The sequence below is a fragment of the Paenibacillus sp. FSL H7-0442 genome (assembly GCF_038593105.1).
GTDB lineage: Bacteria > Bacillota > Bacilli > Paenibacillales > Paenibacillaceae > Paenibacillus > Paenibacillus polymyxa_D.
Map to the genome: position 1 here is coordinate 3,510,069 of NZ_CP151963.1, position 57,671 is coordinate 3,567,739.

The 57,671-nt window shown below is 46.3% G+C and carries 50 protein-coding genes, 1 tRNA gene and 1 other annotated feature (2 of these 52 cut by a window edge); of the genes, 14 read left to right on the forward strand and 37 right to left on the reverse strand.

All coding sequences use genetic code 11. The annotated features are described in order from the left end of the window. From MHH57_RS15425 to MHH57_RS15465, 9 genes are all read right to left on the reverse strand, one after another. Positions 1–471 carry the 5' portion of a PHP domain-containing protein gene (locus tag MHH57_RS15425; protein WP_342434280.1) on the reverse strand. It extends 399 nt beyond the left edge of the window, so the window shows 471 of its 870 coding nt (coding positions 1–471); its start codon is at positions 469–471; the stop codon falls past the left edge of the window. Beyond that, positions 471–1,427, reverse strand: a complete 957-nt coding sequence (locus MHH57_RS15430) for a selenium metabolism-associated LysR family transcriptional regulator (RefSeq protein ID WP_029517636.1) — start codon at positions 1,425–1,427, stop codon at positions 471–473. Before MHH57_RS15430 ends, MHH57_RS15425 begins: the two co-directional genes overlap by 1 nt. Positions 1,428–1,639: 212 nt before the next feature. Next, positions 1,640–2,077, reverse strand: a complete 438-nt coding sequence (locus MHH57_RS15435) for a hypothetical protein (protein WP_025717787.1) — start codon at positions 2,075–2,077, stop codon at positions 1,640–1,642. A 228-nt stretch (positions 2,078–2,305) separates the two neighbouring features. Further along, positions 2,306–2,566, reverse strand: a complete 261-nt coding sequence (locus tag MHH57_RS15440; RefSeq protein ID WP_029517637.1) for a YlbG family protein — start codon at positions 2,564–2,566, stop codon at positions 2,306–2,308. A 39-nt stretch (positions 2,567–2,605) separates the two neighbouring features. Beyond that, positions 2,606–3,046: a YlbF family regulator gene (locus MHH57_RS15445; protein WP_013310906.1), complete on the reverse strand. Its 441-nt coding sequence runs from the start codon at positions 3,044–3,046 to the stop codon at positions 2,606–2,608. Positions 3,047–3,154: 108 nt separating this feature from the next. Then, complete coding sequence (locus MHH57_RS15450; RefSeq protein WP_342434281.1) at positions 3,155–5,179, reverse strand: helicase-associated domain-containing protein; 2,025 nt, start codon at positions 5,177–5,179, stop codon at positions 3,155–3,157. A gap of 6 nt (positions 5,180–5,185) precedes the next feature. After that, positions 5,186–6,952: a DNA repair helicase XPB gene (locus MHH57_RS15455; protein WP_029517639.1), complete on the reverse strand. Its 1,767-nt coding sequence runs from the start codon at positions 6,950–6,952 to the stop codon at positions 5,186–5,188. A gap of 297 nt (positions 6,953–7,249) precedes the next feature. After that, positions 7,250–7,678 carry a CBS domain-containing protein gene (locus tag MHH57_RS15460; RefSeq protein ID WP_029517640.1) on the reverse strand — a complete coding sequence of 143 codons (429 nt, stop codon included), beginning with the start codon at positions 7,676–7,678 and terminating at the stop codon, positions 7,250–7,252. Positions 7,679–7,762: 84 nt separating this feature from the next. Beyond that, positions 7,763–8,968: a M20 family metallopeptidase gene (locus MHH57_RS15465; RefSeq protein ID WP_029517641.1), complete on the reverse strand. Its 1,206-nt coding sequence runs from the start codon at positions 8,966–8,968 to the stop codon at positions 7,763–7,765. Positions 8,969–9,216: 248 nt separating this feature from the next. On the opposite strand from MHH57_RS15465, the gene ftsW reads away from it, so the two are divergent. Next, positions 9,217–10,476 carry a putative lipid II flippase FtsW gene (gene ftsW / locus MHH57_RS15470; protein ID WP_342434282.1) on the forward strand — a complete coding sequence of 420 codons (1,260 nt, stop codon included), beginning with the start codon at positions 9,217–9,219 and terminating at the stop codon, positions 10,474–10,476. A 226-nt stretch (positions 10,477–10,702) separates the two neighbouring features. Here the strand turns inward: ftsW and MHH57_RS15475 are convergent, their stop codons facing one another. Then, positions 10,703–11,068 carry an Asp23/Gls24 family envelope stress response protein gene (locus MHH57_RS15475; RefSeq protein ID WP_013310912.1) on the reverse strand — a complete coding sequence of 122 codons (366 nt, stop codon included), beginning with the start codon at positions 11,066–11,068 and terminating at the stop codon, positions 10,703–10,705. A 192-nt stretch (positions 11,069–11,260) separates the two neighbouring features. Here MHH57_RS15475 and cax point away from each other — a divergent pair, with 192 nt between their 5' ends. Beyond that, positions 11,261–12,331, forward strand: coding sequence for a calcium/proton exchanger (cax, locus tag MHH57_RS15480; protein ID WP_029517643.1), 1,071 nt, complete (start codon positions 11,261–11,263; stop codon positions 12,329–12,331). 141 nt (positions 12,332–12,472) lie between these two features. On the opposite strand, the gene MHH57_RS15485 is transcribed toward cax, so the two are convergent. The 5 genes from MHH57_RS15485 to MHH57_RS15505 all read right to left on the reverse strand — a co-directional run bounded on the left by MHH57_RS15485 (position 12,473) and on the right by MHH57_RS15505 (position 17,460). Further along, the gene (locus MHH57_RS15485) at positions 12,473–12,763 is read right to left on the reverse strand and encodes a YlaN family protein (protein ID WP_007431028.1); all 291 of its coding nucleotides are present in this window, start codon (positions 12,761–12,763) and stop codon (positions 12,473–12,475) included. A 141-nt stretch (positions 12,764–12,904) separates the two neighbouring features. Then, entirely contained in the window at positions 12,905–13,147 is a 243-nt protein-coding gene (locus MHH57_RS15490) for an HPr family phosphocarrier protein (RefSeq protein ID WP_013310915.1), read from the reverse strand. Positions 13,148–13,236: 89 nt separating this feature from the next. Continuing rightward, complete coding sequence (locus MHH57_RS15495) at positions 13,237–14,352, reverse strand: aminopeptidase (protein WP_039270845.1); 1,116 nt, start codon at positions 14,350–14,352, stop codon at positions 13,237–13,239. A gap of 76 nt (positions 14,353–14,428) precedes the next feature. Further along, entirely contained in the window at positions 14,429–15,280 is an 852-nt protein-coding gene (locus MHH57_RS15500; protein WP_342434283.1) for a hypothetical protein, read from the reverse strand. 194 nt (positions 15,281–15,474) lie between these two features. Further along, positions 15,475–17,460, reverse strand: a complete 1,986-nt coding sequence (locus MHH57_RS15505; RefSeq protein ID WP_029517646.1) for a sensor domain-containing diguanylate cyclase — start codon at positions 17,458–17,460, stop codon at positions 15,475–15,477. Positions 17,461–17,896: 436 nt separating this feature from the next. Here MHH57_RS15505 and rpsD point away from each other — a divergent pair, with 436 nt between their 5' ends. Next, entirely contained in the window at positions 17,897–18,496 is a 600-nt protein-coding gene (gene rpsD, locus MHH57_RS15510; protein WP_013310919.1) for a 30S ribosomal protein S4, read from the forward strand. A gap of 78 nt (positions 18,497–18,574) precedes the next feature. Here the strand turns inward: rpsD and MHH57_RS15515 are convergent, their stop codons facing one another. Then, positions 18,575–19,444, reverse strand: coding sequence for an AraC family transcriptional regulator (locus MHH57_RS15515; RefSeq protein WP_029517647.1), 870 nt, complete (start codon positions 19,442–19,444; stop codon positions 18,575–18,577). A 201-nt stretch (positions 19,445–19,645) separates the two neighbouring features. Further along, a complete protein-coding gene (gene tyrS, locus MHH57_RS15520; RefSeq protein WP_165150271.1) occupies positions 19,646–20,899 on the reverse strand; it encodes a tyrosine--tRNA ligase in 1,254 nt (417 codons plus the stop codon). 66 nt (positions 20,900–20,965) lie between these two features. Then, positions 20,966–21,231 (reverse strand) — a binding site (T-box leader). A 135-nt stretch (positions 21,232–21,366) separates the two neighbouring features. Between tyrS and MHH57_RS15525 the strand changes: the two genes are divergently transcribed. Continuing rightward, positions 21,367–24,390: a penicillin-binding protein 1A gene (locus MHH57_RS15525; RefSeq protein ID WP_209949563.1), complete on the forward strand. Its 3,024-nt coding sequence runs from the start codon at positions 21,367–21,369 to the stop codon at positions 24,388–24,390. Positions 24,391–24,478: 88 nt separating this feature from the next. Here MHH57_RS15525 and acsA read toward each other — a convergent pair whose 3' ends face one another. Further along, complete coding sequence (gene acsA / locus MHH57_RS15530; RefSeq protein WP_209949561.1) at positions 24,479–26,194, reverse strand: acetate--CoA ligase; 1,716 nt, start codon at positions 26,192–26,194, stop codon at positions 24,479–24,481. A gap of 240 nt (positions 26,195–26,434) precedes the next feature. Between acsA and MHH57_RS15535 the strand changes: the two genes are divergently transcribed. After that, positions 26,435–27,067, forward strand: a complete 633-nt coding sequence (locus MHH57_RS15535) for a GNAT family N-acetyltransferase (protein ID WP_209949559.1) — start codon at positions 26,435–26,437, stop codon at positions 27,065–27,067. Between the two features lie 13 nt (positions 27,068–27,080). On the opposite strand, the gene MHH57_RS15540 is transcribed toward MHH57_RS15535, so the two are convergent. The 4 genes from MHH57_RS15540 to MHH57_RS15555 form a co-directional block, all read right to left on the reverse strand. Further along, positions 27,081–27,779, reverse strand: coding sequence for a 5'-methylthioadenosine/adenosylhomocysteine nucleosidase (locus MHH57_RS15540; protein ID WP_029517651.1), 699 nt, complete (start codon positions 27,777–27,779; stop codon positions 27,081–27,083). A 114-nt stretch (positions 27,780–27,893) separates the two neighbouring features. Continuing rightward, entirely contained in the window at positions 27,894–28,901 is a 1,008-nt protein-coding gene (gene ccpA / locus MHH57_RS15545; RefSeq protein ID WP_029517652.1) for a catabolite control protein A, read from the reverse strand. A gap of 107 nt (positions 28,902–29,008) precedes the next feature. Then, on the reverse strand, positions 29,009–29,350 hold the full coding sequence (gene ytxJ / locus MHH57_RS15550) for a bacillithiol system redox-active protein YtxJ (RefSeq protein WP_069010576.1): 342 nt from the start codon (positions 29,348–29,350) through the stop codon (positions 29,009–29,011). Between the two features lie 101 nt (positions 29,351–29,451). Then, positions 29,452–29,898, reverse strand: coding sequence for a hypothetical protein (locus MHH57_RS15555; RefSeq protein ID WP_039270826.1), 447 nt, complete (start codon positions 29,896–29,898; stop codon positions 29,452–29,454). 338 nt (positions 29,899–30,236) lie between these two features. Here MHH57_RS15555 and MHH57_RS15560 point away from each other — a divergent pair, with 338 nt between their 5' ends. Continuing rightward, positions 30,237–30,767 carry a type 1 glutamine amidotransferase domain-containing protein gene (locus MHH57_RS15560; RefSeq protein WP_029517654.1) on the forward strand — a complete coding sequence of 177 codons (531 nt, stop codon included), beginning with the start codon at positions 30,237–30,239 and terminating at the stop codon, positions 30,765–30,767. A 193-nt stretch (positions 30,768–30,960) separates the two neighbouring features. Here MHH57_RS15560 and ptsP read toward each other — a convergent pair whose 3' ends face one another. The 4 genes from ptsP to aroA form a co-directional block, all read right to left on the reverse strand. Next, positions 30,961–32,706, reverse strand: coding sequence for a phosphoenolpyruvate--protein phosphotransferase (gene ptsP, locus MHH57_RS15565; protein WP_029517655.1), 1,746 nt, complete (start codon positions 32,704–32,706; stop codon positions 30,961–30,963). After that, positions 32,703–34,586: a glucose PTS transporter subunit IIA gene (locus MHH57_RS15570; protein ID WP_023989337.1), complete on the reverse strand. Its 1,884-nt coding sequence runs from the start codon at positions 34,584–34,586 to the stop codon at positions 32,703–32,705. The genes ptsP and MHH57_RS15570 overlap by 4 nt, the downstream gene beginning before the upstream one ends. A 302-nt stretch (positions 34,587–34,888) precedes the next feature. After that, positions 34,889–35,323: a CoA-binding protein gene (locus tag MHH57_RS15575; RefSeq protein ID WP_029517656.1), complete on the reverse strand. Its 435-nt coding sequence runs from the start codon at positions 35,321–35,323 to the stop codon at positions 34,889–34,891. 33 nt (positions 35,324–35,356) lie between these two features. After that, positions 35,357–36,649 carry a 3-phosphoshikimate 1-carboxyvinyltransferase gene (gene aroA, locus MHH57_RS15580; protein ID WP_165150279.1) on the reverse strand — a complete coding sequence of 431 codons (1,293 nt, stop codon included), beginning with the start codon at positions 36,647–36,649 and terminating at the stop codon, positions 35,357–35,359. A 267-nt stretch (positions 36,650–36,916) separates the two neighbouring features. Here aroA and MHH57_RS15585 point away from each other — a divergent pair, with 267 nt between their 5' ends. After that, a complete protein-coding gene (locus tag MHH57_RS15585; protein ID WP_010345522.1) occupies positions 36,917–37,222 on the forward strand; it encodes a rhodanese-like domain-containing protein in 306 nt (101 codons plus the stop codon). Positions 37,223–37,470: 248 nt separating this feature from the next. On the opposite strand, the gene gndA is transcribed toward MHH57_RS15585, so the two are convergent. Further along, positions 37,471–38,877, reverse strand: coding sequence for an NADP-dependent phosphogluconate dehydrogenase (gene gndA, locus MHH57_RS15590; protein ID WP_013310934.1), 1,407 nt, complete (start codon positions 38,875–38,877; stop codon positions 37,471–37,473). A 173-nt stretch (positions 38,878–39,050) separates the two neighbouring features. Further along, positions 39,051–39,650, reverse strand: coding sequence for a hypothetical protein (locus MHH57_RS15595; RefSeq protein WP_039270817.1), 600 nt, complete (start codon positions 39,648–39,650; stop codon positions 39,051–39,053). Between the two features lie 279 nt (positions 39,651–39,929). Between MHH57_RS15595 and MHH57_RS15600 the strand changes: the two genes are divergently transcribed. Then, positions 39,930–40,562 carry a DUF1054 domain-containing protein gene (locus MHH57_RS15600; RefSeq protein ID WP_165150291.1) on the forward strand — a complete coding sequence of 211 codons (633 nt, stop codon included), beginning with the start codon at positions 39,930–39,932 and terminating at the stop codon, positions 40,560–40,562. A 25-nt stretch (positions 40,563–40,587) separates the two neighbouring features. On the opposite strand, the gene MHH57_RS15605 is transcribed toward MHH57_RS15600, so the two are convergent. Further along, the gene (locus MHH57_RS15605; protein WP_165150293.1) at positions 40,588–41,871 is read right to left on the reverse strand and encodes an MFS transporter; all 1,284 of its coding nucleotides are present in this window, start codon (positions 41,869–41,871) and stop codon (positions 40,588–40,590) included. Between the two features lie 187 nt (positions 41,872–42,058). Here MHH57_RS15605 and MHH57_RS15610 point away from each other — a divergent pair, with 187 nt between their 5' ends. After that, positions 42,059–43,534, forward strand: a complete 1,476-nt coding sequence (locus tag MHH57_RS15610) for an aminotransferase class I/II-fold pyridoxal phosphate-dependent enzyme (RefSeq protein ID WP_029517663.1) — start codon at positions 42,059–42,061, stop codon at positions 43,532–43,534. Positions 43,535–43,644: 110 nt separating this feature from the next. Here the strand turns inward: MHH57_RS15610 and MHH57_RS15615 are convergent, their stop codons facing one another. After that, the gene (locus tag MHH57_RS15615) at positions 43,645–43,950 is read right to left on the reverse strand and encodes a DUF1292 domain-containing protein (protein WP_007431055.1); all 306 of its coding nucleotides are present in this window, start codon (positions 43,948–43,950) and stop codon (positions 43,645–43,647) included. A 79-nt stretch (positions 43,951–44,029) separates the two neighbouring features. Further along, entirely contained in the window at positions 44,030–44,587 is a 558-nt protein-coding gene (locus tag MHH57_RS15620) for a hypothetical protein (RefSeq protein ID WP_013310940.1), read from the reverse strand. 201 nt (positions 44,588–44,788) lie between these two features. Here MHH57_RS15620 and MHH57_RS15625 point away from each other — a divergent pair, with 201 nt between their 5' ends. Beyond that, positions 44,789–45,547: an MBL fold metallo-hydrolase gene (locus tag MHH57_RS15625; RefSeq protein ID WP_069010571.1), complete on the forward strand. Its 759-nt coding sequence runs from the start codon at positions 44,789–44,791 to the stop codon at positions 45,545–45,547. Between the two features lie 108 nt (positions 45,548–45,655). Here the strand turns inward: MHH57_RS15625 and MHH57_RS15630 are convergent, their stop codons facing one another. Both MHH57_RS15630 and MHH57_RS15635 read right to left on the reverse strand, forming a co-directional pair. Continuing rightward, a complete protein-coding gene (locus tag MHH57_RS15630) occupies positions 45,656–45,892 on the reverse strand; it encodes a DUF3892 domain-containing protein (protein WP_069010570.1) in 237 nt (78 codons plus the stop codon). Between the two features lie 87 nt (positions 45,893–45,979). Further along, positions 45,980–46,423, reverse strand: coding sequence for a GNAT family N-acetyltransferase (locus MHH57_RS15635; protein ID WP_029517666.1), 444 nt, complete (start codon positions 46,421–46,423; stop codon positions 45,980–45,982). Positions 46,424–46,565: 142 nt separating this feature from the next. Between MHH57_RS15635 and MHH57_RS15640 the strand changes: the two genes are divergently transcribed. Further along, positions 46,566–46,637, forward strand: a tRNA-Val gene (locus MHH57_RS15640). Positions 46,638–46,886: 249 nt separating this feature from the next. On the opposite strand, the gene nirD is transcribed toward MHH57_RS15640, so the two are convergent. After that, entirely contained in the window at positions 46,887–47,216 is a 330-nt protein-coding gene (nirD, locus tag MHH57_RS15645; protein WP_029517667.1) for a nitrite reductase small subunit NirD, read from the reverse strand. 12 nt (positions 47,217–47,228) lie between these two features. Continuing rightward, the gene (gene nirB, locus MHH57_RS15650; protein WP_241113302.1) at positions 47,229–49,661 is read right to left on the reverse strand and encodes a nitrite reductase large subunit NirB; all 2,433 of its coding nucleotides are present in this window, start codon (positions 49,659–49,661) and stop codon (positions 47,229–47,231) included. Between the two features lie 445 nt (positions 49,662–50,106). Here nirB (MHH57_RS15650) and MHH57_RS15655 point away from each other — a divergent pair, with 445 nt between their 5' ends. Both MHH57_RS15655 and MHH57_RS15660 read left to right on the forward strand, forming a co-directional pair. Next, positions 50,107–50,709, forward strand: a complete 603-nt coding sequence (locus tag MHH57_RS15655) for an ANTAR domain-containing protein (RefSeq protein ID WP_029517669.1) — start codon at positions 50,107–50,109, stop codon at positions 50,707–50,709. A gap of 19 nt (positions 50,710–50,728) precedes the next feature. Beyond that, positions 50,729–51,802 (forward strand): anthranilate phosphoribosyltransferase, encoded by a 1,074-nt coding sequence (locus MHH57_RS15660; RefSeq protein WP_029517670.1) that lies wholly within the window; start codon positions 50,729–50,731, stop codon positions 51,800–51,802. Positions 51,803–51,927: 125 nt separating this feature from the next. On the opposite strand, the gene MHH57_RS15665 is transcribed toward MHH57_RS15660, so the two are convergent. Both MHH57_RS15665 and nirB (MHH57_RS15670) read right to left on the reverse strand, forming a co-directional pair. Beyond that, the gene (locus MHH57_RS15665; RefSeq protein WP_342435180.1) at positions 51,928–54,108 is read right to left on the reverse strand and encodes a molybdopterin oxidoreductase family protein; all 2,181 of its coding nucleotides are present in this window, start codon (positions 54,106–54,108) and stop codon (positions 51,928–51,930) included. An 81-nt stretch (positions 54,109–54,189) separates the two neighbouring features. Further along, complete coding sequence (nirB, locus tag MHH57_RS15670; RefSeq protein WP_342434284.1) at positions 54,190–56,364, reverse strand: nitrite reductase large subunit NirB; 2,175 nt, start codon at positions 56,362–56,364, stop codon at positions 54,190–54,192. Positions 56,365–56,782: 418 nt separating this feature from the next. On the opposite strand from nirB (MHH57_RS15670), the gene MHH57_RS15675 reads away from it, so the two are divergent. Next, positions 56,783–57,671 carry the 5' portion of a nitrate/nitrite transporter gene (locus tag MHH57_RS15675; protein ID WP_340887096.1) on the forward strand. The gene runs 353 nt beyond the window's last position, so 889 of the gene's 1,242 nt are visible here — the first part of the coding sequence; it begins with the start codon at positions 56,783–56,785; its stop codon lies beyond the right edge, outside the window.

Here is a 57,671-nt window from a genome sequence, read left to right on the forward strand (position 1 = left end):
CGCATATCCTTTTTGAACCAGCGTATCCGCCATATGCGGACGTCCAATGCTTTCATCTGGTGCCAGCGGTCTGCCCATCGTAGCCACCACTTCACCCAGTGTGATTTCCACACCCAGACTACGCAATTGACTCAAAATCAAATCATTACGGGTATCCCGTGCCTGGCGAAGCTTTTCCAACCGTTCCAAAAACACTTTATTGTGGTAATCCATAAAATAACCGAGTATATGAATATCCTTATCGCCAGCTCGAGTACTAATTTCCACTCCCGGCACCACAGTAATTCCTATGCGTTTTCCCTCTTCCAGAGCTTCCTCCAGGCCAGCTACCGTATCATGATCTGTAATGGCCACACCTGCCAGTCCTTTTTCCTTGGCCCAGCGCACATTATCTGCAGGTGGTTGCATTCCGTCAGATGCTTGGGTGTGTGTGTGTAAATCATATCGTTTTACGTTAATCTGCTCCTTCATTATACATCCTCCTTCTCTTTCACCTTTGCAAGCTCGTCCTGCGAGTCCCCCAGGACGTCCGTTCCCTGATCATGACGACGCAAGTAAGACAGGAAGGTTACTACCGGAATCGGCAACAACGCCGACTTCAAATGAATTGCATAAAATTCTCGTTTGAACGTGATATCTGAAATATTTACAATTTTCAATAATCCGAGCGCAACTTCATGCTTCACCGAAGAAGGTGATAGCATGGTAATACCCAGTCCAGCCTCCACCGCCGATTTAACCGCTCCAGTGCTCCCCATCTCCATTACAATCCCAAGTCGGGAGGCATCCATACCACGATTTTTCAGCTCATCTTCTATTACTTGACGTGTACCAGATCCCTTTTCTCTGGCTACAAAAGGATGCTTGAACACATCTTCCAGAACCACTTTTTTAGCCTTGGCCAGCGCATGTCCTGAAGGCACAATCAGTTTCAGTTCGTCCTGCATCACAGGTTCCACCACGATATCCGGATGCTGGACTGGGGCCTCAATCAGTCCTAAATTCAGCTGATGTTTTAGTATATCATCCATAATCTGAGTTGTATTCATCACATTCATCGCCATGCGTATATGAGGGTATTCCTGACCAAACGGTCCCAACATTCTGGGTACAATATACTCACCAATCGTTAGGCTGGCGCCAATATGCAATCTTCCCTCCAACATGTGAGTAAAAGCAGACATCGCCTCGTCAGCTTCCCTGATCAGTTGCATGCTTTTTTTCGCAAAAGGCAGGAGTGTCGCTCCCGCCTCTGAAAGTTCGATTTTTTTAGTCGAACGTTGCAGCAGTTTCGTGCCAAAATAATCTTCCAAAGACTGAATTTGCATCGTCACCGCAGGTTGTGTCATATGCAGCGCTTGTGCCGCCGCCGAGAAGCTCCCGCGTTCCGCTACGGTATAAAAAATGTGCAACTGATGAAAGTTCATACTGACAGCCCTCTCCCCTCTGTTCTCCCTATTTTAACATAAGAAAAACGTCTGTCGAAAGCATTTCCAAGTAAACTTACTGAATTGGGTAGTTTTATTATTGGAAAATAAAAAAAGCATGCAGCTAATAACTGCATACTTTCTACTTAAACTTAACGGTATTCAAGAAGTTTGGAGATTTTTTCATCTGAAGCCGTTCTCCAAATGACCGTCTATTTTTGCTTACGAGTGCTTTTCATCAGTGTCATGCGCCGCGAATGGCGTAACCATGAATAGTATGACTTCAAATCCCTTAATTCAATGGTCTCCGACATCCGGCCCAAAAAGGTAATGACAATCATTTTGTGAAGCGGATTCCCCGCAATATCCATCTCGCCGGGCAACTCTCCAAATTCGGCCACGACGACCAGATCACCATCAATTAAATATACATCCTCTTCGTTATGATAATAGGACTCCATCCTGTTTTGCTTCAGGCATTCCCAAAGCCAGGCGGCGATATGATTCGTCTCGGACTGTTTCTGCTCTACCCGATCTAAGTAACGTGTTTTCGCATGATTTGTTATCACGATATCGGCGACTTTTTTATCGCCCATCTCCACGTAGAACGGTTCGTATGTACTCCATCGCTGCATTGCTTTGTCACGCACGGGATCACTCTCCCCACCAGATAGGTCTTTATATCTACCAATATATTCATATGTTACCTCAACAGACCCGGGACTACAAGTTACAAAATTGAAGTTTATGGGTGATATTTAAGATTTTTTAGGTCTAACAGCATCAAGACCATTATGCAAAAGTCCTGACTTCACAAAAAAAAGCCAGCCTGTAGGCTGACCTTTCAAGAAAAGTTTACAATTTATAGACATTTGAGATTATATTTCATATTCTTTCATCTTTTCCTTATCGTCGTTGTAATCCGTCCTAATCTCATTTCGAAAAGAGCGCTCGACCTTACGCACATAGGAAAGTCTGCGAATATTTTTAACGGTGTCTTCTGCCCGATCCGCATTCATATATATCACTACATAATGCATACGCTTTGAAATAAAGTGGACATTTCCGTATTTCTCCAGATTGCGGGCAGCCTTGATATCGCTTACCCAAATGATGTACCCTGTCCGCTCGGCAAACATTCGCTTCATCTCCCCTCCATTCGGTATCATTCCTATGACCTATCCACAGGAGCATTTCCCTCCGCTGCCACATCCGCCTTTTTTCACATTCGGATCGTTGCTCGGCACCTTAATAGTCTCGGACACGGAATATGCAATCGTTTCAGACATGGCATGAAGCATATCATCCAGCGCCTTTTCGGCTCGTTTGAACTCCTTAACATCCACGAATTGTTCCAGTTCCAGCTCAACGACCTGCACTGCATCCTTCGCTTCATGATAGTTCGGATGAAAATGCCCAAAACGCTCCGTTTCCGCGAATAGCTCCTTTTTGGCATCCAGCTTGCGTACACACGCCTGAATAGACGGATTCAATTCCACACGCTGTTTCCAATATAAATAATCCGATACCTCAAAGGATCGGTTGACCATATCGCCCAATTCATAGGCGTTAATAAGCACTTCTGCCATATTGACCGTGTTCAATTCGGCTACGCTCATGAATGTTCATCTCACTTTATATAAAGTTCTACCCTGTAAAAGTAGACTCATTTATCATACCACATCCTTCTTTTGAGAAGAAGGAGTTTCATGCACTTCCTGGCCCTACTATGTAAAAGGAACCAGCAAGCGCATGTCTGACCATTCACTTGGCTGTAAGGTCGCAGGAGAAAGTGTTTCGTCATCCCTTCCTGAGGCATACCAGCCTGTGACACTCCATGGTGCACCGGAAACCACCGCCTCCGGTATCCATTTAACCTCTTTCCCACCGATTCGCAGCCCCACAGCAGCCTGCCAACGAATCGCTTGCTCGATCAACTGCCGGGCAGTGGAAGTATGGTAACTCCTCCATTCTTTTGTCCATGAGGAGGGGACTGTAGATCTTTCTGGAAAATAGTCAGACGGATCAGGCAGTGTATGCTCTTGTTCGTAAAAGTGCAGCGTTCGCCCTGTATAAACCAAACCTGCTCTCCCCTCTTGGGAAAATATAGAACGGGCTTGAATAGGTTCGGACTCCATTTCACTGTTGAGGCTGCCTGAATTTATGTTCTCTGTTTCCGAAATCAGTGGATAATGATGAGCTGGCTCGTCCACACCTTCGGGTTCACGACGTGGACCTAATCCTATTGCAGCAAGCGTTTTTCGTATTTTGACAACAGAGCTCGCCGGAATAATAAAGTCCTTGTCGCCAAGCCGTTCCAGCAATCCTTCCAGCGCGGGATGGCGTGCAACCATGTCTGCATCCTCCTGTGTGCTACATCGCAAAAGTGTTACCGTTGCAAATGCCGTCCGTCCGACATCGCCTGCCCACTGTTCTACCGCCATACGTACATGATCAGGCACGCCTGTCCGGCTGAACTTGTCCAGTAGAGCAGGAATTGCTTTAGCTTCCATCCCTAACTCGATTGCCTCTGTAACACTTTCTCTGGTGATCCGGTATATTGCCATCCGATCTCCTGTCACACGTTCACAGCAGCATTCCAGTCGCCAGCGCACATCATATGCCACATCTGGCGGAACCAATATTTCAAAATCAGGTTGTACATAAAAAGTACCTTGTTCTTGATTTGTATCCTCGTAATTATTGGGACGAAGCATGTCTAACACAGATACATTCCAGCGAAAACACAGTTTACCCGATGCAGTCTGGCCCCAATCACCCATTCCAAACGCAGTCAGGGCCTTCAGCCAACCCTCCAATCCCTCCATGAAAGATCCATTAAAATTAAAATCAGAACCCGTTTCTCCCGCAAACCCTTCCGGATTTGAGGTTGTAGGAATAAGGTCTAAAAGGGCGCCGTTCTTGGAATCAGCTCCGCTCGTACTCTCCTGCTGGATTAGGCCTACTTGAAGCATCCATTGCAGCAGACACTTGATAGATATCCACCCTTCTATTCCCATATACTGGGAGACGGCACACAGCATATAGCGAAAATGCTGCATGGATGCTTCGGCCTTGCCGTATCTTTCCATGAGTGTAGCAAAAATATGCTTGCGCATTTGCCAAGCAGACAAACGAATCCAAGTCGCCAGTTCCGTTTCCTGAATGCGAAAAGACACCGTTTCTTTCACTAACAGCCCCAAACTGAGTAGCAAATCCATCATGACCACCGTTTGCACAGGATACAGCTCTGCATGCGCATAATGCAACCCAAGACCCATCAGGTCCTCCGGGCGAAAGGGGGTCAGTTCATTCAATTTTTGCAATGATCGCTTATGTATGGTTCCTTTGGCCGTCAAAGGGACGCCCTGTACTGCAATACGTGACAACGCATGCAGCAATTCCGACTCCAGGCCTGTCATTGATTCATGTACCGTTATCGGATGATCCGAATGCATCATGTTCATTGGATTTTCCTCTAACAACATATCGTACAGATCCGGTAGTCGATAAACCGGGATATATAAAATTCGTTCGCCCCACGATTTGGTAACAGCCTCCAGCCAGCCCCGGGCACGTAATCCACGCAGTGCCAGTTTCGTTTCGACTCCGCTTAACGATCCCCGGGTAAGCTGTATAGGTTCTTCTTCCTTCATGGGCTGTCCCGCGTGCCGAATAAAGCATCGTCTAAGTACCAGCAGCTCATCCGATGAAAGCTCATTCCAGCTGTCTTGCGTGTTCGTTACGCCCATTCTTGATTAGGCCTCCTTTTTCTTTCCACGATCTCCAGACTTAGCATCCCTGCTTCCAATAGCCTCTGTCACACTAAATCTGCGAACCGCATATTCATAGCCTTGCTCAATCAGGAACAGCTGACGACGAGCTGCAAAATCCATCTCCTTGCTATTCTCCGTCACTAGAGCATAAAAATAAGCTTTATTCTCGCCTGACTTTGGTCGCAAAATGCGTCCCAGTCGCTGCGCTTCTTCCTGGCGAGAGCCAAAGCTGCCCGATACCTCTATGGCTACTGCTGCATCCGGCAGATCCACCGCAAAGTTTGCAACCTTGGACACCAATAGGGTCCGAATTGCACCCTTGCGGAATGCATCAAACCAACGCACCCGCTCCGTCTGGCTCATTGAACCCGTAATCAGTGGGACACCGAGCTCCTGAGCCAATGTACGCAACTGGTCCAAATATTGACCAATAATGAGCGTGGGCAAACCACTGTGCTGCTGCATCAGGCTACGCACCGCCTCCAGTTTGATCGGATTTTCGGCTGCAATTCGGTACTGCTGTCTGCCCTCAGCACGCATACTGCGCTCCAAAAGTTCAGCTGTCATTGGAAGCCGCAACTCCACACAATCGACCTGAGCGATCCAGCCCTGTCGCTCCAGCTCCTTCCATGGCATATCATACCGTTTGGGCCCAATTAAAGAGAACACATCCCGTTCACAACCATCCTCTCGAACCAGCGTGGCCGTTAACCCCAAACGACGGGTAGCCTGAATGTCAGCCGTCGCCCGGAATACTGGCGCGGGCAGCAAATGAACCTCATCATATATAATGAGTCCCCACTTCCGCTCACTCAGCAGTTTCATATGCTCAAAATCCCCATCCTTGGTGCGACGGTGTGTCAAAATTTGGTATGTTGCCACCGTAATCGGGCGCACTTCTTTTTTCTGACCACTATATTCCCCGATGGAATCGGCAGAAATATCCGTCTTTTGCTTTAATTCTTCTACCCATTGCCGTACAGAAGTAGTATTAGATGTTAGAATAAGCACTTCACACTGAAGCCGATTCATCACCGCCATGCCTATCACTGTTTTTCCAGCTCCGCATGGAAGCACCAGTACACCACTACCCCCTAAGCCGTCCGCTCCTTCAAACGCATCAGCGGCCTTTACTTGATAATCACGAAGCTGCAACTTCGTTTGTCCCTTTCCCAAGGTAAAACTAAGCTGATTCCCTTCAAGATAGCCTGCCGTATCCACAACGGGATATCCCAAGCGAGTTAATTCCTGCTTGAGCAAGCCCCGATTTTCGGGCGGGACCGATGCGCTTTCCTCATCAACGCGAAGTAAACCAAGCTGTTTTAGCTCTTGCTTGGTCAGTAGCTCATCCAGTAAAGCGGGGGTCTCTGCTGCCAAGATCAAGTGATCACCTATTGTATAGCTGTTGGCTTTCCCTGTCTTTATACCTCCGTCTTCTTTCGTACCTCGTGAAAGCGTCAACGTCCCATAACGAGAAACGAGCTGTTCAATATCATTCAACAAATCACGTGGAATATCCCAACGGGACATGGAATACAAACTATTTTGAATGTCCTCAGCACTCCATCCGAGGGCAGCTGCATTCCACAAAGACAGTGGAGTGATGTGGTATGTATGAAAAGCGGACGGACTTTTAACCAGCTCCGCATAAATCTGCAACTGTGAACGAGCCCATTCCGAACCGGGCAAGCCCATTTCCAGCAGAACGGTAAAATCACGTTGTACAATACAAGGATGATCTGGATTCATGACTACCTCCTGATAATCTAACAATACATCATTTTAAAGTTGAATCAATTTCATAACTCATTAAAGTTTGGTGGTTGTAATTAGATACAGACAAATCGAATCATTTTGATCTATATCTAGTTTTGATTGAAGCAGCTAAAGGTATTATGAAATTGATTCAGTTATATAATAAATAGCTTATCCGTTTATTCGAATATCAACCAGAATAGCAAGGAGTCCAACCCATATTCGGGTTGAACTCCTGATTTAACGCCCGGGGTTAAGACCCCCCAACAAATGCCTACCTTAATTATTCTTCTAGTGGACCTGCTCGGAAATATGACTAAGCGCCTCTCCAGCGTTGTCTGCAAAAATATTACGAACAGCCAAATCCCCGATTGAGACAATCCCGATCAGACGGTCTCCTTCCGTCACAGGCAACCGACGGATTTGCTGCTCCGCCATCAGTTCAGCTGCTTGGTCCACCGACATGTCCGCACTGGCTGTACGAATACCTGTCGTCATAACCGTATCGACTGAACCCGAACCCGAATTTTTAGCCGCATAACCGCGAACGACAAGATCACGGTCCGTTACTACGCCGATCAACTTATCACTGCCTTCGCTTTCCACAACCGGAATAAAACCAGTATCATTGTCCTTCATTTTGACCGCAATTTCATAAATATTGTCCTGCGGGGTAACCGTTACGCATTCTTTAGTCATAACTTCCTGAACCTTTTTCATGGGTACTCCCTCCTTTTCAAGAGTAGGGTACCCCATTTCATTCAGCTCATACTCCAGATTGAACCGTTCCCAATTCAACTCATTTTAGCCCTTAATTGCCCCTGCTTTTCGTTCCGCAGCGTATCCCGTAGACATCGCAATAAACAACCGAACCGCGTTAATCATAGCATCCTCATCAAAGTCAAATTTAGGATGATGGTGTGGATAAACCGCTCCTTTAGCTGGGTTACCCGCTCCTACGAACATGAAGCAACCTGGCACACGTTCCAAATAATACGCAAAATCTTCAGCAGGCATCAGCTTCGACGCTTCCTGTACATTCTCCTTGCCGAAAACAGATTTTGCTTCATTAAAGAAACGAGATGCTTCATGTGCGTCATTGACAACTGGTGGGTATCCCATAATATAGCGAACCTGTGCTGTTGTACCGTATGTTGCGGCTGTGAGCTCTGTTACCTCATGCAGTCGCTCCTTCATCACCGTTCGTGTCTCCTCATCAAACGTACGAATCGTTCCACTCAAGCGACACGTTTCTGCGATCACATTTTGCGCAGAGCCCCCTTGGATGGTTCCCACCGTCAGCACGGCAGGTCGTAATGGGTCGACTGAACGACTTACGACACTTTGCAATTGCATGACAAGAGCTGAGCCCGCCACGACACTATCATTAGTGGACTGAGGCATCCCACCATGCCCACCCTTACCTGTGATTTCAATATAAAAATCATCTGCCGCCGCCATCAGCGGCCCTGCACAACTCCCAGCCGTTCCGACAGGAAAAGGTGTCCATAAATGGATACCATAAATGACGTCCACACCTTCCAATATACCATCCTTTATTACACTGACCGCTCCGCCAGGCAGCAATTCCTCCGCAGGTTGGAACAACAACCGAATTTCTCCTTGCAGCTCGTCCCGATTCAGACTGAAATAGTAAGCCGTTCCAAGTAGCGCGGATGTATGTCCATCATGGCCGCAAGCATGCATGGCTCCGTCTACGTTGGAGCGATATTCACATTCCTTTTCATCCTGAATAGGAAGAGCATCCATATCGGCACGCAGCAGGACGACAGGCCCGGGTTTAGCACCACGAATGGTGCCTACAACACCGTGTCCCCCTACCTGACGGCGAATCTCGATTCCCCAACTCTCCAACTTATCCGCTACAAAAGCTGCGGTTTTGCTTTCCTGAAAGGAAATTTCGGGATTCTTATGTAAATGTCTACGCCACTCCACCATATTTTCTTGCAACTGGTCAAACCAGGTCTTGTCTATCGCATGTTGTGTCATAATGCTCCACCTCTCCTTTTAAAGCACCGGGCAAGTTCCCGATTCATCATGCAGCGTCACCACGTATGCACCGCTGCTTTCAAGTCTTCATTTTTATCCTATTGTAGCAGATATGGAATTGTTGTGATATCTGTTGCTCCAGGGAGGTTGCAGAAGCCCATCAAACATAATATGATAAAATGGGTAAACGATAAAATGATAACGTCTGCGAGGAATATACCTTGTGGCGAATACCGGGGGAAGCTGATATGAGAAATACGAAGCCGGAGACTCGAAGAAGAGGCACACCGGATTTCCAATTGCTGATCCTCACTTTGTTACTGGTTGGATTCGGTGTAATTATGGTATTTAGCTCCAGCTCCAGCGTAGCTTTGCTGAATAAAGAATACAATTTTGACTCTTTATATTTTGTGAAGCGCCAATCTGCATTTGCTGTACTTGGACTTTTTATTATGTTGGTAGCTATGAATATTAAGATGGAAAAATATAAAAAGCTTTTTGTACCTTTATTTTTCATAACTATATTACTGCTAATCATCGTTCTTTTTACAGGCTCACTTAACGGCGCAAAAAGCTGGCTCAGGTTTGGTAGTGTTGGCTTCCAGCCAACGGAGCTTGCGAAAATTTCCATCATTCTTTACTTATCTGCACTGATTGTCAAAAAAGGAGATCGCTTTAGAGATCTGCGGACTGGCTACATACCTGTAACCGTCATTGTAGGCTGTGTTGCAGGACTCATCATGCTTCAACCTGATTTAGGCTCCTGCTTCATTTTGGTTGCTACGAGTGGTCTGATTATTTATGCCGGGGGAGCCAGTGTCAAGCATATTACAGCATCAATTGTTCTGCTCGTGCTAGGCGCCTCCATTGTATTTGGTATTGGGTCGTTGTTTGGAGGAGATTCTGGAACCACAGATAGACAAGCTGCTGCCAAGCAAGATTACAAAATCGGACGCTTTCAGGCCTTTCTTAATCCCGAGAAATATAGACAAGGAACGGGATACAATCTGGTACAGTCCTTGCAAGCTATAGGTGAAGGCGGCTTAAACGGGTCAGGATTTGGTAAAGGTATTATCAAGCTTCACTATCTTCCTAATTCATTTAATGATTTTATCTTTTCTGTAATTGGTGAAGAATTCGGATTTATCGGAACAGCCATATTCCTGATGCTATATTTGTATTTCATTTGGCGAGGCATGATCATTGCTCTGCGTTGCCATGATCCGTTCGGAACGTTGGTAGGCACCGGTATCATGGGTTTGATCGCCATTCAGGCCTTCATTAACATCGGCGGTGTAACCCAAACAATTCCAATCACTGGCGTAACGCTTCCATTTATCAGCTTTGGTGGCTCCTCCTTGCTTGTCATGATGTTTTCGATGGGCATTATGCTCAGTATTTCTCGTGAGAACACCAAACAAGCGGTGCAGGAACGCACCACAGGGGTAGCTGTCCGTAATGAAGTACCCAATCGCTTTCAAACTCGTAGAACCAACCGTTTTCGCTAAAAAAAGAACTTCCAAGGACCACTTACAACGGTGGCTTTGGAAGTTCTTTTGGTTATGTATAAAAATACGGAAACCTTCTGCAAAAATGGCTATGCTGTTGATTCATAAAACGAAAACTGGCGATTCTATAACCACCAGTTTTCGTGTTTTTATTCGGGTTATCCTACGGAATTCCCGGCATGTATACAATTGGTTAAAAATGTAGAATTATCGGTCCTTGATTCTATTACACTGCGTCGTCCTTGAACGCGACACCTTCCACTTTTACGTTCACTTCCACGACCCGCAAACCTGTCATACTTTCGACGGCTTCTCGTACATTTTGCTGAAGAATTCGGGACACCTCATGAATAGGTGTTTCGTAGAGTACGATAATACGTAGATCAATGGCAGCTTCCAGCTGTCCAACCTCCACTGATACGCCTTTTTGCACATTTTTACCGCTCAGCCTTTTGGCCCAGCCTTCCGATAAACCGCCTGACATTGCAGCAATGCCCGGTGTCTCTAATGCGGCCATCCCGGCAATTTTACCCACGACATCGTTGGAAATCTTGATGTTTCCTGCTTCCAGTTGTTGAATTTGCTCTGCCATGACCTATGTCCCCCTTCATCCATCCTTTATTTGTATTGTAAAGCCTCAGCCACTCCAAATGCAAACCCTACGTATGAAAAACAACTTTCGTTTACAACCTATATCATTTTGGGTATATTAATTTAGAAAATCCATACAAGTGACAGCTTTCACCAAACTTGTACACATTTATTGATATCGAGGTGCTCTTCATTGAAAAAATGGTTATCTCCCGCTTTGCTTATAGCGACATTTGCACTTAGCGCAGTCGCTCATTACACGCATTGGAACGCTATAGCCCAATTTGTCATTTGTGCAATTTCTGTTGTATTCGTAGCCGGTTTCCTCGGCAGGGCGACCGAAAGTGTCGCGCATTATGCTGGCCAACGTTTAGGTGGATTCTTAAATGCCACCTTTGGTAACGCAGCCGAACTGATCATCGCCATCTTTCTTGTTAAAGAAGGTCTTTACGATATGGTAAAGGCCAGTCTTACCGGTTCTATCATCGGTAATCTGCTGTTGGTGCTAGGAGCAAGTCTGTTCGCTGGCGGTTTAAAGTACAAAGTACAAAATTTCAATATATCGCTGGCTGGATTAAGTGGTTCTCTGATGATTGTGGCTGTTATTGCCTTGTTCGTTCCAGCTGTCTTTTTGAACACACACGTTATCACGGATAGCGAATCAGATACGCTCAGCCTCATTGTCGCAGGCACGCTCATTGTCGCGTATATTGCGTGGCTTATTTTTTCTATGATTACGCATAAGGACTATTTATCTGATGTGACCGAACAAAAAGATGAAGAATTACCACATGAGCATGCCCCTGTATGGTCCAGAAACAAATCCATTGCCTATTTGATACTTGCTACCGTCATGGTCGCTTTTGTCAGCGAATGGCTGGTAGGTACGCTGGAGGTGTTTACGACCCAATTTGGGCTCAGCGAATTGTTCGTAGGTGCCTTCCTCGTCGCTATTATTGGTAATGCAGCCGAACACAGCGCTGCTATTTTACTGGCGATGAAGAATAAAATCGGTGCATCGGTTGAAATAGCTGTCGGCAGCAGTTTGCAAATTGCGCTATTTGTTGCCCCTGTGCTGATATTTGTCAGTTACTTTATGGGAAACACGATGAATATTGTTTTCACTACTATTGAGCTGGTCGCCATTGCTGTCGCTGTATTTATCGCCAAATCCATCACCCAAGACGGCTCAACCAACTGGTATGAGGGGCTCATGCTATTGGTAGTGTATGTATTGTTAGGTGTATCCTTCTTTCTTGTGTAGCTTTTTAAGGTTTTAAAATGTTCATTAGGATGGTGGAAGGGGATGCGCTTTTACCATCCTAAAAGAACATTTTTTTAAAAAAAGGCATCAAAAAAAGCATGCTCTCAAGCTCCGCATGCTCTCATCAATTCAACCGTCTTCCTAATTGGCCTTATTATTCATGGCCTCATATAGAATAGCCAGATTGCGTTCCAGCTCACTGACCAGCTGTTTACCTACCATTTCCGGAAGAAGTCCAGCGCGAACCGCAAAATCCACTTCCTTGGAAAATCCGTACATCTGAGTATCCAGCACTTCCTCATAGAGAGGGCAATAACGGGTTGCCAGATTCTCCATCTGTACTTCAATAAGCTTCTTTATTTTATCTGCATCTTCCTGAAGCAGATTAATAGCCTTGATATTCAATTGTTCCTGCAAATCAGATGAAGTCATGGATTCTTCCCCCCTATGTCTCAATGTCGCACAAGACGTCCTATCCTTAATATTAGACCAAATTGCAGGCTAATACAAGAACCTGACAAAAAAAGCATCCCTACAGTTACAGGTAGGGATGCTTTTGCTTCAAGAATAAAGTTAGCTGGCTACTGAAATATGAAGTCCGTGCTTCTCGAACACCTCGATGATCGCTTTCTTGGCTTCCTCCGCATCTGGTCCATGAACGTGTAGTTCATAGCTATGGCTGCTGACTAGGGTCGTAAACAAGCCCAGTATACTTTTCACATCAATATACTTATTTTCGGAATGAAGGACGATGGAAGAGGTGAACTTGCTCGCCGTCTGTGCAATTTCAACAACCGCCGCGTTATTATTGGACATAGAAATCCCTCGCTTTACTGAATTGTCATGTATCGTTACTCATCCATAATGATACATTGAAATCGCTTTCTCAGCAAGAACGGATATCGTTATTTTAAATTTTCAGGGTTTAATGGCTCCAGCTCAGGCAGTACAAAGATGCCATCTTTACGAATCAAAACATCGTCAAAATAAATTTCACCACCGCCATATTCTGGACGCTGAATCAACACCAAATCCCAGTGGATCGATGAACGATTACCGTTATCCGCTGTTTCATAAGCTTGACCCGGTGTAAAATGTAAGCTGCCGGCGATTTTCTCGTCAAACAAAATATCCTTCATTGGATGTAAGATGTGCGGATTAAACCCGATGGCAAACTCGCCAATATAACGTGCTCCCTCGTCAGAATCGAGAATATCATTCAGCCGCTTCGTATCGTTACTCGTTGCTTCCACGATCTTACCATTTTCAAAACGGAATTTAACATTTTCAAAAGTAATGCCATTATACAGGGTTTGTGCATTGTAGCTGATCGTTCCGTTAACGGAATCACGTACAGGCGCGCTGTATACTTCGCCATCCGGGATATTACATTGACCTGAGCACTTGATAGCTCCAATTTGCTTAATAGAGAAATTCAAATCCGTACCCGGTCCACTAATCCGTACCTTGTCCGTCCGATTCATCAGGTCTGCCAATGCATCTTGAGCTTTGTCCATTTTTGCATAATCCAGATTACACACATCGAAATAAAAATCTTCGAACGCTTCTGTGCTGATATTCGCCAATTGAGCCATGCTGTCATTCGGATAACGCAGCACTACCCATTTGGTGTGTTTCACCCGTTGTTCGCTATGTACCGCATGCTGATAAATGGAATTATACAATTTCATTTTATCTTCCGGCACATCTGACAAATCATTTACATTTTCACCTGCACGAATTCCGATATAGCAGTGCATTTGCTTCATCCGGTTAAGGTCAATCTGAGCCCAGGTCTCCAGCATCTCCTTTGTCGCGTGACGAAGCATGGCGCTCTGTACCTTACGGTCTGTAAGTTGTACAAAAACATTTCCACCTTTTTTACCAACTTCATGAATGATGGCGTTAAGTAAGTCGCGCTCTGTACCAATCATTTCGATTAATACATTTTCTCCAGGCTGCACTTCAACAGAGTAACCTACCAGATTTTCCGCCAGCTTAAGTATTCTAGGATCTTTCATGTAGTGTCTCTCCTTCTCTATTTCATTCTTTTTGAACGATGGTTAATTCAAAATTCATTGTATCACGCCCGCCACGTTACTTGTAGTCCTCAAAAGTAACTCTGGTTATCAAAGCCTCTTGATGCAGATCTTCATTTTCTCCCTGTCGGGTAATCTGGCATTCGGATGAAAGCTTTAAGGGTAAACCTGTTTGGCGATCTATGGTCAAATGATACACCGTATGCACAATGGATTGCTTCAGCTGGTTATTCATATCCTCACAACTTTCCGCCCATATTTGGCTCAGCTTCTTTCGCAGCTCTCGATTCGTTCCTGTCTGCTGAGTTTTTAATATCACGATTTGAGGGTTTAACGTATTCATTTCTTTTATTAAACGATCTTTCAACCAGCGCTTTGCCGAAGCAGATTCCGGTTCAATCCTCAACACCCAAGTTCCCCGGGCAGCTCCCGTTTCCATACGAATGCTCTTATTCAGTGTATTTAATTCCTCAAGCTCCTGAATCGGATTGAAGCGATTTAACATACCATTTCCAACCACAGGAGGATAACCGGATGTCAGCGAAACCCATTTCCCACTCTGACGAATAAAACGTTCCTGTGTAACATCATGCTCGGACTTACCTTGTTTCAGAGCTGTGTAGCCACCTTGCTTACGGAAAGCCTCTGCAGAACCCCAGTGCATGGTCAATTCATCGTGATTTCTTAGCCTACCGCGATATTCAAACTGCTTATTCGTTGGCAGACCACTGTCTGCTCTAATTGCAGTCCGTCCAGTAAACGTTACCATCTCTTTGCCAGCCATTCCTGCAACTGCTCTCTTAAAAATCTGCTCAGGCGTATATTGTCGATCCAGTGCACAACCACTTAACACACCTATTACAAGCAACACACCACAAACCTGCATCATCCATTGCTTTTTCCAATGCATCCCATCATCCGTCCTATCCTGAACATAACTGTACTCATGAGCAATAATCCTGCTTCAAGCCAGTTATGCTACCTGGTTCACTTCATCGTGTTATCCCTATAGTTCAATCATACACACGATATAGCTACGTTTAGGATTACCTGTCCGCAATGGGTTATACAAGACAAAAAGAGAACATTCCCTAGGAATATTCTCTACACATTGGCTACATGATCAACAACTATTCGATTGCGTCCTTCATTTTTTGCTTCGTACAAGGCCATATCAGCCCTATAAAATAAAGATTCAATACTGATCTGCTCGTCCAGCCAGTTCCATTCAGCAATCCCGCAAGAAACAGTCACCTGAGGCTCAGTTTCATGCTGTACGCGGTAACGTATTTTTTCTGCATATCCGAGCGCTTGCTGTACCCCCAGCTGCGGTAAATAAATGGCAAGCTCCTCGCCGCCCCATCTCGCACATACATCCTCATCGCGAGTCGCCGAACGAACGATATTGCTGACGCTTTTCAAAATTTCGTCACCCGTCTGATGCCCATGCGTATCATTCACCTGTTTGAATTGATCAATATCTACCAAAATAAGAGATCCACAGAAATCCTTTTCCTGATGTTGCTGAATGATTTGGTCCACATAATGACGTACATACAGACCTGTTAACATATCCATATTAGCCAACCGCCGCACCTCAGCGTGCAGCATAGCATTGGTTACCGCCAACCCGATATGAGGGGCTAGCATTTGCAACATTTTGTAATTATCGTAAGAGAAAAAGTGCGGAAGCTTGCTGGACAATAGTATAACCCCTTTAGGAGTACCGCTGGTCTTCATAGGTACAGCCATCAAAGACTGGGAGTGCGTCGCATCCATAAAATGAGAGGATATCTTCCCATCCTTTCTATAGTCCGACACAATCACTGGTTCCCCTGTTAAGCGTATTAGTCCAGCAAATCCATCTTCAAGAGGGTAACTTTCCAGTCTTAAGCTTTCCACATTACTCGACATGACCTTAAAACAGTTTCCATCCTGGTCAAGCTGTACAATACAACAAAAGTCCGCCATGAACATTTTTAATAACTCCTGCACGGCAAATTCAAATATTTCATTTAACTTCAGGCTCTGATTCAAGCGCTGAACCAGTTCATTAATGAGACGCAATTCATGGATAAGTACATTCGATTGCTCAAGCAGCTTCGCATTTTCAAATGCGGTGCCAGCCGTATCCGCCATCATGGCAATCAGCTCTACATCCACTTTTTTCATACTATCCGCGCCCGATGGAAGAATCATATGGAAAACACCGTATACGCCCTGCTTACCACGTAATGGGATGCCGATTTCAGTTATTTCATCTTGTGTACCGACAGGCTCATTCACAGCCATTTGCCCTTTCATAAATGCACGGACGCATACATCTTCGTCCCGTTCATGCAGCAGTAAAGGTTTGACCTGCGGATTGCGACTATGTCGATCCTGACTCATATACAAGGTGATATCTACATGGGGAAACAAATAGGCGATGCTCCCGAATACCTCATCCAGCACGCCTTCTACGTCAATTTTGTCATGCATCCGTTTTACAATCTGAAATAAAATAGAACGGCGTCTACCTTCACGATCGCTTCGATTCCGCATCCCAAGGACATCTTCCATAAATATGTACTCAAACTTCGTGTAAAAGCAGGATTTAAAATGTAAAGCAGCTGATAACAATGTGTCCAGATTTGGGACAGAATGTTGAGCAGGCCGTGTAAAACGAAGAGCGGCAAAGGGCTCGCTCTTGTAATTACGGCATAGTATGGGAACCATATACACAAACGAAAGGCTTCCATCACGAAGTTTGCGCTGGCTCACTTCCATCTCTCTAGATATGCAACAACGTTCGACCAAATCCAAATCCTCGTCATCATCTTCTTTTTTACCAGCAACACGAACACCTATAAAATTAAAAACAGCAGTATATTCTTCGTTAATCCAGGATATACCATTGCCCTGTTGTAACCAACTCCGATATCCTTGGACAAGCAGCTGGTTAATATAGGGGAAATCATAGGGTGTCATATCCATGTTCTGGAGCCAGGCAAAAGAAGTATATCCTTTATCATCAAACAGCGGAGCACCGCTAGCCTGGACCGTTTTACTGTCAAGCATTTGCTGATCCGTTGTTGAAAATTCCGACATATTAAGGCGCTCCTTCACAGCAAAATTAGCTGTACCAAGACAGCGGCTATACACCACTATAGCTCATAATATGATCTATTTTACTCCCAACTCTAGAAATTTGCATCCATTTTCCAGAAATTCGTCCCACTTTTTTAGTTCTAAAGCCCTATCGACAAAATTTGACGTTTTCATTCTTTTTCTCTTCTTGACATTGACCTACTCTTACATGTAGTATATATTATTGAAAAAGACTGTACGGCAGAACTATCTACTGTGCGGATCTTAAATTTTGGGCGTAACAGTTTGTGTCACCCTCATCTTTTTTGTTGCTGACAGGACAGCGGCTGAACTTTTCTGTCAGTAGTGCGTCTCACCTTAATAGGTAGCGCCGAACAAATTGGAGCGCAAAGAGAGCCCCAACTCAAATTTTAATTATGAAGGAGTTAACTCTATAATGGCACGTTACACTGGTCCTAAATTTAAATTGAGCCGTCGTCTCGGTATTTCCCTGAGCGGCACAGGTAAAGAATTGAAACGCCCTTTCCCTCCGGGACAACATGGTGCAAACCAACGGAGAAAAATCAGCAACTACGGTATGCAGCTTCAAGAGAAACAAAAGTTGCGTCACATGTACGGCTTGGGTGAAAAACAATTCCGTACCCTGTTCAACAAAGCTCAACACATGCACGGTATCGCTGGTGAAAACTTTATGTTCTTGCTGGAAAGCCGCCTGGACAACCTTGTATTCCGTCTTGGCTTTGCTAATTCCCGTGCAGGCGCACGTCAATTGGTAGCTCACGGTCACGTTACTGTGAACGGTAAAAAAGTTGACATCGCTTCTTACCAAGTAAGCCCTGGCGACGTGATCGGTCTTCGTGAAAGAAGTCGTTCCCTGTCTTCCATCAAAGAAGCTTTGGAAAACCGCAACCACTTGGTAGCTTACCTGGAGTACAATGACGCAGCTCTGGAAGGTAAATTCATTCGTTTGCCTGAGCGTGGCGAATTGTCCCAAGATATCGATGAAAAACAAATCGTCGAATTCTACAACCGCTAATCCCTGCATTAGCACCAAAAAGCACCCGAATTTATTCGGGTGCTTTTTTTATATTCCTTATGATCGAGCCTGAGAGTTTTATTCAATGGGGATGTATACTTTCATGCTCAAATGATCTGGATAGGAGGAATTCATCACGTCCGTAATTTCAAAATCTGGTCCCTCCCTCCGTTCAAAATTAGAATTAGGAAGCCATGTGCCATAGATAAAGTCTCGTATATTCTGAACCCGTCCATCTGAACCCGAAGCGTCAAACTCAGCATACTTCCCTGCTGGAATCTCCATATATATGAAACCCTCTGCCAGTTCATTTGACTCTTTTTCAACTGCCTCGCCCACCACAAATGAAAATGCACCATTGTCTTCAAATCGACAGGCAACCCCATATGACATTCCCGGTGCGATCTTGTTCGGGATACACATAAAATATTCATTGGCTCCAAAGTGCCCATAAAATCCTGGAATTTCTTTATAGTGCTGCTCATTATTCAGATTTGTTTTATATTCATACCCTATAATTTTGGTCGTTTCGAGCTGCAATATCACTGGCTTGTTCACATCCAAATCCCCCTTCGTATTTTTTTGATAATCCAGAAAATTAATTTTGCTTTGTCCAGGAAGCTCAATATCACTGTTACGATATTTCCCAGGGGTGATCCCAAAATTCTTTTCAAAAGCGCGGGTAAAGGCTTCTTGCGAGTTGTACTGAAACTCAATAGCAATGTCCAACACTTTTTGATTGGATTGTTTTAGCTGTTCAGCCGCCTCGGACAATCTTCTCCTTCTTATATACTGTTGAACCGTAAAACCCGAAATGGCCTGAAAAACCCGCTGGAAATGAAAAGCTGAAAAGCATGCCTGTGAAGCAATATCGGCAATTTTTAGATCCTCCCGGAGATTCAATTCAATAAACTCAATCGCACACTGAATTCGTTTAAAATAGTCCATATAATCCTTCCCCACACTCGTAATTGTTCTGATTATCGATCCTACACCCAAATTGTGCAACCCACGTTTTCATTATGTATAACTCTTCACCTACATGTTTGATTATTTGTGCTAAGTTTACCATGACTTTTCACTTGGCAGAAATAAAAAAGCAACGCTGAGATCGAGACAATCTCAGCGCTGCTTTTGAATATATTTTCATTATCCAAGCTTGATTTTAGCAAATTTCCGTTTACCTACCTGCACAATGTCGCCTTCCTTCGGCGTGTATGCTTCGTTCACATCGGTCCATTTCTCTTCGTTAATTTTGACCGAACCCTGCTGAATACTGCGCTTGGCTTCACCGTTAGATGCTGCAAAGCCCAGATGAGTCAGCAACTGGATCACACGAATGCCACCTTCTTCTAACTGATCAGCCGTCAAGGTGAACTCTTCAATATCGTCAGGCAGCGCGCGCTGCTGGAATACGGTCACAAAATGCTGCTTCGCTGCTTCCTCTGCTTCTTCACCATGGTACATGCGCACTAACGTTCCAGCCAGCTTCATTTTGGCATCACGTGGATGCACTGAGCCTTCCTTAACACCTTTCGCCAGCTCTGCCAACTCCTCGTTGTTGATATCCGTTGCAAGCTCAAAATATTTCAGCATCAGCTCATCAGGAACGGACATGGATTTTCCGTATATTTCGTTCGGCTCCTCATCAACACCAATGTAGTTCCCCAAGCTTTTACTCATCTTCTGAACTCCATCCAGCCCTTCAAGCAATGGTAAAGTAATAGTAGCCTGTGGCTCAACTCCGTATTCTTTTTGCAGGGTTCTACCCATCAGAAGATTAAACTTCTGATCCGTTCCCCCTAATTCAATATCGCTTTGGAGAGCCACGGAATCCATGCCCTGCATCAGCGGGTAAAAGAACTCATGGATGCTGATCGGCAATCCGTTTTGGTACCTTTTTGTAAAATCATCCCGTTCCAACATACGGGCAACCGTTACTTTGGCCGACAGGGTTACTACATCAGCAAAAGACATTGGCCCTAACCATTCGGAATTGTAAAATACCTTTGTTTTTTCAGGATCGAGAATTTTAAAAATTTGTTCCTTGTATGTTTGGGCATTGCGCTGTACATCTTCTTCAGTCAGTTGCTTACGAGTCTCCGATTTACCTGTCGGATCACCAATTCTGCCTGTAAAATCTCCGATAATCAGTTGTACTTGATGGCCTAATTCCTGGAACTGGCGCAGTTTGTGCATAACAACCGTATGTCCGATGTGAATGTCGGGAGCAGATGGATCAAGGCCCAGCTTAATTTTGAGTGGCTCGCCGCTAACGACCGATTTGATCACCTTACGCTTCAGCTCATCCTCCGGTACAATTTCCGCTACACCCCGCTGTATCACCTCTAGCTGTCGTTCTACCTCTACCTGCTGCTCTGGCTTCAATTCTTCCCACTTCATCCTGTATACCTCCTATTTTCCATCCAAAATATTACATATTAGACAAACCAAAAAGCCCCTTTCATCCCAAGGGACGAGAAGGAGCTACTCGCGTTACCACCCTAATTAAAGAAACGCATGTCAAAGACAGACATTTCTTTCACTTCATTCCTATAACGGGCCTACACCCGGTACTGGATTACTATGGTGCTTCGCAAACCTGCAAAAGCTTTCCATTCATCCAGACAGCTCCAGACGGTAATTCAAAGGAGGGACGCTACCGATTCACACCACCCATCGGCTCTCTGTACAACGTGAATCCGCCTTCTACTGAAGTCTTTCTCTGCTTTTCACGATATTTACTTTGACCTATTTATAACACACTGCTTTTATGTAGTCAACGACACCAAAAGACAGGCTTTTTAGCATATGGGTTCATTTTGTAATTTTATGCTATAATAATGGCTGTTATAAAGGAGGAAGACTTAATGGTTGAAGAAAAAAACAATGTATCAGAGCCAAAGCCTTCCCGCTTGCGGACAACCATGCGAAGGCTCGGCCGTGTCATAAAGTGGGTCGTCATCATCGGTTTTATGGGGGCACTATTTGCAGGAGGGGCGGCCGCCGGCTATGTTGCTTCTATTGTAAAAAGCGAACCCGTGCGTTCCAGATCCATGATCCTACAGGAAGTAGATAAGAATGCAATTACAGGCTTCGCTTATTTCAATGATGGCTCTCCCATCGGACAACTTCGGACAGAAGAAGATCGAAGACCTGTCACGTTTAAGGAGATTCCACAACTCGTCATTGACGCAGTCATTGCCATTGAAGATAATCATTTTTACGAGCATAAAGGTGTCGATCTATCGGGAACACTGCGTGCTGTGAAGCAAAAGGCGCTGCATGAATCCGTACAAACCGGGGGTAGTACCCTCACCCAGCAGCTTGCGCGTCGTGTCTTTCTAAATCTCGATCGCACGGATGATCGCAAGGTCAAAGAAATTTTGCTGTCTCTGCGCCTTGAGCGCTTCCTAAGCAAGCAACAAATTATTACGGCCTATCTTAATAAAGTACCTTTTGGTAACGGTTCAAGCGGTTACAACGTCTTTGGCATTAAAGCAGCGGCCAAAGGTATCTTTAATGAGAATGATCTGAACGAGCTTAATATAGCCCAGGCTGCCTATCTGGCAGGTTTGCCACAGCTTCCTTCTTCCTATTCTGCTTACAACGGTAAGGGTGAGTTTAATGAAGCTGGCTTTAAAAGAGCCATCAACCGCCAGCACCTGGTGCTCAGTCGAATGCTGGAGGAGAACAAAATCAATAAAGCACAGTATGATGAAGCGATGGCTTTTGATATCAAAAAATCTCTCGCACCACGTACTGTTAAGGCTTATAACACCTATCCATATCTTATGATAGAAACAGAACGACAAGCTGCGCAGGCACTCATGTCTGTCACCAATCCGGGTCAAGCAGCTAATGCCAGTGCAGATGCCAAAACCAAGGACGATAATGATTTGCTCAAAGAAGCTGAACAGCAGCTTCGCACAGGCGGTTATATGGTGTACACCACCATTGATAAGAGCGTATACAAATCTATGCGTCAAATTGCAGAAAATAAGAATAACTTCTCTGCCACTAGTAAAACCAAGGGTGACGAACAAGCAGCGGCTATTCTGATTCAGCATAAAACAGGCGCCATTCTTGGAATGATGGAAGGTCGGGACTTCCAAAAGGAGCAGATGAATTATGCCACCCAGATGGTTCGTCAGCCGGGTTCGGCAATGAAACCGATTGCTGCCTATCTCCCTGCATTGGACAGCGGTCTTGTGCAGCCTGGTAGTATCGTGGATGATGCCCCTATTATTTTGAAAGATGGCAGTAATGGGTATCACATTCCGAAAAATTCTAACAACCGCTATCAAGGATTGGTCACGGCGCGTTATGCACTGAATCAATCGCTCAATACGATAGCACTCAAGCTGTTTAACGAAAAAGTAGGGATCAGCAAAGCCTGGGCTTTTGCCAAGAAGCTGGGCATCACCACCTTGGAATCCAGTGATAACAACGCCCAAACGGGTGTACTTGGCGGCTTGGCCCATGGGGTGACCGTCGAGGAGCTTACGAATGCATATGGAGCCATTCCAAATGGCGGTGTGTTTAATGACGCCTATATGATCGAAAAGATTGTGGATTCGCAAGGCAATATTATATACAAGCATCAGCCTAATCCTGTGCAGGCCTTCTCACCGCAAACCGCCTACCTGATGACAGATATGTTGCGTACAGCCGTGTCGGAGGGCACAGGCAGACTGGTGAAGCGGAACTTTGACCAATCCGGTAAGATTCCGATTGCCGGCAAGACAGGCACTACGCAATCCTACACTGATGTTTGGTTCGAGGGCTTTACGCCTGACGTCACACTGGGTGTATGGGTTGGTTACAAGCAACCTGTCAATAAGCTTGAAACGAAAGTCCAAAAAGAGCGGGCTCGCCGCTTATGGGCTCTAATCATGAATGAAGTAACAGCTAAAGATGCTCAGCTGTTCCAAACGGACAGCTTCAAGAGACCTGACGGCATTGTAAGCCGTACAGCATCCGCATATGGTTCGGACATTTATAACAGTAAGTATCCACCTAAAAACAGTGAAAATGGTGTGAGTCGTGCGAAATATATTACCTACCAAGGTGTGAATTATATTCCACGCGATGGTACACCGGATGATATGTTATATGAACGGACCGTTAGGAAACGGGAAAAGTCAATCTCAGAATTGATTAAAGAGCTTCAGCAAGCCTTTAAGGTGATGAGACGACATAATTCGTTGTCCTACTATCTGCCTCAGGATGCAGATAAGGAAGCTCCTACTCAGATTGATCCACGCAAGGACGATGGAGCAGCTCCTAACGCTCCATCTAGCGTCAACGTAAGCTATAGTGATGGTAAAGCCATAATCAGCTTTAGCCCAAGCGGAAACAGCGACGTCGTAGGATACCGTCTGTATCGTTCTACAGATGGGGGGAGCTTCCAACGGCTTGGCAAGGTCGTTATGGCTGACAGCTCCAAGGTGTTCTCTGACAGCCCTGGGGGCAGCAGCTCTAGCTACTACGTGACCGCCGTTGATGTGGGCGGCCATGAGTCCGGTCCAAGCACGAAAGCAAGCGCAACACCTGTAGTGCCACCTGCAGATTCTGAGTCTCCAGACGTTCCGGGCGAGGGAGATGGAACAGGTGAGCAGCCTACAGAGGTCCCTACTGCCCCTGGACAGCCTCAAGCTAAAGCCGCAGGCTCATCCGTAGCGCTCCAATGGAGCGCAGGTAAGTCGGCGGACGCTATTACAGGCTATAACGTGTATTACAGCGAAAGCGGTGCGGAGCCTTTTACAAATATAGGCTCTACCGCATCTACCAGCTTTGAATATAAGTCGAAGAAAAAGCCAAAAGGCTGGTTTCGTGTCACTTCCATGAATGCCATGGGGGAATCGGCTCCTTCCGGAGCCGTCCGTCCATAACTGAAGACAAGAGTAGAAAGTGATAGGAGTCCCCTTAGCCATTAGGGCTTTGGAGACTCCTTTTTTTAATTCTAATATACACAGTACTTCAATCCTCTATGGTAGATAAGTCACCTGTAGGAAGGTTAAGCTCCCAGGCTTTCAACACGCGTCTCATAATTTTACCAGAGCGGGTTTTGGGTAACTTTTCCTTAAATTCAATTTCGCGTGGAGCAGCATGGGCAGACAGCCCTTCCTTAACGAAGCGATAGATGTCCTGCTGTAAAGCTTCAGACGGTGCATAGCCTTCACGCAGTGCAACAAAAGCTTTGATAATCTCTCCCCGCACGGTATCTGGTTTTCCAATGACTCCGGCTTCCGCTACAGCAGGATGCTCCAGAAGCTTGCTTTCCACCTCAAAAGGGCCGATTCGCTCTCCAGAGGAGTTAATGACATCATCAATCCTACCCTGAAACCAGAAATATCCGTCCTCATCCATGTAAGCCGAATCACCCGATACATACCAACCGGGAAAGCGGAAATATTCCTGAAACTTGTTCGGATTGTTCCATATACGATTCATCATGGATGGCCATGGTGTACGGATCGCCAAGTGACCCATCCGGTTAGGAGGCAACACCTGCCCTCTGTCGTCCAAAATAGCAGCTTGAATACCTGGGAGTGGCTTTCCCATCGAACCCGGCTTAATCGGCAGCTCAGGGTAATTACAGATCAACTGTGCGCCTGTTTCCGTCATCCACCAAGTATCATGAATGCGCTGTGTATATACTTGCCATCCCCATCGCACCACTTCGGGATTCAGCGGTTCCCCAACGGATAATACATGCCGCAGACTGCTGAGATCATATTTGGAAACAACCTGCTCCCCTGCGCTCATCAGCATCCGAAACGCTGTAGGAGCACTATACCATATGGTCACTTCGTGACGCTCAATCGTACGGTACCAGTCTTCCGGGCTGAAACGCCCCCCACGAATGACATTCGTCGCTCCATTTAGCCATGGAGCAAAAATACCGTATGACGTTCCCGTGACCCAGCCAGGATCAGCAGTACACCAATACACATCATCTTCCCGCAAATCCAGCACCATTTTGCCAGTATAGTAATGCTGAATCATTGCATTTTGCACATGATACACGCCTTTGGGCTTGCCTGTTGAGCCTGATGTATAGTGAATAATTAATCCATCTTCACGATCCAACCATTCAGGCTCAAGTTCCTCTGAGGACGTAAGCATTTCTGTCTCAAAATCGATAATTCCCTGCTCGCGTTCATCCATATCACCAACCACAAAAATATGCCGTAGCTCAGGAAGCTCCTCACGTTTTACCCGTGACAGAAGCGCAGGTGTGGTCACTAATGCAACTGCCCCACTATCCTCCAATCGATCCTTAACCGCAGTTTCCATAAACGCCTCAAACAATGGACCGACAACAGCCCCTACCTTTAGAACACCAAGTAAACTAATAACCAGCTCAGGTGAACGTGGCATGAAAATAAACACCCGCTCCCCTTTACCAATACCGTATTTGCGCAGCACATTTCCGAACCTGTTAGAGCTAGCACGAAGCTGAGAGAAGGTGTAGGTTTCATGACGGTTTGCGTCACAATACAATAGTGCCGCTTTCTCACCCCGTCCTTCCTGTACATGTCGATCAATGGCTTCATGTGCCATATTTACCTTGCCTGTTTCATACCACGTAAAATGACGCTCTGCATCCTCCCACTGAAAGTTGTTGTAAGCTTGTTCATACGGGCCCATGTTGGATGTGGGAACTACAGTCTGGAGTTCTTCAATCTTCATGCGTTCAGCCTCCTCACAATGGATTAATGAGAAACACGCAGGACAAGATAACGCTTACAAAAATCAATAAAGCAGATAGATTCCTTTGATTTACTGGTTGATTTAAATTGTGAACATTTTATGTCTAAAACAGTATATCATAGGTCACGATGTGACGACCATCCTTTTCATTTAATTGTTTTTTTGCTATAAGTATGGGATATGAGGAACGAGCTCATGGCGAACAAGGAGGGCGTACGTATGCAGCATTTAAAACTGTACCACTCGGATACGCTGGATCATAACGGACAAACAATCTATGTAGAAGGCCCCGTATCTGCGGATCAACTGCGTTCATTTCAAATGCACAAGCAATTAGATGCCTTTCGCAAACCAAGGGAGCAATTCGACGCGTTGGTGGATATTTCGGAACTGCCAGAAGGCAGAATTATCATTGCCCACAACGGGGAAACCCTTTTGGGATATGTTACTTTTCATTACCCAGATGAGATGGAGCGCTGGTCGGAAGCTGGCATGAAGGATTTACTGGAACTCGGAGCTGTTGAGGTAGCCAATGACTATCGTGGTCTGGGCCTGGGTAGCCGAATGATTCGGATTGCCTTTGAGGATGGACAGCTTGAATCCTATATTATTTTTACGACCGAATACTATTGGCATTGGGATTTAAAAGGCAGCGGTCTCTCCGTATGGGAATACCGCCGCATGATGGAGCGTCTAATGAAAACTGTAGATATGGTCTGGTACGCCACGGATGATCCTGAAATATGCTCACATCCTGCTAACTGTCTGATGGTACGAATGGGAAAGGATGTGCCCCTCGCATCACAAGAGCAGTTTGACCATATCCGATTTGTCCGAAGATTCATGTATTAAAAAAATTATACCATTAGCCCAAATGCTTGAGCATGAACTCCACAATACGATGCGAACGATGTGAAGCTTCTACCGTAAATTCAGCATAATTAACGTGGGCCGATCCATCAGCCTTATCTGACATAGATCGTAGTACAACATAAGGCACAGCGTTCATATGAGCTGTCTGAGCCACAGCCGCACCCTCCATTTCGGTACAAGCGCCGTCCATTTCCTGATGCAATGCAGTCACTAACTCACGATGTGCAACAAATTGATCGCCAGAAAGTACCTTGCCGACAATATACCGATCGCCAAACGATTTGCAGGCTTGCTCAGCTAGACTTACAAGCTCGGGATCAGCCACAAACTCTGAGGTGTCCTGATAAGGAATGACCCCTCTGGCATAACCCAAAGGCGTTACATCCATATCATGCTGCATACATGTTGATGAGATGACAATATCTCCAATGTTTAAATCAGGATGAACCGCCCCTGCCACTCCCGTGAATATAATCTGTTCTACACCAAAATGATCAATCAGGATTTGTGTTGTTACCGCCGCATTAACCTTGCCTACACCGGATTTACAGACGACGACTCTTTGCCCGTGAATGATTCCTGTAGTGTAAGTGATTCCAGCCTTGACCGTCTTACTCGCTTCCGTCATCGCTGCCAGCAGCAATTCAATCTCTTCATCCATAGCACCCATTAATCCATAAAGTCGGCTCATTACGCATCCCTCTATTCTTAGTTTGATGATGATGTCCAGAAGAAGCTTTATATCCACGAAAAAAGCTCCATCAAAGGAGCTTTCATCGAAGGTATATCCTATTCAGCACTGCGTCTAGTCTAAATAATTAACTGACAACCGCAAAATAGTTTCATGCGGCAAAATAACGCGAGGGTTCTCCACGTTTTCCTTTTTCATCAGCTTGGTCAGCAAACGCATCGCTACCGCACCCAAATCGTACATCGGTTGCGCGACGGTTGTCAGCTGAGGACGAACCATAGAGGCCATACGAATATTATCAACACTGATTACCGAAAAATCATCAGGAACTTTCAATCCCTCATCTTGAATACTATGGATCGCACCAATTGCCATTTCATCCGTTGCAGCAAAAATCGCACTTGGCTTCTTCTTCAGGCCGAGAAAATATTTCATGGCTTCAACACCAGATTCATAACGGTAGTTCCCGATTCGCACCAGATCCTCCTGATAATCAATTCCGGCTGCTTCCAATGCTCTCTTGTAACCTTGGAAACGTGCATAACCGTTTGCAGGGTCTTGAAGCGTACCACTGATCATTGCGATTTGACGGTGTCCATGGCGGATCAACGTGTTTACTGCATCAAAAGCAGCCGCTTCATGGTCAATATCGACCGAAGGATAGCTTCCTTTTTCATCACTCGTTGCACATAGAACGATAGGGACCGCAGCTGTATGGAACGCCTGAATATGCTCGTCCGTTACTGTACCACCCATGAACAGAAGACCATCCACTTGCTTTTCAAGCAATGTGTTGATGACACGAATCTCTTTTTCTTTTCGCTTGTCGGCATTACACAAAATAATATTATAGTGATACATATTCGCTATATCCTCAATACCGCGTGCAATTTCTGCAAAAATTGAGTTCGATATATCCGGTATAACCACGCCGACGGTCGTTGTCTTCTTGCTGGCCAGACCTCTAGCGACCGCATTTGGGCGATATCCCAATTGTTCAATCGCTTCGTACACTTTCTTGCGGGTCTGAGGTTTCACATTAGGATTATTGTTAACTACGCGGGACACTGTGGCCATTGAGACACCAGCTTCGCGAGCTACATCATAGATCGTTACCGTCACATTCCTTCTCTCCATTGCCAATAAATTTTCAACCGAATCCTAGATCAACTAATTAGAACCATGATACGACAAAATACTACTTTATGCAACGACAGCACACATTCTATCTATGTGAGATGATCGTGGAGTGCACGGGCTGTAATATTCGAATGGGATGTATGCCAAACAGCTTCTCCGCCCTTGATTAAAATGGCCTGCGGGGATTCATGCTTCACCTGAAGCCTGTCCGCGGTTTCATTGGACACCGGCCGATCTTCTACTACATAAATGATACCGTATTCAATATTTTCGTTGGGAGCGTCATGCAAATAGGACTCCACTTCCTGATATGCGCCTGCACTTATCGGACAACGTGTGCTATGTTTAAAGAGAAGCAACGGCTTGTCTGATGACGCTTCCAGAGCCGTATCTAATTGTTGAACAGTAGTCATTTTTGTCATCGTCGCCATTGGATATACATTCCTTTCTGTGTCTTGTCGTATGGCCTATTCCCATCGTAACAAAAAGAACATGTAAAATCCAATGGTGACCATGAAAATTTTCATATTTTTTAGTTTTTTGTATTTGTAAATACCGATTCACTGGTAAAACCGGATAATTGGACCAATTTTTTCTCTACATCATTCATCCAATCTTCGTCTCCCAGACTTCTCGCATAGCGATAAAGATCCAGTAAGAGATTAATTCGAAGCTCCATCCGCTCCTCCAAAGCAGATTGCCAATCTACATTGGGATTGTCCGCTTCCTCCAGTACAAGCTTGCGAATGATTTCTGCCAGTTCATTGTTGCGAGCAAAAGAAATTCTCCGCGCCGTAGGTTTGCTCCCTAGACTTTGTAATAGTGCCTTAATGTCCTTCGTCACATGCTGCAAAACCTCACTGGAAAAGCATGACGAGCATGAGAATACAGGGACGTGCAAAATTTCAACCTTGTCCGCATAGATTACCTTTCGCAGTTCCAGTCCCATCGGTTTGCCACATTGACATTGCTTTTGCATTTAACCACCTCATTACGTAGGATCAAACTATACGAGGATCTCATCAGAATCCAAATATATCTATCTACTAGTCTAATAAATATTTGTTAACTCCATTAAATCTATCATACCTTGTTTTATTTCGACTTTGGGACTTCAAATCCTTCCACACGTTGCAGCTATGAACAAATTACCAAAGCTTTGGCGGGTCAGAAAATGACGACAATTGCCGTCAAAGAGCAGACTACTAACATAAGAATCTGCGAAGGAATGGACTTCGGGCGTTCTTTTTCTTAAGATGTAAAAGTACAGATTACAAAACAGAGGTGTCATCATGTGACGCACGAAAGGATGGTTGGATGTCAAGACTTGCCGGAAAAAAGGTTATCGCCCTAGTGGATGAGGAATTCGAGGATCTGGAGCTGTGGTATCCAATTTACCGTGTTCGTGAAGAAGGTGCAGAAGTGCATTTAGCCGGTGCGGAAAAGGGTAAAAAATATATTGGAAAATATGGCGTACCTGCTGAAGCGGAATATGCCTTTGAGGAACTGAATAGCAGTGATTATGACGGGATTCTTGTCCCTGGCGGTTGGGCACCTGATAAACTGCGCCGTTATCCCAAGGTCATTCAACTCGTACAGGAGTTTCATGCTGCTCATAAGCCGATTGGACAAATCTGTCATGCAGGCTGGGTACTGATTTCTGCTAAAATTTTGGATGGTGTTACGGTAACTTCCACACCAGGTATTCGTGATGATATGGAAAATGCAGGAGCTACCTGGAAGGATGAAGCTGTTGTGACGGATGGGCATATTGTTTCTGCTCGTCGGCCGCCCGATCTTCCACCTTACGGAAAAGCGTTCTGCGATTTGTTAGCAGATAACACCTAAACCGTAATCACAACAGACTGTCAACAAGATGAAAAAAGAACCTTCAAAACCATGAATGAGGTGGTTTTGAAGGTTCTTTTTCGTCCAAACCATGCTACGCCATTAAGGTTTGTCACGACAAGTCTAACAGTATGGAGTTTTTGGCTCCCCCCAAAAGTGTATGCTAATTGCGAAGCTTTGCGGACATTACATATTACTGCCGTCCAGGCCCGGCCGGAGTGCAGCTGACATTAGCTGCAGTCAGCTTGTCTTCAATCGCTGCACCAGTGGACATGCCAAAGCAAACCTGAGCGACCGTCGTTGCCTCAGATGCAGTCGTATTCAGCACACGATGCTTGACCCGCAATAAAGATTGGGGAGACATGCTGAGTTGATGAATCCCCAGTTCCAGCCAAAGCGGAACGGACCGTTCATCTCCAGCCATCTCACCACATACACTCACATCAATTCCTGCTTGATGTGCCGCTTGTGCAGTCATGCGCAGCATTCGAAGTACAGCTGGATGGTATGGATGGTACATATGTGCAATCTGCTCATTCATACGGTCTACAGCCAGCACATATTGAACCAGATCATTCGTTCCGATACTAAAAAAATTGGTTTCAGCTGCCAATAAATCAGCGATCATCGCTGCAGCCGGTACCTCAATCATAATTCCTCGCTGAATGTTCGGATTATAGGCAAGCCCTCTTGCATCCAAATCCGCCATAGCCTCCTTCAAAAGAGCATCTGCCTGGCGGACCTCCTCTACAGATGAGATCATCGGATACATTACCTTGATATTTCCCATTGCACTGGCTCGCAAAATTGCAGTCAACTGGGTTTTAAACAATTCTTTCCAATCCAGACTGATCCGTATAGCACGGTAACCCAGAAAAGGATTTTCTTCCTCTGGTAGTTGAAGATAGTCCAACGGCTTATCTCCACCGATATCCAAGGTACGGATGACCACAGAGTGGTTTCCTGCCTTTTCTGCTATCAGCCGATATACTTCATACTGTTCCTCTTCATCTGGAGCAGATTTGCGATCCATGTATAAAAATTCCGTGCGGAACAGTCCTACACCTTGAGCGCCATGCTTCAAAGCTGCCTCCAGCTCTTTAATCGAACTAATATTGGCCGCCAGCCTCAGGGTGGTTCCATCCTTAGTCACGGCATCTACAGAAGCAAGTACCTGAAGCTGCTCTTTTCTACGTCGTTGCTCGTCGCGCAAAATTTTATAATGATCAGTTACCGTTTTTTCCGGATTCACATAAACTTTGCCCAGGTCTCCGTCCACAACCATTATGTCTCCCGTTTGAACGGGCAAATTCAGATTGCTCTCCAGTCCTGAAACGAGTGGAATCCCAAGTGCACGGGCCATGATCGCAGAATGCGAAGTTTTACCACCATTCATAGTTACAATCCCTAAAACATAGCTAGGATTCAAGTGTGCCGACTGGGAGGGTGAGAGCTCCTTGGCTACCAGAATATAGGGCTGTGTGTCCTTGGGAAGAGTCACCTCCGGTGCACCCAGCAAATGCTTGAGCAGCCGGTTCCCCACATCTTTGATATCGATTGCCCGCTCCTTCATATATTCATCGTCCAGTAAATCAAACATTGTCACAAAATGATCAATGGCTTCCTTCACGGCCACCTCGGCCGCCTTGTACTGACGCTCAATAATTCCACGAATTTCATTCATGAATTCCGGATCTTCCAATATCGCAAGATGAGCATCAAAGATGCTGGATTCTTCTGGCCCCACCATCTCTCGAAACTCATCCTTAATAAACTGGATTTCACTTTTGGATGTGCGTATCCCTTCATACAAACGTTCAAATTCCTTTGCAAGATCTACCGCATCCATTTTTTGATCAGGTAAATCCCACTCCCAGCTCGGCAGGACAAATGCCTTCCCGATTGCCACACCTGCTGCGGCGCCGATGCCTTCTATCATGTTTCTACCCCTCCAACATTCCTGTCATGCAGCACAACGGACATTACCGAGGCCTGACCTTTTTTTACTGTTTTAAACGGAGCAAAGCTCCACGACTTGACGCGATCCGGATTCGTGATGACCATAGGAGTCACCAGCGATGGAGCTTGCTCTCGTAGCGCCTGCAAATCAAATTTGATCAGCAATTGCCCCGGTTCCACCGTATCGCCTGCTTCTACCATAGCAGTAAAATTCCCTTTTAGCTGTGAAGTATCAATCCCGATGTGAAGTAGAACTTCAAGTCCTTCTCGTGTGGAGATGCCTAAAGCGTGCATGGTCGGATACAAATGCATCACAGTACCATACACCGGAGAAACAAGTTCACCGCGTTCAGGAACAAAAGCAACACCGTCCCCAACCAGCTTCGTCGCAAAAATTTTGTCAGGCACTTCATGAATCGGTAGCATTTTTCCATGTACAGGAGCGTTGAACAAAATTTGAGGGAGATCACGCTCCATCAGCTTCGCGATTTCCTCACGAATCAGTTCTGAATACGTTCCGAATACAACCTGCAAATTACCCCCACCCAGATTGATAAGCCCAGCCGATCCCAAAGCCTTCATCGCTCCGGTATCAATCAGCCTGTCATTGTGGACGGTCAGCCGCAAACGTGTGATGCAGGCCTCTACTTGCACAATATTTTCCTTCCCGCCAAGTGCTTCCAAAATAAGCGGAGCACTATAAGGAATATTGCCGGCCCAATCCTCCAGAACCGAACCTTCCTCGCGTCCAGGAGTTGGAATACGGAACCGCCGGATAGCCCATCGAAACAGTACATAATACACAAGCCCGTACGCGACTCCCACTGGAATTAACAACCAGGCGTTATGTGAGAGATGAAAATTAAGGACATAATCTATAAAACCCGCCGAATAGGAAAATCCGTGATGAATATCCAGCTCAAAGGTAAGCCACATGGCCAGCCCAGACATAACTGCATGCACGAGGAACAAATAAGGAGCAGCAAACAAAAAGGCAAACTCAATCTGTTCCGACACTCCAGTAAAAAAGCAAACAAGCGCAGCAGTCAAAAATGTTTTTTGCACCTTTGGCTTCAAATCTTCACGCGCTTCCTGAATGATCGCCAGCGCAATGGCAGGGATCGCAAACATCATAATGGGGAACAACCCGGACATGAAATAGCCCGCTGTCGGATCGCCAGCAAAAAACCGGGGTAAATCTCCCTGCACAACGTTACCAGACGGTGTTTTATATGTACCCAGTTGAAACCAAAAAATATTATTAAGCAGATGGTGAAGACCAAAGGCCGCCAGTAGTCGGTATAGAATACCGTAGATAAACAGTCCAAAGCCGCCCAAGCTCGATTCCAAACCTACTATAAATTGCAGCCCTCTCTGTATGAGTGGGGCAATAATTAGCATGAGTCCTGCAAACACAGCCGAGAAGAGACCAATAAGCAGCAGAACAAATCGGGTACCTCCAAAAAATTGAAGCACCTCGGGCAATTTGATGCTTTTGAAGCGATTATAGGCCACCCCTGAAATGACCCCCAAAATGATACCAATGAGCGTCGCCGGTTGAATGAGTCCGTTTCCAAATCTCAATGTGACCTGATCGTATATAGCCATACCAGCCAATGCTGCCAGTCCCGCCTGACCTGCCTGATTCGACATACCCAGGGCAACACCAACCGCAAATAAATATGGCAAAAAATAAAAAATCCCGTGTCCCGCCGCATTTGCCATATCAGACACCATGGGGAATCCCCATGTCGACCAAGGAAGGCTGCCGAGACTTAGCAATATTGCAGCGGCTGGTAGCACCATCGTCGGGAGCATGACAGCACGACCGAGCTGTTGTAAGGATCCGAGCCAATTCATGGCATTCCTCTCCTTTCTATCCCTGATGGTAAGCCGAATAAATACTTTTGTCAAAGCAATGATTCCATCTGCCAAAATATTTATTTACGCTACTACAGGTCCAAAGCTTTATCATCACAAGATAACACTATGAATCCGTTTAGATCCATTTCATCAACAAGGCATACATACATTATATGAATTCCTGAGAGGATAATATACTGTACCATATTCCTCATTTCGCACCAAAAACCTTCAACCCTGTGAAGCAAGGGAAGAAGGTTTTTATTCATCTGCGTATAGCACAGATTACTGATCCATGTTTATCCTTTACGCACAGCCTGGGTCACTGAGTCCTCCACCTTAATGCAACGGTCCATAATAACCGTCATTCCATGCTCCTGCGCAATGTCAGCGGCTTCCTGGCTTATAATTCCCTGTTGAAGCCACAAAACCTTAGCTCCAATAGCAGCTGCTTCACGCGCAACCTCTGCACAGTATTCACTGCGGCGGAATACATTGACCAGCTCCACAGGCTCAGGTACTTCAGCAAGACTGGCATAACAAGTCTCCCCAAGGATCGTTTGCCCTGCCGCTGCAGGGTTAACCGGAATAATCCGGTATCCCCGCTTCTGCATGGCATAAGAAACCATATAAGAAGTTCGATCTGATTTATCAGACAAACCAACAACCGCTATATTGCCTACTTGTTCCAAAATGGTTTTAATCTCTTCTCTCGACGGATTTTCAAAAGCCATCCTGTTCCCTCCTATTCGCATCTTCGTTTGTTTTTATTTTACCCATTCTACAGAAGCACCAAGCGTCGTTAGATGGTCAAAATACTGCGGATACGATTTGGCGACATGATGTGCGTCCTTAATCACTAACGGCTTCTGTGCGCGCAAACCAACAATCGTCAAGGCCATAATAACACGGTGATCAAAATGCGCATTAATTTCCACGCCACCTTCGACACCCTCCGGTCTGCCATGTACGATAATTTCCGCTTGGCGTTCTTCTACCTGAGCTCCAGCCTTGGTCAGCTCATTCAAATAATCGGTAATGCGGTCACATTCCTTATATCGTAAATTTTCCACGTTATAAAAACGGGACGTGCCTTCAGCAAATACAGCCGCAGCCACCATTGCAAGCACAGCGTCTGTTGCAGCATCACCGTCAAATTCGACTGCTTTCAATCGACCATTGCCCTTCACAACGACGGTATCGTTCTCATGTGTCAGTGGTACTTCCATCATGCGCAGCACATCTACGATAGCGCGTTCTCCCTGTTTGCTCTGCTCCTTAAGACGATGGATGGTAACATCGGAATTCGTTACTGCAGCAGCCGCCAGCACCGCTGCACTCCCTGGATAGTCTCCCTGTACCGTATACGTACGTGGCTGATAGGATTGCCGTCCCGGGACACGGAAAAACATATAATCATCGCTTGCATGAATGATAATACCAGCCTCTTGCAATACCTCCAGAGTCTGCCCAATGACCACCTTGGATTTCAAATCATGCAGCACTTCGATTTCACTGTCTTCCTCCAGTAAAGGCGTAAGGAATAGCAGGGCGCTCAAATATTGTGAGCTAACCGAGCCGGACACCTGAATTTTACCGCCTTTCGCCTGACCACCCTGAATACGAATTGGCAACTTACCTTCACGATGGTCTACTTTCACACCCAATTGCCCCAGTGCATCGATTAGATCATCATGTGGTCTTTTGCCCAATGAGTCGGGATATGTATTAACAAATGTAACATCCGGACATAGAGATGCAATACCCATCAAAAAACGGAGCACCGCTCCTGCATTTCCCACATTCAATTCCTTCACAGCTTGAGGATGGCTACCAAAACCTGTAATAACTATTTTTTCATCATCCTCTTCCAGTACTGCACCCAGATCGGCGATACAACGACGCATAGCATCACTGTCTTCACTATGGGCAGGATAATAAATGGTACTTTGTCCCTCAGCAAGTGCCGCAGTGAGCAGATAACGAGTAGTGTAGTTTTTAGAGGACAGGGCCCCAATCTCTCCTTGCAAGGAAGGGGTAGGTCTAACGATAACATCCATAATGTACATGCTCCTTTTCGGTTCAACCATCCTATTATACGTTAATTATACAAGTTGTAGCTCATTTCTCCACCCAAAAAAATAAGAAATATTAATCTAGGTCACCCGAGTGAATCCCGTCGGTTATTTAATCTATACCTGCCTTCAGGATTAAGCCGATTGACAGCCTAGAGATAGCTTAGCTATCATACATAGAGTGTGTGTGACATTTTGCACACGTCAAAAACATACGTAGCACCCATTATATATCAGAAAAGAGGTCCGGCCATGACGCAAATCGCCCTGATTGAACCTTCTGAGTTGCGCGCACGTCTGCAAGCAGGAGAGCAATTGCAACTAATTGACGTCCGCGAAGCGGAAGAAGTAGCGGAAGGCATGATTGAAGGTGCCAAGCACATTCCGCTCGGACAGCTTCCGGGTCGTCTTGAAGAAATTGAACGCACCGGTGAAATTATCTTTATTTGCCGGAGCGGTTATCGCAGTGAACGAGCCTGCGAATATCTACAGCAGCTAGGTTATGAAGGCTGTACTAACATGACTGGCGGCATGCTGCAATGGTCACAGGAGCAATAGAATACCTACTTCACAAAAGAGACGGGAACCTTCCCGTCTTTTTTGTTTTAACTCAAAGCTTAGACGCGGTAATGCATTAAAATATTTTGTCCCTATCATAACATAGCGCCAAAAGATTACACAATCCTCTACTGCCATCATAATCGTATCCATAATTATAAATTAAAAAACGGAAGCTTCTTCTACCCATAGGGCAAAAAAGCTTCCGTTGTATTACATAATGCTATTCATACATATCCGTTCGTTCATTAGAACCATTGATGATGGAATACGCCTTCTTTGTCCACACGTTTGAACGTATGAGCACCAAAGTAGTCACGTTGTGCTTGCAACAGATTTGCTGGCAAACGCTCAGTGCGGTAGCTGTCATAGTATGCAAGCGCGCTGGAGAAACCAGGCACTGGAATACCTTGGGATACAGCCACGGAAATCACTTGACGCCATGCATCTTGATACGTTTCAACTACATTTTTGAAGTAAGAATCCAGCAACAGGTTTTTCAAGGCAGGATCGCGGTCATATGCATCCTTGATATTTTGCAGGAATTGCGAGCGGATAATGCAACCGCCGCGGAAGATCATAGCAATTTTTCCGTATTTCAAATCCCAATCATATTCATCGGAAGCTGCACGCATTTGAGCAAAACCTTGAGCATAGGACACAATTTTACTTGCAAACAGTGCTTTACGTACGCTTTCGATAAATTCTTTCTTGTCGCCACTGAAGGACTCAGCATTAGGACCGCTCAGCACTTTGCTTGCCGCAATGCGCTCGTCTTTCATAGCAGACAAGAAGCGGGAAAATACAGATTCAGTAATCATGGACAATGGCACACCCAGATCCAAAGCGCTTTGGCTTGTCCATTTACCTGTACCTTTTTGACCTGCAGCATCCAAGATAACATCTACCATTGGCTTGCCTGTTTCAGCATCGTACTGGGAGAAGATGTCAGCTGTAATTTCGATCAGGTAGCTGTCCAGTTCCCCTTTATTCCATTCCGTGAAGATTTCATGCAGCTCTTCTGCATTCACGTTTAGGACTGATTTTAACAGGTGATACGCTTCACCGATCAATTGCATGTCACCGTATTCGATACCGTTATGCACCATTTTTACATAGTGACCAGCACCGTCGGGACCGATATATGTACAGCATGGGTCGCCTTCCACTTTAGCAGAGATTGCCGTTAGAATCGGCTCTACCAGTTTATAGGCACTTTCTTGTCCACCCGGCATGATCGCAGGACCATTCAAGGCACCTTCTTCACCACCGGACACGCCTGTACCAATAAAGCGAAGTCCTTTTTCCTCCAGCTCCTTGCTGCGGCGCTGTGTATCAGGGAAGTAGGCATTGCCTCCGTCTATAATAATGTCGCCCTTGTCCAGATGAGGCACAAGCTGTTCAATCGTGGCATCTGTAGCTTTACCAGCTTGAACCATGATCAGGATTTTACGGGGCGATTCCAATGAGTTCACAAATTCTTCAATGGAGAAAGTACCCGTCAGTTTTTTACCTTCTGCTTCTTTGATAAGATCGTGCGTTTTTTCTGGAGAACGATTAAAAACCGAGACAGTGAAGCCTCTGCTCTCAATATTAAGGGCTAAATTCTTACCCATTACCGCCAGGCCGATCACACCAATTTGCTGTTTTGCCATCTGGTTCCTCATCCTTTGCAACATATTTTGTCTTCTATATCGCCGCTTTACCGCATTACACTTTATGTGAATCGGAATACGTGCACTTCTATTTTAACGTTTTTGGTGTAAGAAGTGAACCCCTGTCTATTCACAGATGAAAACACCCCATTTACATGAGGTGTTCAGATGTACTACGCTTCCATCATCAGCAGTTGGTGGGATAGCGTTTGCAGGCGCTCATGGCAATTCCCGATTTCAGCCTTATCTCCATCTGTCATCGCTGTGAACAGCTTCTCCAATGCATCGTCCACTTCCATTTTAAGCAGCAGCAGTCGGGTTTCTCCTTCATTGGAAGCGTACATATCCTCCATTTCCTGTGCTGACAGCACCGGTCCCTTCTGATAAATAACACGCTGCTTAAAGCCTGTAACCTCGACCAGACGAATGACCTCACCAAACAAAATATTTTCTACTAAAATATGATGGTCCTTGACTCTTTTGACAATGGCATGGCCCCGGGTGCTTCCAATCAGCTTCTCCAGCCACTCAGCCAGCTTGGCATCGCGAATTACATAATCTCCAGCCAGCTTGTAGTGTCCTGTGCGCAATTGTTGAAAACGGAGCTTCACCAGCTTGCGCCCGGTTCTCACCGACAAAACCAGATACGACTCATCCTCGCTCCAGTACAGCGAATACCCTTCCGATATCAAATCCTTGATCAGATTATGGATATGCCGACGGCTAAACCGGAGCTCTAGATTGCAATATTCTACCTCACAGCCCTTGTTCACGGCATTCCCTCCTTTTTCAAGTCCGATTCAAGAAGTCCGGCTACAGCAAGCCTGCGGCTTTCCCGCTTGATCTTCCCTTGCTCTATTTTATACTTCATTTTATGTAAGGGTACTTGGTTATTTGACCTATTTTTATGAGTAACAGCGCACAATCCTACTTTTGCCTTATATGCTTGTACCGAGCCTGGCCTAAAGTCGGTCAAGCCCGCTGACATTATGCTATAATCGGACATATTACGCCACACGACATGGCTTAACCCATTTACAGGAGGAAAAGGAATGACATTTAGTGGATTTACTGCAAAGGACTTCGATGTTTTTGAAATACCGGGGTTGGAGCCTCGTATGGAAGTGCTGATTCAGCAGATTCGGCCCAAGCTGGAAGCGATTGGCGAGGAATTAGCTCCATTTCTAACAGACTTATGTGGGGAGCCTATGTATGTTCACGTTGCCAAGCATGCACGACGCAAAGTCAATCCCCCGATAGATACATGGGTAGCCTGGGCGGCAAATAAGCGCGGGTATAAGGCGTTGCCCCATTTCGAGGTAGGTATGTTTGCTTCCCATATTTTCGTCATATTCGCAGTCATTTATGAAAGTCCCAATAAAATAACGTTTGCCCAGGCGCTTGAAGCCAACCTGAGCGATGTGCGCTCTAACATACCGGGCCATTTTTACTGGTCCATGGATCATATGGCTCCAGAAGGTACAGAACAGCAGCACATGGACACTGAAGAGTTTCAAACGATCATCCACAAGCTGCAACAGGTAAAAAAAGCCGAGGTCATGTGTGGGCTCCGTATTGATCGTAATGACCCTCTCGCCAGTGACGGAGCAGCATTGCTGCAGACGGTGCGTTCCACCTTTGAGCATTTGCTGCCGCTGTACCGAATGTCTTTCTCAAAAGAGTAGCCCTCGCTGCTTTTCAAGGCGCTGTTCAGGCCTCCACAGTCTTCCTGCGTGGATTCCGCGCCAGAGCCAAGTGGCAGCCAAACATGAGCAGCATCACGACCCCACTGATGATAAATGGAGCTGTGTGTCCAGCACGGTCCCATAGCACTCCTGAAACGAGCGGGCCTATAACCATGCCGGAGCCTTGAAGTGTTAAAAAAAAGCCCCATACCGTTGCTCGCTCGTTTTCCGGAATCAGTCGGGCAAGAAACGTGTTCCATGCAGGCAAAATGAGCGCATATCCCAAACCAATAAGCGCTACGGATACAAACACCAGCGGAATAGATCGAACGATTGAGAAGAAAAACAGCGTAATTCCGGCTAACAAAAAGCCAACATGTAGAAAATACTCCGTTCCAAGTCGGTCGACCAATTTGCCGCAAGGGATCAGTGCCAGCACAGTCACCCCACCGCCTGCAATCAGGAGCACGCTGTACAAGTTCGGTGAAATCCCAAGGTCCGTCCGAGCGTATAGCGTAAGTACTGGGCTGATCAAACCGATAACAAAAGACTGCAAAAACAGCGCCGGGTAAATTAACGGATTGACGTTAAGCTTTGTTTTGAGTACGCCGATCGTCTCTTGGATTCCCCTTAGAGTCCCCCGCTTCTGCTTTATGTACCCATCAGACGACACTAGAGCGCTCTGTTTGAGGTCATCTTTGTCAGCAGACCTTTTCGGTCCTGGCAGCATCAGAGCAACCAACAACAACACAATACTGCATCCTATCAACATCATGAACACCATGCCGTAAGAATGTCCATAGTGGGATATGGCGAAGTTCATAATGAGCGGGCCCAATCCCGTTCCGCCCATAGACGCAATTTCCAGTGTACCCATCGCCGCGCCATTGCTGTTATTAGGCCCGGACATTTCAGTCGTTCCGGTCATAACACAAGGCCAGAGCGGAGAAGTACCTAGACCGAGCAGCAGACACGCGACGACGAGCCACACAGGCTCTGTCAGTACGCTCAGCATAATAATCGCTACAAGTGTAAACAACAGCGCGGTCGACATCGTTCCACGGTAGCCGAGTCGTTCAGCCATCCAGCCCGCCGGTGCCCGAAACGCGTTGTCTCCAAAATACTGAAGTGAAAAGGCCAAACCAATAATCCCGGCCGACAAACCAAGCGTTTCTCCCATATATACCGGCAGGATGGATACCAGAAGTGATCCTTTCATAAATTCGACCAGAAATACCAAAACCCATAATTTAGTAAAGAAAGGAACCCACAACCGCTGCGGAGCTTTTTTTCGTCCTATTTGTCTCATCTAATCCACATCCTCCACCTTCATTTTTTGGCTATAAAGACCGGGTTCTCCGCCTACTCCACTCTTTCGCAAATAAATGCGCCCTCAATCGCTTGCATTCCTACTTTAAACTGCTATACTCAATTTTGTTCTATTATCACTTGCACAGGATTGTCGAAATCCTGCACGAAAGGTTGTGACAACACTAATGAATCAAAGCAACACCCCGCTTTTTACTGCTTTGAAAAAGCATGCTCAGAGCAACCCGGTTCAATTTCACATCCCAGGTCATAAAAAGGGAGTGGGAGCAGATTCGGAATTTCGCGAATTTATGGGGGATAATGCCTTTTCCATAGATATGATCAACATCGCTCCATTGGACGATCTGCATCAGCCTTCAGGCGTCATCGAAGAAGCTCAAAAGCTTGCAGCAGAGGCCTTCGGAGCTGATTATACGTATTACAGTGTACAGGGGACAAGCGGAGCCATCATCACCATGATTATGTCGATTTGCATGCCTGGTGATAAAATTATTGTACCCCGAAACATACACAAATCTATAATGTCTGCCATTATCTTCGCTGGTGCGAAGCCGGTATTCATTTCTCCAGTCAGTGATGAGAATCTCGGTATTCACCACGGGGTTACAACCAAGTCCGTACGCCGGGCATTGGAACGCCACCCTGACGCCAAGGGCGTCCTTGTTATCAACCCGACATATTACGGTGTGTGCGCCGATTTGAAGGAAATTGTAGATCTCGCTCACAGCTATAATGTGCCGGTCCTGGTCGATGAGGCTCATGGAGTACTGATTCATTTTCACTCTGATCTACCGATGTCCGCCATGGAGGCGGGAGCAGACATGTCAGCTACAAGCGTTCACAAGCTGGGTGGTTCCTTGACTCAAAGCTCAATCCTGAATGTAAATACGAAAAACGGATTCGTTAATCCGCAGCGTGTACAAACGATTTTCAGTATGCTGACAACAACGTCGACTTCGTATATTCTGTTGGCTTCGTTAGACACATCCCGACGTAATCTGGCCCTTAACGGTCATGAAATAGCACAACGCGCCCTTGATTTGGCTGAATATTGCCGCTCAGAGGTTAACAAGATTGAAGGGCTATATTGCTTTGGTAGTGAAATTCTCGGCACGGAAGCTACCTACGATTATGATCCAACCAAAATTACGGTTCATATCCGCCATTTGGGCCTTACCGGATACGATGTGGAAAATTGGCTGAGAGATCACTATAATATCGAGGTTGAACTTAGCGATATGTACAATATTCTTTGTTTGGTGACCCCTGGGGATACCAAAGAGGAAATTGAAATTTTGTTGAAAGCTCTGCGTGAGCTGGCTTCTCTGCACTATTCCACAGGTCAGGAGCATGAGCTGGTTGTAAAGATACCAGATATCCCTCAGCTCTCCCTCATTCCAAGAGACGCTTTTTATGGAGATACGGAAATCGTGCCCTTCAAGGAATCTGCTGGTCGCATTATTGCAGAATTCATTTATGTGTATCCACCGGGTATTCCGATCTTACTGCCAGGAGAAGTTATTTCGCAGGACAATATTGATTATATTGTTGATCATGTAGAAGTAGGCCTGCCTGTTAAAGGACCTGAGGACCGAACAGTACATCAGGTGAAGGTTATCGTCGAGACTGACGCTATTTCATAATATTGATCGGACAACACATGCTTACAAAATATGTTGATAGTTAACAAAAAAAGCCCCTATTTGGGGGCTTTTTTTTCTTGAAGAGCTTATAACAGCTGCTATTTCCAATTCTATTCGTATTGGGCAACAAGCTCGCTATATGCAGCTTCTACACGTTTCCACTCATCTTCGTCCTCAATATTGTAAAGCACCATTTCTTCGTTTTCTTCTTCCATACGAAGAATAATGCCATCCGCTTCGGGATTGCCTCGCTCAAGCAGAAGAGCATAAACGTGATCTTCTACATCAAAGGTCTCTACCAGCACCATTTCTACATCTTTACCATTTTCATCAGTTAGCGTAAGAACCATTTCTTCATGTTCGTGGTCATGATCGTGGTTGCAGGCTTCACCGTGTTCATGTTTGTGATCACTCATGGAAATACCTACCTTCAAATTGTTTTATTTTCCCCCGTATCGTAACATGATCAAGGGTGCAGGTCAATTTGTGGTATGCCTAATTTATCGCTGTAATGACTTTTTCGGACACCAAGGTATAGCTGCCGTCTTTGCTCTCTTTAATATAGAAACCAACCCGGTAATTCCCTGCTGTTTTGAAATCATACGTAAAGTCGTTCGTACGGAACCAGAAGTTATCCTTTTGCGCTCCTTTGATATCTTGAGACTGAATATCCTTCACGTTGCCCGAAGGGTCGGTGATCGCTACCTTCACTCCGGAGATATCTGTTTTCAAGGTATCAATTTGACTAAATACATTAAATTTCACTTTATTGCCTTTATTCACGTTACCAAACACAGTATCTCCCTTGAACAGGAACATATGCACGTTAGGCTGGTCGAAAACAACTTTTCCACCGGATGGATCAAAATTTACAAGTCCGTTAAAATCACGGATGGGCACATAAGTCTTCCCATCAATGACAACTGCACCATCTTTTGACACCTCTCCATTAATAATCAACTGCACTTGGTCCTTGGCGGATTCCGCCGAAATGGCGGTCCCTCCCATTATTGAAAAGGCCATCATTAGGGCCATCACTCTTCTCCATTTCATCACTACTAATCCCTCCATCGTCATCTGTTAAAAACCTTCTGTCGTACATTTATACCTAGCTCAGCCGCACAAGTTGCGCTGTGTTTCACAAATTGTCCAAAGTTTTTACAGAAGGAGCCAAATCTTTAGTTCCAGCAGCATAGGTGGTAAAATACGACTGTAGAATGTCCTAGTACACAAAGTCTGGAGGATAGATCCATTATGAGCCTAACGATACAAATGCTTGGCACAGGCAGTGCCTTTGCCAAACATTATTACAACAACAACGCGCTGCTGGACAGCGGAGAAGGCAAACTGCTAATCGATTGTGGTACAACCGCTTCGTTAGCATTACACCAAATGCGCGTTCCTTTGCCTGATATTGACGCCATTTTAATCACACATATTCACGCAGATCATGTCGGAGGTTTGGAGGAATTCGGTTTTCAAATGAACATTCTCCATCGTCGCAAGCCTCTACTTTATATCGCCGAACCCCTAATCCACCCTTTATGGGAGCATACACTCAAGGGCGGGATGTCACAGCAGGGTATGATTGACAAGCTTGAAGATGTATTCGAGGTAAACGTAATAACGCCTGGCGTGCCCACTACATTAGTATCCGGTATCCAGGTGGAGCTGATCCCTACACGGCATATTCCTGGTAAAAACAGTTATTCCTTATTCATAAATGACCGCCTTTTTTATAGTGCAGATATGGTTTTTGACCCTGATTTGCTTCATCATCTGGTGCATGAACGAGGATGTCGGAGTATTCTGCATGAGGTTCAATTACAAGGTGCCGGAGAAGTCCATACGACGTTGGACGAGCTGCTAAGCTTGGCGCCATCTCTTCAAGAGTTGATTCGTCTGATGCACTATAGTGATGATATGGAACAATTCAGGGATAAAGCTGGCGTCATGTCCTTTCTGGAACAGCAACGATTATATCAACTTGCAGAGTTGGAACGTGCAGAGTAGCATGCTAAATACAGCTTAACAATTAACAAAAAGCCGCCTGGCTATCCTTTGTAGGAAAGCCAGGCGGCTTGCTGTTCTTAAATATAATGCTAGTGTTGCGAGTTAAGGTCAGAACAATGGCAGTTGATCCAGGTTATTAGAAGGATCTCCGTCGGCATCTCCCCGAATTCGTTTGCTGCCATCCTTGGCCTTGAAAACGTTAACGCCTGCAATTGAGCCTGTCTCAATCTCATTCAAAGCCTGGCTATAATCTAAAATCCGACCGGTAGATGTCTGAAAAGACATAAGGTCGCCATCCCCGTTTTTACGTACTGCTGTAATTTGCTCCCGTTCTGTATTAGCCATGCTGTATCGCTCCTTATCCATAGTATAGTGGAGGAACTTTTACTAGCATGCGCATTGTACAGATTTGTATGCACCTTGCGCTGCCGACTACAACTTTTTGCGCATACGAACATGCGGTATTCCCGCATCGTCAAAAGGTTCATCGGAGATCGTCTCGTAGCCAAGCTTTTCGTAAAACTTCTCGGCTTGACATTGGGCATCTAGCAACGAGTATCTTAACCCCAATTCACGTGCACGTTCCTCCAGTGCTAGCAGTAATACACGTCCATAGCCTGCGGCACGATGCTCCTTGAGAACGGCAATACGTTGCATTTTAGCTGTATCTTCCTCATAGTATGTCAACCGACCAGTGGCCACCATTTCACCATGTTCACAAATTAGCAAATGATGGGCCGTATCTCCCAGCTTGTCATAATGGTCAATTTCTAAATCGAGAGGAACCTTTTGCTCATCGACAAACACTTTGGTACGGATCGATATTGCCTCCTGTAGCTGCTCCTCTGTTGTTACACTTATAATTTCTGCGGCCATCACCTGTTCCCCCTATCATTAACTCCAAATTTGTAAACTCACTAAATTCGAATTATATATATAAATGGTCATGAAGTACAGGCTGACTTCTATTTTTTCACTTTACATATATGGTTAATACATGATATTATCTAATAACCGAAGGACGGTAGCTCAGCGGGAGAGCATTATCTTGACAGGGTAAGGGTCATGGGTTCGATCCCCATCCGTCCTATTCGTCAAAAGCCTTGATATTCAAGGCTTTTTTGTTTGTCTAGAGATAAATCCAGTTATCCTGTTTTTTAATCAAAATGATACTTATAAGATAAAAAAGCCGCCCGGAAAGATAGGGTCGACTTTTCTGTATACTCAGATCATTGTAATTTAACAATGTCATTTTTTCTTCAGCAAAGCTTTTCACCTTAATCCTTCTATTTATATAGAAGAAAAAAAACAGGACCTCAGCACAATACGCATAGAACTCTTAGATTACGATATAAACCGCCCCGCTCTCACCGTCAATCTCCGTCGGGTAAGCAGTCACACATCCAGTATCTGGCTCTTGCACCCGGCCAGTGGAAAGGTCAACTTTCCAGTCATGGAGCGGACAATGGATTGCTGAGCCACATATCATTCCTTCGGATAACCGTCCCCCTTTGTGCGGACAACGATTCTCAAGTGCATGCACGCTGCCATCGCTCAGACGGAATACAGCTATTTCTGTATCATGAATGCGAACTGTCCTTGCTCCACGTCGGTCAATTTCGTTCAAATTAGCTATTCTGATTCTGTTGGTTGTCGTATTGGTCTCCATTTTGTCAGCCCCCTATTCCATTACTGGCTTAAGTTCCGGCAGCTGCACAAAATTTTTGCGCAGCTCTTCGTTGTGAATAATTTCGTGCCACGGATCAGTCGTCGTGCTTAATGTCTCTTCAATTCTGGTCACCAGTTGCTTCCTCGTCTCTGCATCCGAAAGTGCCTGTTTGATGGATTCCACTCCGACCCGTTCCAACCAATGGGCTGTGCGTTCGTTCCAATTGGCCTGCTCACGATAATACTGCAGATAGGCACCGGTCCATTCCATCACTTCATCCTCGGTTCTAACGGTACAAAGTAGTTCAGCTGCCCGAACCTTGATACCCCCGTTACCTCCAACGTAGATCCCCCAGCCACCGTCAATAGCAACGACGCCCAAATCCTTGATCGTCGCTTCAGCGCAGTTACGCGGGCAACCGGACACAGCCAGTTTGACTTTGGATGGAGCATTCAGACGTTCAAATGCCTTTTCCAACCGGATGCCCATCCCCATAGCATCCTGCGTGCCAAAGCGGCAAAAGGTATTACCTACACACGTCTTAACCGTTCGCAGCGTCTTTCCATAGGCATATCCAGACGGCATATCCAACTCGGCCCAGATCCCTGGCAAATCCTCTTTTTTCACACCAAGCAGGTCAAGACGTTGACCACCCGTAAATTTAACCAGAGGCACATTGTATTTCTCCGCGACAGCAGCAATTTTCTTCAGGTCGGCAGGTGAAGTAACTCCTCCATAAATGCGGGGCACGACAGAATAGGTGCCATCTTTTTGTATATTGGCATGGTACCGTTCATTCGTAAATCTGGATTCCTTCTCATCTTCATAATCCAGTGGCCATAGCATACCTAGATAATAATTGAGGGCCGGCCGACATTTAGTGCAACCTTCCGGTTCGTTCCATCCCAGCACATTCATCACTTCTTTGACACTCTTTAATCCCATCTCCCGAATGCCATCAATGATCGCTTCCCGGTCAAGCGTCGTACAACTACAAATACCCTCTTTCATCGTTTCTCCGGCTTCTGCGCCTGCGTATAGCTGTAAGAGTCCCTCCACTAATGGCTTGCAGCCGCCACATGAGGCCGATGCTTTTGTGCATGCCTTAATCTCCCCGACACTCCGGCAGCCAGCCGCAACCGCCTCTCCAATGTCACCCTTGGATACACCATTACATCCACATACAATTTCGTCATCAGGCATCTGCTCCAGCATCATGGAGCCACTAGCTTCTGGTTGACCAGGATTGAAGCCAAGTAATAACTCTTTCTCTCGGCCAACCACCGACTCGCCACTTTTGATCAACGAAAACAGCATGGCTCCGTCAGACGTATCCCCAAACAGAACGGCTCCGATCAGTTTTTCTTCCTTGATTACGATTTTTTTGTAGACGCTACCAATATCATCCTGATACCGCAGGGAACGTGTTCCCGGTTCATCCTTGTAATCCCCTGCTGAAAACACGTCGACACCCGATACCTTCAACCTTGTCGAGGTAACTGAACCACTGTAGCCGGGAGTCTCCATTCCCGCGAGTCGCTGAGCCAGTACACCACCTTGCTCATATAATGGAGCAACCAGCCCGTAAGTGATTCCCCGGTGTTCTGCACATTCTCCAACGGCGTAGATGCCGGGGATATTCGTTTCCATGTGATCATTTACGATGATCCCGCGGTTTACAGGGATTCCCGCCGACACCGCCAGTTCAATGTCTGGTTTGATGCCTACCGCCATAACGATCAGATCCGCTTCCAACTCGCTGCCATCGGCAAATTTCAACCCTTCCACGCGGCGACGTCCTGTTATAGCCGCCGTCCGCTTATTGACCAGAAATGTCATTCCCTGCTCTTCCAGCTCGCGCCGTAGCATAAGGGAAGCAGCCTCATCCAGCTGCCGATCCATAATATATCCGTTAATATGGATAACTGTGACGTCCATCCCCAAGTTAAGCAGCCCCCTGGCTGCCTCTAGTCCAAGCAATCCGCCACCGATGACGGCTGCTTTTTTGTGCGTCTTCGCCGTCTCCATCATCGTTTCACAGTCACGAATATCCCGGAAACCGATAACACCATCCTTGTCGGCCCCTGGAAGCGGCAGAATAAAGGCTTTAGACCCCGTTGCCAACAACAACAAATCATAAGAGATGCATACGCCGGAGCGTGATGTCACCTGCTGCTTTTCCGTGTCGATAGCTGTGACAGGATCATTGGTATACAATCGAATATTGTTGTCTTCATACCAACTCCAGTCGTTGATGACAATATCCTGCAAACCAGCCCCTCCCGCCAGAACGGAAGACAGCATGATCCGGTTATAGTTTGGATGGGGCTCGGCCCCGAATACCGTAATCTCATAGCTACCTGGTGCAAGCTTCAGCAAATGTTCGAGAGTGCGTATCCCCGCCATTCCGTTGCCGATCAACACTAACTTTTGGATATTGTTCATCAGGTCACTCCCCTTCCATTTGTATCCTCAAAACATAAAAAGCCCGCTTCACATATGGGGATTCAAAATATCCCCCACATGAGAAAACAGGCTCCATTGCCGTTTCATCGAATACGCCGTTGTATCCATCAGAGTATGGAATTAAAAAGTATTGTAGCTAATATATAATGGTTCAAATGATATGTCAACATTCCTTACGCATTAACTTATAAAAAATTATATTTTATCACCATGTAACATGTCTATGACGTATAAAATATCACTCCCCTACAAAATTAGGATTGATTTTCAGACCAAAACACGCCAAAATGGTTTAAAAGTCCGTTTTAACTTGATGATGGTGGAAAAATAAAGCAAACGGATAAAATCCAATGTCATATTTGTTATCAATGAATACCATCCCCATCGCTAACTACCCTTCATATTACAGAGAGGAGGAGCCCGCTTGCGTTCCTTGTTGGTAATTCACTTACATTCTGACCATGTATCTGAGCAGACACACGCCGTTTCCTCATGGCAGGCAGGACCTGAAAACCTTTTAGAATCCAACGGATACCTAACTCTGCCCTGCCGCAATGAATCTGAAATCAAACAGCTAATCCTTAATGCAGATGCGGCGGTACTAGACATGCCTGTCGGCACGATCAGCATGTGGGGTGGCAGGCTGGAGCAAGCCAAAGCAGTCCCGTTGCTCTGGTGGTGCAGCGCAGAATCAGCGTTATCATCGACAGAGGCTTGTGAAGCTGATGTCACTGTTGATGGCATTCTAACCCCTTCTATGGCAGCCCATGAGCTGAATTGGGCTCTTCATTTTAGTGCCAAACGCTTTTTTGAACGCCAGCACTGGCAAAGTGAACGCAAGCAACTGACCGCTCGGTTGGAAGAACGCAAATGGATTGATATGGCGAAAGGAATACTTGGAGAAGTAAACGGTATCCCGGAAGCGGAAGCATATGATGTGCTGCGGAAAAAAGCAATGAACGAACGCAAACGTATCGTTGATGTGGCAATTTCCATCGTCAAAGCACAGCAAATGCTAAAAGCATAAATCTGAAAGGGGCCTGAACATGAATATCATAGAAATATTAAAAGAAGTGGGTCGTGGCAAAAGGGGCGCCCGGGATCTGAATTACGCCGAAGCCGAAGCTGCTGCCGAACTTATTATGACCCAGTCAGCAACCCCTGCTCAAATCGGAGCTTTCTTTGCCGCGGAGCGCATTAAAATGGAGAGTGTTGGCGAGCTGGAAGCATTCGTAAACGTCTGCCGTAAATATACCCATCGCTACCCGATGCATAAAGGTATTGATTTCGCCGGTCCGTATGATGGCAGGAAGTCTTCATTTATTGCCACCTTCGCAACGGCCTTTCTACTCGCCTCATGCGGAATTCCTGTAACGATGCATGGTAGTGCACCCCTCCCTCCCAAATGGGGTGTTACGCTCCCGCTTTTATTGCAGGAAATGGGAGTAACGCCCCGGAACATGACGCGTGAAATCGCCGTTCATGCCGCGAAGCTGACTGGTGTACTGTTCGTAGCCTCCGAACAGTGGTGTGTGCCCCTGCGAGATATGCGGCCCATTCGCGAAGAACTGGGGCTTCGCACAGTGCTGAATACTGCCGAGAAACTGGTTGATTACGGTTCTTCCCCATATATTGTATTCGGCGTTTTCCACAATACCGTGTTCGAAAAGACGGCGAAACTCATACAAAATCTGAATTACCACAGAGCTCTGATCGTCCAAGGGAGCGAAGGATCGGAGGATCTGTTCATCGATCGGCCGACCCGGACTTACCTGCTTGCTAACGGCGAGGTATCATTACAGGTTATTGATCCGGAAATGTACGGACTGGATTCGGTGGTACCAGAGCATAACTGGACCCCCGCTGAACAACTGCGCATTACGGAGGAAGTGCTACAAGGCATAGCTTCTTTAGCCTTTTCGAATCAAGTGTTACTCAACAGTGCGGTCCGACTGTTCGTTGCAGGGCGAGTTGACTCCATAGAGGAAGGTTTGTATACCTGCAAACCGCTGCTAGAAAATGGGCACGCCTGGGGTTTGTATTGTCACTGGCGGGAAGCCATGCTCAGAACAGAAATAAAAACGGGAGCAGACAGATCTGAAACCCGATTGCATTTATAATTACTGGCGTCACGCAGTCTGTGATTACGAGCCCTAAACTGTCCAACTCAAAAAGGCTAGCTCCCTCACTCATACAAGGGGGCTGGCCTTTTATGCAAAGAAAAAGTCACTTACTCCGTCCTGCTCTAGAACTCCGACCATTCCTCGTTATCTGCACTGGTTGCGGCTGCAGCCAGATGAAGGGGACGGATGCGTACAGCTGCCGTTTTGAAGCCAGGCATCCGACAGAACGGATCAAGATCAGGGCGGGTCGCCCGATTAACATTTTGTATCCCACCCCAATGCATGGGCACGAAGAGCGTATCTTCGCGGATATGTGGTTTGATCCGGCTGCGGACAGTGAAGCTGCCGCGCTGTGATGCTATTTCTACCCACTCCCCGTCCCTGATGTGCCAGCGTCGCGCTGTCCGCGGATGAATTTCCACATAATTCTCAATCTCTCGCGCGGCCAGCGACGGACTTCTGCGCGTTTGTGCACCGGTCAAATAGTGAGCCAGTACACGGCCGTTCGTCAAAATAAGCGGGTACTCCTCTGATATCTCCTCTCCTGCTCCACAGCTTTCAACCACCGTAAAAACAGCCTTTTGATCAGAATGGGCAAAGGTTTCCCGAAACATTGTATCCATACCGGCTCTGTCCGTAGACGGGCATGGCCAATATACTCCTTCTTCACGACGCAGCCTGTCGTATGTGATCCCGTAGTAATCGGAAGGACCGCCCCGGCTGGCGAGCCGCAGTTCTTCAAAGATATGCTCGGCATCCCTGTACGAGAAATAGCCGCCCTTGTTTAGCTTTGCAGCCACCTGACACAAAATGTTCCAGTCATCTCTAGCCTCGCCTGGTGCGGGCCTCGCCGCTTCCCGTAGCAGAACGCGGCCCTCCAGATTGGTCATCGTCCCCATATTCTCCAAATAAGATGTCACAGGCAAAACAACGTCAGCCATTCGCGCGGTTTCCGTGAGAAACATATCCGCCACAACCAGCAGATTCAGCTTTTTGAGGGCTTTCTCCACCAGCCGGACATTCGGGTTAGATACAATAGGATTAGAGCCCATCACGAACAAAGCTTGGATTTGTTTCTGATGGACAAGCTCCATCATTTCATAGGCGGACACCCCTTTTCCTGGCAAACTGCTTGGTTTCACTCCCCATACGGACGCCACATAGGCTCGATCTTCTTCATCCTCAATCGATCTGTAACCAGGAAGCTGGTCAGCCTTTTGGCCGTGCTCTCGTCCCCCTTGCCCGTTTCCCTGACCTGTGATAGCTCCATAACCGCATCCTTCCCTTCCAATCTTGCCAGTGGCCAGCACCAGATTAAGAAATGCACGCACCGCCATATGTCCATCTGTCTGCTGTTCAACACCCCTGGCCGTAAAAACGATGCCCGTCTCCACACTGCCAAAGGCACGTGCTGCCTGCTGGATCATTTCTACTTCAATTCCGCACAACGCAGCCGATTCTCTCAGATCCACACCCTTCAAATGAGTCAACAGCTGGTCATAGCCGTTGGTCCGCTTGCGGATAAACTCTTCATTCGCAAATCTCTCATCCACGATGACCTTTAGCATGGCATTGGCCAGCACAGCATCCGTACCCGGCTTGATTTGCAGGTGCAAATCGGCGGCGGCCGCCGTTGGTGTCGCGCGCGGGTCAATTACGATGACAAAGGCGCCGTTTTCCTTCGCCTCGTGAAAATAAGGCATTAACGTCGGCTGGCATTCAGCGATATTCGTACCTGCGAGCACAATACAACGAGCCAACGGAATATCAGCCAGCCTGCAGGTCAGTCCGCGATCAATGCCAAACACTTTACTGCCAGCGGATGCCGCTGCCGACATGCAGAAGCGCCCGTTATAGTCGATATATCGCGTACCTACAGCCACTCTTGCAAATTTGCCGAGTAAATAAGCCGTTTCATTGGAGAGTGAACCTCCACCGTAAATTCCGATTGCATCAGGACCTTGTGTGGACAGTAGCGTAGAGAAACTGCTAGCTATAGTATCCAACGCCTCCTCCCACTTGACGGGAACCAGTTGGCCCTCTTTGCGAATGAGGGGCTGTACCAGCCTTTCCGCATGAGTCGCATGCTGATGCGCATTCATTCCCTTGATGCACAACCTACCCTGCGAGGCTGCATTATGCTTCCCTTCCGCCTTATACACTGTACGAATGATACCCGCAAGTGTCTCTGTACCCGTGCTAACGGTCATCTTACATTGCACGCTGCAAAACGGGCACTGCGTATCCATTACTGACGGTACATGTAGCCCAGCTTCCGGTTTGCCTTCTCCCGACTGACACATCAAAGCCACCTTCCTTTCGCCATTTTTCGGAATTTTATCGTCTGCACGATAGATAATTCGCCATAACTCCAACTCAACCCGTCATCCTGTCAGCATTGTGGTCCGCAGACTACCCGCTAGACCACTTCGAAGAGCAGCGTCAAGCACACTTTCCCGTAATGCCAGAACACCAGTCCTTTCAATCCACTCCCACATTTTTTCCCCATACCGGGCACTATGTCGGTATATTTGCAAGCAAGTTGCAGTCAGCAGAACCGCTTCTGTCGGGTCTTCCTCCAATCCAAGCAGGTGCCCCTGGCGAACCGGATGCTCTGCCTGGCCACCCGCATAGACCTCCCAGCCTGCTGGAGAACGAGATATTCCAATATCGTGGACAAGTACACCTCCGGGATACGCCGATCCAGGACAAATAGCAACTCTAACTAATGCTGGCAATGCGAGACTTCCCCATAAAGTTGCCAACCGCTCTCTTAGCCAGGCTACTTCTACAAATGCCTGATCCATCAGATCCGACTCAACAAAAGACCGATCCTCGGCATTTAGGTTCGTAAAGCGCAGACCCGCAGAGGGCGCCTCTCCTCCGTACTGCGGTGTGACCTGAACCGCAACGCCAGCCCCTAATGGATTTGTCGCAGATCTGTCGCGCAACCCGAGAGATTCCAAGTAATAAAGTACAGCCGGACGACACAATTCACACCCCTGCTGTCTAGTCCAACCGAGACGGGATACTACTTCACCTGGAGTCTGACAGATTGCGTCCACCATAGCTGTTTTAAGCGAATCATGATCGTAATGCGTACATCCACAAACAGGGACAATTTCTTGGGCGGTTGGAGTAACTACAGGTCCGGAATCTGTGGATCGGGACAAACTATTTTTGACCAGTGCAGCCACCAGCGGCCGACATCCCCCACAGGAACCGGACGCTTTGGTCCGGCTCTTCACCTCTTCCACCGTCTTCAGCTTATCCGTGGCAATCGCTCGCAAAATAGCCCCCTTACTCACGCCGTTGCACGCACATACCGTTTCTTCTTCCGGCAGTGCGGCTGCCGCATCCTCTGCTTTGCTCCGGCTGTTATCCCGGGATGTAAGCTCTGTAGCGGACGCCCCGCGCCGTACCATTCCGAGCAACGAGGTACTTTCCGCCGTATCTCCGTACAAAATGGCGCCAGTGACAGCACCGCCGTGCATCATCACTTTTTTATAAACCTCCAGCATCCCGTTATATTCCATAACTGCTGTCTCGTTTCCCTCATCGCGAATGTCTCCTGCGGAAAACACATGGATCCCCGCTACCTTGAGCTGCGCATACGGAATCGTCCCTTCATAGGGAGCCGTTTCACGACCACAAATAACTTTTGCCAGCACTTTGCCCTGCTCATATAGCGGCGCCACCAGTCCGTATGAAATCCCCCGGTGCTCAGCACATTCGCCGACGGCATAAATACCAGGAATACTCGTGCGCATATAATCATCCACGACAATGGCGCGGTTTACAGTCAGACCGCTATCCTGAGCTAATTCGATATTCGGTCGGATACCAACCGCCAGCACAACCAAATCCGTGTCCAGCCTGTTCCCGTCCGCAAACATCAAGCCTTGCGCCCTGTTTCGGCCTATGATGTTGACCGTTTCCTTCGCCAAATGAAACCTCATGCCCTGTTCCTCCAACTTTCGCTGCAGAAGCACAGCTGCCGTCCGGTCAAGCTGACGGTTCATAAGATACTGCGCATTATGAACAACCTCAGTTTCCATCCCTAGATTCAGCAGGCCTTGAGCAGCTTCAAGTCCTAACAGCCCCCCTCCGATAACCGTGGCCCTGCGGTATGTTTTGGCATATCTAGCCATGGTTTCACAATCATTCACATCACGAAAAGCAATTACTCCCTGTTTTCGCACTCCAGGAATGGGCGGAATGAAAGGTAATGAGCCCGTTGCCAATATGAGCATGTCATAAGGTTCTTTCATGCCGGATTCCGTTTCCACCATCCCGGTTGCAACATCAATACGACAGACGCGTTCACCCGCGTACAGCTTTACCCCGTTCTCTTCATACCAGTCCCAGTCATGGGTAACGATATGTTTAAATGAGCTCTCCTCCTGAAGCATTTTGGACAGGAGCACTCGGTTGTACCCGGGACGGGGCTCTGCACCAAATATCGTGATTTGGAACCGCTCTGGCTCCAAATTGAGTATTTCCTCCACACATTTGATGCCTGCCATACCATTGCCGACGACGACCAGTTTTTTCATCATGTTAAACCAGCCCCATTCTCCGAATAAAATAAGACAGAAAAAGCCCTTCTCCATTCAATGGAAAAGGGCACCGTTGCCGTAAAAGTCGGCACATCGTTGTGCCGATATGTATCTAAGATTACTGAATTGTGAATGTCATGTCAACATTCAATACATAAAAACTATATTTTCACCTTTTATTTAATTTTTTCCCGCATTTGTGTTATGTATATTGACATACAATAGATCCTTTTTTATAATTTGAATTAAAATCACTCCAACGTGATCATACCAAGTCGACTCACAATGAAGTGTGTCAACCACGGCAATGAAGCCGCAAACCGTTTCCTAGATACCATGTAGGGGCGATTTGCGGCTTTTCATGTTCAAATTACATTTTGCAGACAAAGAACAACAATTAGAACAGGAGAGATGGAGAATGAACAAAAAAAGTTTCTGGAAAAGCGGACACAAGCCCACCTTATTTGGTTCCTTTCTGTATTTTGATATCAGTTTTATGATATGGGGGATGATCGGACCGTTGGCCGTTGTAATTGCCAATGATTATCCAATGGACCCTGTACAAAAAGCCAATCTTGTCGCTCTACCCATACTCGGTGGTTCCCTGCTGCGGCTCGTGCTCGGATTCATGTCGGATTATATCGGTCCCAAGCTCACAGGACAGATTGGTATGCTTGTCACGATCATCCCGCTTTTGCTCGGCTGGCTGTGGGTTGATTCGCTGGAGCAATTATACGTTGTTGCCCTACTCCTGGGCGTAGCTGGAGCTTCATTTGCAGCTGCGCTGCCGTTAGCCGGTCAATGGTACCCCAAAGAGCATCAAGGCTTGGCTATGGGAATTGCCGGAGCCGGTAATAGCGGTACCGTCCTTGCGACTTTGTTCGCCAACCGCATTGCTCAACATTTTGGCAGTTGGGAAGCCGTTTTCGGATTGGCCATCCTCCCCATCTTAATCGTCTTCATTCTGTTCAGTATTTTTGCCCGCAACAGCCCTCACCGCCCGGCACCAAAAAATCTGTCGCAATATGCTTCGGTGCTCAAACAGAGGGATGCCTGGGTATTCTGTGCCTTTTATTGCGTGACGTTTGGCGGATTCGTTGGCCTTTCTAATTATTTGACTATTTTCTTCAATACCCAGTATGGCCTCTCCGCGGTACATGCCGCCGATTTTGCAACCGTTTGTGTGATTGCCGGAAGCTTTTTTCGTCCTGTAGGTGGTTTTTTATCCGATCGGATTGGTGGTTCACGCATGCTAATGTACTTGTATGCGGGGGCCGGGATTATGCTCGCCGGCATTGCGTTTTTAC

Bases quoted from the DNA above. Each gene is read 5' to 3' on its own strand.
- MHH57_RS15570 (WP_023989337.1), bottom strand. From the start codon at position 34,586: ATGAATTGGCTCGGATCCTTACAACAGCTCGGTCGTGCTGTCATGCTC.
- MHH57_RS15455 (WP_029517639.1), bottom strand. From the start codon at position 6,952: ATGAATCCAGATCATCCTTGTATTGTACAACGTGATTTTACCGTTCTG.
- ptsP (WP_029517655.1), bottom strand. From the start codon at position 32,706: ATGATAGAAGGCATCGGCGCCGCAGCAGGTGTGGCAATCGGGAAGGCA.
- MHH57_RS15620 (WP_013310940.1), bottom strand. From the start codon at position 44,587: ATGAAATGGAGAAGAGTGATGGCCCTAATGATGGCCTTTTCAATAATG.
- MHH57_RS15575 (WP_029517656.1), bottom strand. From the start codon at position 35,323: ATGGCTTTTGAAAATCCGTCGAGAGAAGAGATTAAAACCATTTTGGAA.
- MHH57_RS15490 (WP_013310915.1), bottom strand. From the start codon at position 13,147: ATGTCCAATAATAACGCGGCGGTTGTTGAAATTGCACAGACGGCGAGC.
- MHH57_RS15525 (WP_209949563.1), top strand. From the start codon at position 21,367: ATGGTTGAAGAAAAAAACAATGTATCAGAGCCAAAGCCTTCCCGCTTG.
- MHH57_RS15535 (WP_209949559.1), top strand. From the start codon at position 26,435: ATGCAGCATTTAAAACTGTACCACTCGGATACGCTGGATCATAACGGA.
- MHH57_RS15445 (WP_013310906.1), bottom strand. From the start codon at position 3,046: ATGAGCGTAGCCGAATTGAACACGGTCAATATGGCAGAAGTGCTTATT.
- MHH57_RS15505 (WP_029517646.1), bottom strand. From the start codon at position 17,460: ATGTCGGAATTTTCAACAACGGATCAGCAAATGCTTGACAGTAAAACG.
- MHH57_RS15630 (WP_069010570.1), bottom strand. From the start codon at position 45,892: ATGGCTAATACAGAACGGGAGCAAATTACAGCAGTACGTAAAAACGGG.
- MHH57_RS15555 (WP_039270826.1), bottom strand. From the start codon at position 29,898: ATGCAAAAGCAATGTCAATGTGGCAAACCGATGGGACTGGAACTGCGA.
- MHH57_RS15600 (WP_165150291.1), top strand. From the start codon at position 39,930: ATGACATTTAGTGGATTTACTGCAAAGGACTTCGATGTTTTTGAAATA.
- ftsW (WP_342434282.1), top strand. From the start codon at position 9,217: ATGAGAAATACGAAGCCGGAGACTCGAAGAAGAGGCACACCGGATTTC.
- nirB (WP_342434284.1), bottom strand. From the start codon at position 56,364: ATGATGAAAAAACTGGTCGTCGTCGGCAATGGTATGGCAGGCATCAAA.
- aroA (WP_165150279.1), bottom strand. From the start codon at position 36,649: ATGGATGTTATCGTTAGACCTACCCCTTCCTTGCAAGGAGAGATTGGG.
- MHH57_RS15465 (WP_029517641.1), bottom strand. From the start codon at position 8,968: ATGACACAACATGCGATAGACAAGACCTGGTTTGACCAGTTGCAAGAA.
- nirB (WP_241113302.1), bottom strand. From the start codon at position 49,661: ATGAACAATATCCAAAAGTTAGTGTTGATCGGCAACGGAATGGCGGGG.
- MHH57_RS15540 (WP_029517651.1), bottom strand. From the start codon at position 27,779: ATGAGCCGACTTTATGGATTAATGGGTGCTATGGATGAAGAGATTGAA.
- MHH57_RS15635 (WP_029517666.1), bottom strand. From the start codon at position 46,423: ATGGCCGCAGAAATTATAAGTGTAACAACAGAGGAGCAGCTACAGGAG.
- MHH57_RS15660 (WP_029517670.1), top strand. From the start codon at position 50,729: ATGAATATCATAGAAATATTAAAAGAAGTGGGTCGTGGCAAAAGGGGC.
- MHH57_RS15430 (WP_029517636.1), bottom strand. From the start codon at position 1,427: ATGAACTTTCATCAGTTGCACATTTTTTATACCGTAGCGGAACGCGGG.
- MHH57_RS15665 (WP_342435180.1), bottom strand. From the start codon at position 54,108: ATGTGTCAGTCGGGAGAAGGCAAACCGGAAGCTGGGCTACATGTACCG.
- nirD (WP_029517667.1), bottom strand. From the start codon at position 47,216: ATGGAGACCAATACGACAACCAACAGAATCAGAATAGCTAATTTGAAC.
- ytxJ (WP_069010576.1), bottom strand. From the start codon at position 29,350: ATGGCGACGATGACAAAAATGACTACTGTTCAACAATTAGATACGGCT.
- MHH57_RS15605 (WP_165150293.1), bottom strand. From the start codon at position 41,871: ATGAGACAAATAGGACGAAAAAAAGCTCCGCAGCGGTTGTGGGTTCCT.
- rpsD (WP_013310919.1), top strand. From the start codon at position 17,897: ATGGCACGTTACACTGGTCCTAAATTTAAATTGAGCCGTCGTCTCGGT.
- MHH57_RS15560 (WP_029517654.1), top strand. From the start codon at position 30,237: ATGTCAAGACTTGCCGGAAAAAAGGTTATCGCCCTAGTGGATGAGGAA.
- gndA (WP_013310934.1), bottom strand. From the start codon at position 38,877: ATGGCAAAACAGCAAATTGGTGTGATCGGCCTGGCGGTAATGGGTAAG.
- MHH57_RS15450 (WP_342434281.1), bottom strand. From the start codon at position 5,179: ATGGGCGTAACGAACACGCAAGACAGCTGGAATGAGCTTTCATCGGAT.
- MHH57_RS15475 (WP_013310912.1), bottom strand. From the start codon at position 11,068: ATGGCAGAGCAAATTCAACAACTGGAAGCAGGAAACATCAAGATTTCC.
- MHH57_RS15495 (WP_039270845.1), bottom strand. From the start codon at position 14,352: ATGAAAGATCCTAGAATACTTAAGCTGGCGGAAAATCTGGTAGGTTAC.
- MHH57_RS15500 (WP_342434283.1), bottom strand. From the start codon at position 15,280: ATGCATTGGAAAAAGCAATGGATGATGCAGGTTTGTGGTGTGTTGCTT.
- MHH57_RS15515 (WP_029517647.1), bottom strand. From the start codon at position 19,444: ATGGACTATTTTAAACGAATTCAGTGTGCGATTGAGTTTATTGAATTG.
- MHH57_RS15585 (WP_010345522.1), top strand. From the start codon at position 36,917: ATGACGCAAATCGCCCTGATTGAACCTTCTGAGTTGCGCGCACGTCTG.
- MHH57_RS15460 (WP_029517640.1), bottom strand. From the start codon at position 7,678: ATGAAAAAGGTTCAGGAAGTTATGACTAAAGAATGCGTAACGGTTACC.
- MHH57_RS15625 (WP_069010571.1), top strand. From the start codon at position 44,789: ATGAGCCTAACGATACAAATGCTTGGCACAGGCAGTGCCTTTGCCAAA.
- MHH57_RS15615 (WP_007431055.1), bottom strand. From the start codon at position 43,950: ATGAGTGATCACAAACATGAACACGGTGAAGCCTGCAACCACGATCAT.
- MHH57_RS15485 (WP_007431028.1), bottom strand. From the start codon at position 12,763: ATGACTTCATCTGATTTGCAGGAACAATTGAATATCAAGGCTATTAAT.
- tyrS (WP_165150271.1), bottom strand. From the start codon at position 20,899: ATGAAGTGGGAAGAATTGAAGCCAGAGCAGCAGGTAGAGGTAGAACGA.
- acsA (WP_209949561.1), bottom strand. From the start codon at position 26,194: ATGAAGATTGAAGAACTCCAGACTGTAGTTCCCACATCCAACATGGGC.
- MHH57_RS15610 (WP_029517663.1), top strand. From the start codon at position 42,059: ATGAATCAAAGCAACACCCCGCTTTTTACTGCTTTGAAAAAGCATGCT.
- MHH57_RS15440 (WP_029517637.1), bottom strand. From the start codon at position 2,566: ATGTTTGCCGAGCGGACAGGGTACATCATTTGGGTAAGCGATATCAAG.